49 protein-coding genes and 3 tRNA genes are annotated in these 52,249 nt (G+C 46.5%); 7 read left to right on the plus strand and 45 right to left on the minus strand.

The window, feature by feature from the left end; translation table 11 throughout:
- Nucleotides 1–412 precede the first annotated feature (412 nt).
- A complete protein-coding gene (mobA, locus tag EPO18_RS07930; RefSeq protein WP_292432762.1) occupies nucleotides 413–1,012 on the minus strand; it encodes a molybdenum cofactor guanylyltransferase MobA in 600 nt (199 codons plus the stop codon).
- Between the two features lie 150 nt (nucleotides 1,013–1,162).
- Here mobA and EPO18_RS07935 point away from each other — a divergent pair, with 150 nt between their 5' ends.
- Nucleotides 1,163–1,615 (plus strand): hypothetical protein, encoded by a 453-nt coding sequence (locus EPO18_RS07935; RefSeq protein WP_472850881.1) that lies wholly within the window; start codon nucleotides 1,163–1,165, stop codon nucleotides 1,613–1,615.
- A gap of 109 nt (nucleotides 1,616–1,724) precedes the next feature.
- On the opposite strand, the gene EPO18_RS07940 is transcribed toward EPO18_RS07935, so the two are convergent.
- The 4 genes from EPO18_RS07940 to EPO18_RS07955 form a co-directional block, all read right to left on the minus strand.
- A complete protein-coding gene (locus EPO18_RS07940; protein ID WP_292432764.1) occupies nucleotides 1,725–1,973 on the minus strand; it encodes a hypothetical protein in 249 nt (82 codons plus the stop codon).
- Nucleotides 1,974–2,161: 188 nt separating this feature from the next.
- Nucleotides 2,162–2,884: an ABC transporter ATP-binding protein gene (locus EPO18_RS07945; protein ID WP_292432766.1), complete on the minus strand. Its 723-nt coding sequence runs from the start codon at nucleotides 2,882–2,884 to the stop codon at nucleotides 2,162–2,164.
- The gene (locus EPO18_RS07950; protein WP_292432768.1) at nucleotides 2,881–3,627 is read right to left on the minus strand and encodes an ABC transporter permease; all 747 of its coding nucleotides are present in this window, start codon (nucleotides 3,625–3,627) and stop codon (nucleotides 2,881–2,883) included. Before EPO18_RS07950 ends, EPO18_RS07945 begins: the two co-directional genes overlap by 4 nt.
- 1 nt (nucleotide 3,628) lies before the next feature.
- Nucleotides 3,629–4,585, minus strand: coding sequence for an ABC transporter substrate-binding protein (locus tag EPO18_RS07955; protein ID WP_292432770.1), 957 nt, complete (start codon nucleotides 4,583–4,585; stop codon nucleotides 3,629–3,631).
- Between the two features lie 135 nt (nucleotides 4,586–4,720).
- On the opposite strand from EPO18_RS07955, the gene EPO18_RS07960 reads away from it, so the two are divergent.
- Nucleotides 4,721–5,203, plus strand: a complete 483-nt coding sequence (locus tag EPO18_RS07960; RefSeq protein WP_292432772.1) for a C40 family peptidase — start codon at nucleotides 4,721–4,723, stop codon at nucleotides 5,201–5,203.
- 196 nt (nucleotides 5,204–5,399) lie between these two features.
- On the opposite strand, the gene EPO18_RS07965 is transcribed toward EPO18_RS07960, so the two are convergent.
- The 9 genes from EPO18_RS07965 to EPO18_RS08005 form a co-directional block, all read right to left on the minus strand.
- Complete coding sequence (locus EPO18_RS07965) at nucleotides 5,400–5,612, minus strand: formate dehydrogenase subunit delta (RefSeq protein ID WP_292432774.1); 213 nt, start codon at nucleotides 5,610–5,612, stop codon at nucleotides 5,400–5,402.
- A gap of 10 nt (nucleotides 5,613–5,622) precedes the next feature.
- On the minus strand, nucleotides 5,623–6,471 hold the full coding sequence (gene fdhD / locus EPO18_RS07970; protein ID WP_292432776.1) for a formate dehydrogenase accessory sulfurtransferase FdhD: 849 nt from the start codon (nucleotides 6,469–6,471) through the stop codon (nucleotides 5,623–5,625).
- Nucleotides 6,464–9,313, minus strand: coding sequence for a formate dehydrogenase subunit alpha (gene fdhF / locus EPO18_RS07975; RefSeq protein ID WP_292432778.1), 2,850 nt, complete (start codon nucleotides 9,311–9,313; stop codon nucleotides 6,464–6,466). Before fdhF ends, fdhD begins: the two co-directional genes overlap by 8 nt.
- Before the next feature lie 21 nt (nucleotides 9,314–9,334).
- Nucleotides 9,335–10,888, minus strand: a complete 1,554-nt coding sequence (locus EPO18_RS07980; protein WP_292432781.1) for a formate dehydrogenase beta subunit — start codon at nucleotides 10,886–10,888, stop codon at nucleotides 9,335–9,337.
- A complete protein-coding gene (locus EPO18_RS07985) occupies nucleotides 10,885–11,361 on the minus strand; it encodes a formate dehydrogenase subunit gamma (RefSeq protein ID WP_292432783.1) in 477 nt (158 codons plus the stop codon). The genes EPO18_RS07980 and EPO18_RS07985 overlap by 4 nt, the downstream gene beginning before the upstream one ends.
- Before the next feature lie 337 nt (nucleotides 11,362–11,698).
- Nucleotides 11,699–12,307 carry a glutathione transferase GstA gene (gene gstA / locus EPO18_RS07990; RefSeq protein ID WP_292432785.1) on the minus strand — a complete coding sequence of 203 codons (609 nt, stop codon included), beginning with the start codon at nucleotides 12,305–12,307 and terminating at the stop codon, nucleotides 11,699–11,701.
- A 38-nt stretch (nucleotides 12,308–12,345) separates the two neighbouring features.
- Nucleotides 12,346–12,912, minus strand: coding sequence for a YceI family protein (locus tag EPO18_RS07995; RefSeq protein ID WP_292432787.1), 567 nt, complete (start codon nucleotides 12,910–12,912; stop codon nucleotides 12,346–12,348).
- Between the two features lie 146 nt (nucleotides 12,913–13,058).
- Nucleotides 13,059–14,621, minus strand: a complete 1,563-nt coding sequence (locus EPO18_RS08000) for a DHA2 family efflux MFS transporter permease subunit (protein WP_292432856.1) — start codon at nucleotides 14,619–14,621, stop codon at nucleotides 13,059–13,061.
- 157 nt (nucleotides 14,622–14,778) lie between these two features.
- Complete coding sequence (locus tag EPO18_RS08005) at nucleotides 14,779–15,795, minus strand: HlyD family secretion protein (protein WP_292432788.1); 1,017 nt, start codon at nucleotides 15,793–15,795, stop codon at nucleotides 14,779–14,781.
- 210 nt (nucleotides 15,796–16,005) lie between these two features.
- Here EPO18_RS08005 and EPO18_RS08010 point away from each other — a divergent pair, with 210 nt between their 5' ends.
- Nucleotides 16,006–16,620: a TetR/AcrR family transcriptional regulator gene (locus tag EPO18_RS08010; RefSeq protein WP_292432790.1), complete on the plus strand. Its 615-nt coding sequence runs from the start codon at nucleotides 16,006–16,008 to the stop codon at nucleotides 16,618–16,620.
- Between the two features lie 335 nt (nucleotides 16,621–16,955).
- Here EPO18_RS08010 and EPO18_RS08015 read toward each other — a convergent pair whose 3' ends face one another.
- From EPO18_RS08015 to EPO18_RS08035, 5 genes are all read right to left on the minus strand, one after another.
- On the minus strand, nucleotides 16,956–17,411 hold the full coding sequence (locus EPO18_RS08015) for a ferritin-like domain-containing protein (RefSeq protein WP_292432792.1): 456 nt from the start codon (nucleotides 17,409–17,411) through the stop codon (nucleotides 16,956–16,958).
- A 186-nt stretch (nucleotides 17,412–17,597) separates the two neighbouring features.
- Entirely contained in the window at nucleotides 17,598–17,954 is a 357-nt protein-coding gene (tusC, locus tag EPO18_RS08020) for a sulfurtransferase complex subunit TusC (protein WP_292432793.1), read from the minus strand.
- Between the two features lie 4 nt (nucleotides 17,955–17,958).
- The gene (gene tusD / locus EPO18_RS08025; protein WP_292432795.1) at nucleotides 17,959–18,348 is read right to left on the minus strand and encodes a sulfurtransferase complex subunit TusD; all 390 of its coding nucleotides are present in this window, start codon (nucleotides 18,346–18,348) and stop codon (nucleotides 17,959–17,961) included.
- Between the two features lie 179 nt (nucleotides 18,349–18,527).
- Nucleotides 18,528–18,752 carry a type II toxin-antitoxin system HicA family toxin gene (locus EPO18_RS08030; protein ID WP_292432797.1) on the minus strand — a complete coding sequence of 75 codons (225 nt, stop codon included), beginning with the start codon at nucleotides 18,750–18,752 and terminating at the stop codon, nucleotides 18,528–18,530.
- Nucleotides 18,753–18,983 carry a type II toxin-antitoxin system HicB family antitoxin gene (locus EPO18_RS08035; RefSeq protein ID WP_292432799.1) on the minus strand — a complete coding sequence of 77 codons (231 nt, stop codon included), beginning with the start codon at nucleotides 18,981–18,983 and terminating at the stop codon, nucleotides 18,753–18,755. It lies immediately after the preceding gene.
- Between the two features lie 308 nt (nucleotides 18,984–19,291).
- On the opposite strand from EPO18_RS08035, the gene EPO18_RS08040 reads away from it, so the two are divergent.
- A complete protein-coding gene (locus EPO18_RS08040; protein WP_292432801.1) occupies nucleotides 19,292–20,320 on the plus strand; it encodes an STAS-like domain-containing protein in 1,029 nt (342 codons plus the stop codon).
- Nucleotides 20,321–20,395: 75 nt separating this feature from the next.
- Here EPO18_RS08040 and cysZ read toward each other — a convergent pair whose 3' ends face one another.
- Complete coding sequence (gene cysZ, locus EPO18_RS08045; RefSeq protein WP_292432803.1) at nucleotides 20,396–21,115, minus strand: sulfate transporter CysZ; 720 nt, start codon at nucleotides 21,113–21,115, stop codon at nucleotides 20,396–20,398.
- Complete coding sequence (mtnA, locus tag EPO18_RS08050; RefSeq protein WP_292432804.1) at nucleotides 21,105–22,145, minus strand: S-methyl-5-thioribose-1-phosphate isomerase; 1,041 nt, start codon at nucleotides 22,143–22,145, stop codon at nucleotides 21,105–21,107. Before mtnA ends, cysZ begins: the two co-directional genes overlap by 11 nt.
- Before the next feature lie 59 nt (nucleotides 22,146–22,204).
- On the opposite strand from mtnA, the gene EPO18_RS08055 reads away from it, so the two are divergent.
- A complete protein-coding gene (locus EPO18_RS08055) occupies nucleotides 22,205–23,518 on the plus strand; it encodes a TRZ/ATZ family hydrolase (RefSeq protein ID WP_292432806.1) in 1,314 nt (437 codons plus the stop codon).
- A 5-nt stretch (nucleotides 23,519–23,523) separates the two neighbouring features.
- Here EPO18_RS08055 and EPO18_RS08060 read toward each other — a convergent pair whose 3' ends face one another.
- The 9 genes from EPO18_RS08060 to EPO18_RS08100 all read right to left on the minus strand — a co-directional run bounded on the left by EPO18_RS08060 (nucleotide 23,524) and on the right by EPO18_RS08100 (nucleotide 35,673).
- The gene (locus EPO18_RS08060; RefSeq protein WP_292432808.1) at nucleotides 23,524–24,858 is read right to left on the minus strand and encodes an ATP-binding protein; all 1,335 of its coding nucleotides are present in this window, start codon (nucleotides 24,856–24,858) and stop codon (nucleotides 23,524–23,526) included.
- Entirely contained in the window at nucleotides 24,855–25,523 is a 669-nt protein-coding gene (locus tag EPO18_RS08065) for a response regulator transcription factor (RefSeq protein ID WP_292432810.1), read from the minus strand. The genes EPO18_RS08060 and EPO18_RS08065 overlap by 4 nt, the downstream gene beginning before the upstream one ends.
- Before the next feature lie 236 nt (nucleotides 25,524–25,759).
- Nucleotides 25,760–28,303 (minus strand): putative Ig domain-containing protein, encoded by a 2,544-nt coding sequence (locus EPO18_RS08070; RefSeq protein ID WP_292432811.1) that lies wholly within the window; start codon nucleotides 28,301–28,303, stop codon nucleotides 25,760–25,762.
- Nucleotides 28,304–29,128: 825 nt separating this feature from the next.
- Nucleotides 29,129–29,596 (minus strand): CreA family protein, encoded by a 468-nt coding sequence (locus tag EPO18_RS08075; RefSeq protein WP_292432813.1) that lies wholly within the window; start codon nucleotides 29,594–29,596, stop codon nucleotides 29,129–29,131.
- 112 nt (nucleotides 29,597–29,708) lie between these two features.
- Entirely contained in the window at nucleotides 29,709–29,894 is a 186-nt protein-coding gene (locus EPO18_RS08080) for a hypothetical protein (protein WP_292432815.1), read from the minus strand.
- A 28-nt stretch (nucleotides 29,895–29,922) separates the two neighbouring features.
- Entirely contained in the window at nucleotides 29,923–31,566 is a 1,644-nt protein-coding gene (locus tag EPO18_RS08085) for an ABC transporter ATP-binding protein (protein ID WP_292432817.1), read from the minus strand.
- Nucleotides 31,563–32,744, minus strand: a complete 1,182-nt coding sequence (locus EPO18_RS08090) for an ABC transporter permease (protein ID WP_292432819.1) — start codon at nucleotides 32,742–32,744, stop codon at nucleotides 31,563–31,565. The genes EPO18_RS08085 and EPO18_RS08090 overlap by 4 nt, the downstream gene beginning before the upstream one ends.
- Nucleotides 32,737–33,813, minus strand: a complete 1,077-nt coding sequence (locus EPO18_RS08095) for an ABC transporter permease (RefSeq protein ID WP_292432820.1) — start codon at nucleotides 33,811–33,813, stop codon at nucleotides 32,737–32,739. Before EPO18_RS08095 ends, EPO18_RS08090 begins: the two co-directional genes overlap by 8 nt.
- Before the next feature lie 15 nt (nucleotides 33,814–33,828).
- Nucleotides 33,829–35,673, minus strand: a complete 1,845-nt coding sequence (locus EPO18_RS08100) for an ABC transporter substrate-binding protein (protein WP_292432822.1) — start codon at nucleotides 35,671–35,673, stop codon at nucleotides 33,829–33,831.
- 369 nt (nucleotides 35,674–36,042) lie between these two features.
- Between EPO18_RS08100 and EPO18_RS08105 the strand changes: the two genes are divergently transcribed.
- Nucleotides 36,043–36,825: an enoyl-ACP reductase FabI gene (locus EPO18_RS08105; RefSeq protein WP_292432823.1), complete on the plus strand. Its 783-nt coding sequence runs from the start codon at nucleotides 36,043–36,045 to the stop codon at nucleotides 36,823–36,825.
- Between the two features lie 62 nt (nucleotides 36,826–36,887).
- Here EPO18_RS08105 and EPO18_RS08110 read toward each other — a convergent pair whose 3' ends face one another.
- From EPO18_RS08110 to EPO18_RS08150, 9 genes are all read right to left on the minus strand, one after another.
- The gene (locus EPO18_RS08110; RefSeq protein ID WP_292432825.1) at nucleotides 36,888–38,750 is read right to left on the minus strand and encodes a SurA N-terminal domain-containing protein; all 1,863 of its coding nucleotides are present in this window, start codon (nucleotides 38,748–38,750) and stop codon (nucleotides 36,888–36,890) included.
- Nucleotides 38,751–38,828: 78 nt separating this feature from the next.
- Nucleotides 38,829–38,905 (minus strand) — tRNA-Asp (locus EPO18_RS08115).
- Nucleotides 38,906–38,911: 6 nt separating this feature from the next.
- Nucleotides 38,912–38,987 (minus strand) — tRNA-Val (locus EPO18_RS08120).
- A 13-nt stretch (nucleotides 38,988–39,000) separates the two neighbouring features.
- On the minus strand, nucleotides 39,001–39,273 hold the full coding sequence (locus tag EPO18_RS08125) for an HU family DNA-binding protein (RefSeq protein ID WP_006893096.1): 273 nt from the start codon (nucleotides 39,271–39,273) through the stop codon (nucleotides 39,001–39,003).
- A gap of 191 nt (nucleotides 39,274–39,464) precedes the next feature.
- Nucleotides 39,465–41,882, minus strand: coding sequence for an endopeptidase La (lon, locus tag EPO18_RS08130; RefSeq protein WP_292432832.1), 2,418 nt, complete (start codon nucleotides 41,880–41,882; stop codon nucleotides 39,465–39,467).
- 164 nt (nucleotides 41,883–42,046) lie between these two features.
- On the minus strand, nucleotides 42,047–43,321 hold the full coding sequence (clpX, locus tag EPO18_RS08135; protein WP_292432834.1) for an ATP-dependent Clp protease ATP-binding subunit ClpX: 1,275 nt from the start codon (nucleotides 43,319–43,321) through the stop codon (nucleotides 42,047–42,049).
- A gap of 88 nt (nucleotides 43,322–43,409) precedes the next feature.
- Nucleotides 43,410–44,057, minus strand: a complete 648-nt coding sequence (gene clpP / locus EPO18_RS08140) for an ATP-dependent Clp endopeptidase proteolytic subunit ClpP (RefSeq protein WP_292432836.1) — start codon at nucleotides 44,055–44,057, stop codon at nucleotides 43,410–43,412.
- A gap of 9 nt (nucleotides 44,058–44,066) precedes the next feature.
- Complete coding sequence (gene tig, locus EPO18_RS08145) at nucleotides 44,067–45,362, minus strand: trigger factor (protein WP_292432838.1); 1,296 nt, start codon at nucleotides 45,360–45,362, stop codon at nucleotides 44,067–44,069.
- Nucleotides 45,363–45,466: 104 nt separating this feature from the next.
- Nucleotides 45,467–45,551: transfer RNA gene (locus tag EPO18_RS08150), tRNA-Leu, on the minus strand.
- A 213-nt stretch (nucleotides 45,552–45,764) separates the two neighbouring features.
- Between EPO18_RS08150 and EPO18_RS08155 the strand changes: the two genes are divergently transcribed.
- The gene (locus EPO18_RS08155) at nucleotides 45,765–46,016 is read left to right on the plus strand and encodes a hypothetical protein (RefSeq protein WP_292432840.1); all 252 of its coding nucleotides are present in this window, start codon (nucleotides 45,765–45,767) and stop codon (nucleotides 46,014–46,016) included.
- A 1-nt stretch (nucleotide 46,017) separates the two neighbouring features.
- On the opposite strand, the gene EPO18_RS08160 is transcribed toward EPO18_RS08155, so the two are convergent.
- From EPO18_RS08160 to EPO18_RS08185, 6 genes are all read right to left on the minus strand, one after another.
- Nucleotides 46,018–46,872: a radical SAM protein gene (locus EPO18_RS08160; protein ID WP_292432842.1), complete on the minus strand. Its 855-nt coding sequence runs from the start codon at nucleotides 46,870–46,872 to the stop codon at nucleotides 46,018–46,020.
- A gap of 98 nt (nucleotides 46,873–46,970) precedes the next feature.
- Entirely contained in the window at nucleotides 46,971–47,786 is an 816-nt protein-coding gene (locus EPO18_RS08165; protein ID WP_292432844.1) for a formylmethanofuran dehydrogenase subunit C, read from the minus strand.
- Nucleotides 47,783–48,679: a formylmethanofuran--tetrahydromethanopterin N-formyltransferase gene (gene fhcD, locus EPO18_RS08170; protein WP_292432846.1), complete on the minus strand. Its 897-nt coding sequence runs from the start codon at nucleotides 48,677–48,679 to the stop codon at nucleotides 47,783–47,785. Before fhcD ends, EPO18_RS08165 begins: the two co-directional genes overlap by 4 nt.
- On the minus strand, nucleotides 48,676–48,972 hold the full coding sequence (locus EPO18_RS08175) for a CCDC90 family protein (RefSeq protein WP_292432848.1): 297 nt from the start codon (nucleotides 48,970–48,972) through the stop codon (nucleotides 48,676–48,678). The genes fhcD and EPO18_RS08175 overlap by 4 nt, the downstream gene beginning before the upstream one ends.
- Before the next feature lie 19 nt (nucleotides 48,973–48,991).
- Nucleotides 48,992–50,659, minus strand: a complete 1,668-nt coding sequence (locus tag EPO18_RS08180) for a formylmethanofuran dehydrogenase subunit A (protein WP_292432850.1) — start codon at nucleotides 50,657–50,659, stop codon at nucleotides 48,992–48,994.
- Nucleotides 50,660–50,670: 11 nt separating this feature from the next.
- On the minus strand, nucleotides 50,671–51,930 hold the full coding sequence (locus EPO18_RS08185; RefSeq protein WP_292432853.1) for a formylmethanofuran dehydrogenase subunit B: 1,260 nt from the start codon (nucleotides 51,928–51,930) through the stop codon (nucleotides 50,671–50,673).
- Nucleotides 51,931–52,249 lie beyond the last annotated feature (319 nt).

Genomic DNA, 52,249 nt, shown 5'->3' on the forward strand with positions numbered 1-52,249 from the left:
TGCATGATGACACCTTATGAAAAATTGAAATCCATTGAAAATGCCAAAAACTATTTGAAAGCAGACGTTACGTTTGAAATACTGGACAAAGTTGCTCTGTGTCGATTGCACTTATGAGTTGAATCTAAGAGTGAATAAAACGGAACTTCTTCATAACTAAGAAATATAACGAATTTGGCTTCGGCTTTTTTCAATCCGTTTAAACCTATCTAATCAGCGCCCTCCTTTTTCACTCAGCTGATATCTGCCGAGTATTAAAGCTATCAGCACGCAACAGTTCAACAAACGCGTTAGCCTTTACAGGGCTTACTCATTAAATAATCTTGGTAAGCGCCGCAACGTTATTTTACAATCATCGATAAAACTTTTATCTATTTTCAAATCATCCTCATCCCAAAAGATTCGCCCGATTCTAACTGGAAAGATTGGCCCCCTCCAGCTCAAACAATTCATCCATGGTATTAATATTGCTGAATATTTCCGGCTCGTTACTGAAATCTGCCTGCACTAAATTCTGCTGTATCAGCCAATCCGCCACTTTACGCCGACCGGTGGCTAAATAATCTTGCAAACTGGTTTGCAACGTGGTCTTTATCACGCAAAAAACCGGATGCAACATTTTTCCATCAAAGGCGACCGCGACATCGGCATTATTTTCCAAGCGAGTCGATAGCAACTTCTTCAAATGTTCCGTTTTAATCAATGGAGAGTCGCAAGGCATGACTACCAAGACATCGGCATCGGCATGAATCATCGCAGTTAATATGCCGGCCAAAGGGCCGTCAAAACTGTCGGTTTGATCACTAATTACCGGCCATCCAAATTGCCGGTATTGATCAATGTTCCGATTGGCATTGATAAACACACAATCCCCAACGGGAGCTATCGCAGATATCGCATAACTGATCATCGGATGACCTTTAAAATTTACCAAGCCTTTATCCCGACTATCCATGCGCCGCGCGCGACCGCCGGCAAGAATCACGCCTGCTACTTTTGTTTGACTGTTCATAATGGTAAGCTTTGATTATCAATAATTATTCAACTGATAGGCTATTCTCGCAAGCTTGGCGTTTATTGCAAGTTGCGCATACGGCATCGCTTATTTTGCTTGATCAATCTATTTTTTCACTTTCTGACTTATTAGGAATAAAAATCGCCAATGAAAATTAAATACTCCACGCCCTCTCTTTTCGTCAACAGCTTCATGCGCCCCCCTATCTTAGGTACAACTCATGCCGCCGTGAGCCTTGCATTAGCTGCGATTATTTCAGGTTGCGCCATGGAACCGGAAAAACCGGTTGAACAAGCTGAACCCGCGCCTTTTATCAGCGACTACCCTACCCGCGACCGTGTTGAATATGTTTTAAACTGTGTAGCGCAACACGGCGGCCTGACTTACATCACTCAATATGCCTGCGGCTGCAAAATTGACAAAATTGCTGAAAAATTGAACTTCGCAGAATACGAAGCCGCGAAAACCTTTACTTATTTAACTAAAGGTCAAACAGGCGATGCAGCTGCGGCCATGCGCGACCCGACTCAATCGAAAGATTTAAGAAAACGGCTTAAAGACGCAGAGCAATATGCTGAAAAAAACTGTTTTGTAAAATAAAAAAACAACAAAGGGCGACTTTAGTCGCCCTTTGTTGTTTTGGCCGAAGCCTAAGCCTGATACAAAAAAGGTCAATCCTGCTTAAAGATACGCCTTTTAAAAAGCAGGGTTATGGATAAATAACTTTGGGAATGAAGTTAGCGGCCGGGTATTTAGGATCAAATTCGGCTTCTTTTTCTGCGGGCTTTTGAGCTGGGCATTTACATGTAGCTGAAGACGTGACAGCATCTTTATCGATATAGACGACTTTAGGTTGAAAATCCGAAGCCGGATATTGGCTGTCGCTTCCAGCAGATGCAGTTAATGAAGCCGATGCAATAAAAGCCGTCGCCAATCCTAAGATAATTATTTTTTTCATATGATATTAACCTTGGGTAGTTTGTACAGCAAGCCCCGCTGGACAAATCGGCAGGAAAGCCGATTTGCATTGACCCGAATGGCGTCAGGCAGGATAGCCTGACGTGAATCTTCTATAACAAAGCTTGACGGCCAAAGAGTATCGGGTATTTTAGCCGAATCCGCAACTGTTTTTGAGCCTCAAAGTCGTCACAAAAGTTGTTTTATTTCAGGATGATTTTGTAGCAACTGCTGCCTAAATGATTCAATAGCCAGTTCACTGTGACGCTCACTTCGGGAGATAGGCACGACGATTTCGCTAACAACCTGCATAGGTGCTGCCGACAAAAAGATTAATCGATCGGCCAACGCAATGGCCTCGCGCAGATCATGAGTCACAAATAGAACCGTGTGCGGGCGTTGTTGCCAAAGTTTTACTAACAGCTCTCTGACTTGCCTTGCGGTTGGCGCATCCAGCGACACAAACGGCTCATCCATCAGCAACACCTCCGGATCGACGGCAAACGCCCTGATGATCGATACCCGGCGGCTCATGCCTAAGGACAATCGCTCGGGGTAAGCATGTTGCGATTGCGCTAATTGCATAACCTCAAGCAATGCGTCAACGACATCGACAGGCCCATCCAGCACCAATTCAATATTTTCCCTAACCGTCCGCCAAGGCAGCAGCCGCGGATTCTGAAAAACGTAGCCGATCTTGGGATGCGTGTGTTGCTGTCCAACCAATATCTCGCCATCGTAATCATTATCCAGCCCGGCAATAATATTCAACAGCGTAGTTTTACCGCAGCCGGAAGGACCCACCAGACAAATAAATTCCTCTGAGTTTAGCGACAGCTTAAGGTTCGCGATGGTTGGCTTTGCCGCTGTTGGATAGGTTTTGTTTTTGATATTGATTTGGATGTCGGTCATCTGCGCCACCGCATAGCTTTTTTGTCCAGCGGTTTTAGAACCAGCAGCTCTATCAGCTGAATGACTGCAACAAAAGCGATGGTATAAGCCAGAATATTGGCAACATCGAACAGTTGAAAGAACAAATGCAATTGATAGCCCATACCGTTGCTGCGGCCTAATAACTCGACCACCAGAATGATTTTCCAGATTAAGGCCAGACCCGAACGGGTTGCGCCCATCACAAACGGATGCAGTTGCGGCCAAATCACATGAACCAGGGTTTTACGTTTGCCGAAACGATAACAGCGCGCCATCTCCAGTAAATCCTGATCTAAGGTGCGCGTGCCTTCGCGGATCGTGACAATGACATTGGGCAGCTTATTGATAACCACAGCGAGTATCGCCGCCGATTCAACCAGCCCGAACCAGACATAGCACAAGATAATAGTGACCAGCGCCGGAACGTTTAAAAAAATCACCAGCCAGTTATCAAAAAATGCATCAAGCTTTTTATTACGTCCCAGCACTATGCCAATCGCGCAGCCCAGCAACATCGCAATAGTAAAACTGGCTACCAGCCGGAGCAAGGTAACGCCTAAATGAAAAGGCAGTTGCCCCGACACGCAGCCCTGCCAGAAAACGTGAGCTACGGCTTCCGGTGTCGGCAAGGTGTTGCTGTTTAAATAGACAGCCAGTCCTTGCCAGATGGCTAAGAAAGCCAGCAAGGACAGCGTTGATAAGAAATTCTTAAAGTGAAACAAACTATTCAATCGACCAAAATGTACCGGGTTGCAGGTTCTCTGATTGCCCTGTTAACTGATTGTCGCTTAACTTACGAAGCATCGTATAAATACGGCCTGCCGCCAGCTGTTCCGGTTCGCCCCAATGCTCAATACCGCCTTCGCAATAACGCTGACGCAATTTGGCTAGGGTGATTAAATCATCTTCTTGGGTTAATGGGATGATTTTTTGCCAAGCGGCATCCGATGTACATAGCTGATTTTTAGCCTGCTTGCTGGCGTTAAAAAAGCTGTTGACCGCTTGTTTATGATCGTTTGCCCAGCTTTGCTTAAATACATAGCCCAGACTGGGCACATCCTCCTGAATGCCCAAACCTTTTAAAATACCTTTGCCGTCAATTATCTGGCGATAGCCCTGGGCTTCAAGCCGTGCAGCGAAATGCCAGTAAGTAAGAGCTGCATCCACACGGTTTTGCTTGATTTGCTCGTTGATCAGCGGCGGCGCGCCGAAGACTTTTTCTACCGACGCATTAAGGTCCAGCTGCTCTTGCCCGGCCAAGGCCTGTAGCAATAGCCAGTTTTTGTCCAACTCGCCCCCGGCAATCCCCAGACGTTTGCCTTTGAGGTCTTTCACCGAATGGATAGGACTGTCTTTTGCCACCACCAGAGCGCCCGAGGTGTTTGAATAAGGGTAAAAGGTAAAATCGGAACCGGTCGCGCGCAGCCTGGAAACCCAAATCCAGTCTGACACAATCATATCGACAGCACCGGACTGTAGCGCAATCTTGCCGGCTTCCGTATTGGCTAGATGGTGTATCTCCAGCTGAAAATCAGCTGACGGATTATCCTGTAAAGCCGTCAATTCCCAATCGACCGTGCCGGAAGCCTGAACGCCAATGCGAATAACGGTTTTTTCCGCAGCATAACTGCTGTATGACGCAAACAGGCACAGGCAGATAAAAAAGACCTTAGTTTTCATAAAAGCTGTCTCAATACGAGGTGAAAGCCGCCTATTCTATCTGGACGCAAGGCTTGGCGCGAGGATGATTGTAATTTCCATGCAATGACTTATCCTTATAGGCAATTTCTACTCACCATCAAGGGCTATGAATTTGTGAACAACTCCGCCACTAAAAACTATCGCTGTTTTTTTATCCGGGGCGTTTTGCTCACAGCAATAGCTTTGGTTTCCGGTTGCGCAAGTACTCCTGAAACAAAACCGGTTGCGGATTATTCGCCAATGGTCGGTTATGCACTGAGTTTGCAGGGTACACCTTATCATTACGGCAAAAGCTCGCCCGAAGAAGGTTTCGATTGTAGCGGTTTTGTTAAGCATGTTTATGGTCGCCAGGGCATAGCATTACCGCGTACGGTTCAGGGAATGGCCCAATCGCTTACAGAAGTTCCGAAAAGCGATCTTCACTCCGGCGACTTGGTTTTCTTCAATACCGACGGCAAGCCGTTCTCTCATGTCGGTATTTATATCAGTAACGATGATTTCATTCATGCGCCTAGCCGGCGTACCGGAAAGGTGATGGTGTCCAACCTTAAAGATCGTTATTGGGGGAATCGGTTTAGTTGCGCGCGCCGCCCATAGCGGCATTGTGGGGATATGGATTATTGGAGATTATTTGTAACCACGAAGCAGTTAGAAAATAGAATACGGATGATGCTAATTAGACGAATTTATACGGATTTTTAAAAAAGCCCAAGTTCGTTATGCATCTTGTTTAAAGCGCTTTAAGATTTTATCAGCGCTCATCGTCAAATCCGTGTCATCCCGTGTTCTATTTTTAAGCAGCAAGCTTGGTGATGGCGGTTTTAACCAAAGTGCTTAATTCAGAGCCGTCTTCCTGGCAATAAGTAATAATCGCCTTACGCATTCTTGGATCCCATGACCTTAAAATGTGATTTTTTATGCCTTCCGCAGCGATTTCTTTGTCGGGTTCAGAGTTAAAGAAATTGCCTATATCGTTGGCCATTTTGATCAGTCTTTCTATTTTCATTGTTAATTAATCACAGATAGTTGCTATGGGTTAAGCGTTGCGGATGGGTATAAATCACATGTTGATCATCACGGGCAAAACCGATTAAGGTGAGGCCTGCCTCATCAGCCAGACGTATGGCTAAACCGGTAGGTGCGGAAATGGCTGCAAGCAGCGTAATGCCGACCCAGGCTGTTTTTTGCACCATTTCATAACTGGCTCGGCTGGTAACAATTATAAAACCTGAAGATAAATCTTTGCCGGTACGCAATAAAAAACCGATCAATTTATCCAGCGCGTTATGCCGTCCTACATCTTCCCTGACATCTAAAATACCCTGTCCTGGAACAGCCCAGGCAGCGGCATGCACGGCGCCGGTTAACTGGTTAAGTTTTTGGTGTTGCTTGATGTCTGTTAAGGCGGAACGCAGCTCCGTAGCAGACAGGGTCAAGCCGCCGCCAACCGGGCCCGGTTGGCGAATGGCTTGCTTTAAAGTGCTCGCGCCGCATAAACCGCAACCGGTACGGCCGGTTAAATTACGGCCTTTGTCGGACATACATTGAAAACGTTGCTCCGGAATTTTTATCTGGACTTCGATGCCGTTTGAGCGGTTATAAACCCGTGCAGATAATAACTCCTGCGGATTTTTAATAATCCCTTCGGTGATGCTGAAACCCAGCGCAAACTCTTCAAGATTGGTTGGGGTTGCCAGCATGACGACATGCGGCACCCCGTTGTAAATCAAAGAAATAGGCACTTCTTCGGCAATATAGTCTTGCCTCTGTTCATGTTGCCCATCTCGCCAGCGATCAACGATGGTTTGTTGATAACTGGGCCAGCCTAATTCTAACGGCAGCGCGGCGGCACTGCTGTTAGTCATGGCTTATGCCTTGCTCCAGAAGTTCGAGCTGCTTTTCTGTAAACGCGCTGTATTCTTGCTGCCATTCCGAAGGCTGACTGACTTTGGTGATTTGCACGGCCGTCACTTTGTATTCAGGACAGTTGGTCGCCCAATCGGAATTATCGGTCGTGATCACGTTGGCGCCGGACTCAGGAAAATGGAAAGTAGTGTAAACAACGCCGGGCTGCACACGGTCGCTAACCAAGGCGCGCAGCACAGTCTCACCTGCACGGCTTTTGATGCCTACCCAATCGCCAGTTTTTACGCCGCGATCTTCGGCATCATGCGGATGAATTTCCAGACGATCTTCCGAATGCCAGGCGACATTTTCAGTGCGGCGTGTTTGAGCACCAACATTGTATTGCGACAAAATACGTCCGGTAGTCAGAATTAACGGATATTTGGCGGTTACGCGTTCTGCTGTTGGAACAAATTCGGTCAGCATAAACAAGCCCTTGCCGTTATCGCGCAGGAAATGCTCGGTGTGCATGATCGGCGTGCCTTCAGGCGCTTCATCGTTGCAAGGCCATTGCACACTGCCGAGGCGTTCGATCTTTTCATAACTTACGCCGGTAAAGCTCGGCGTAAGCCGTGCGATTTCGTCCATAATTTCCGACGGATGGCTGTAATTCATCGGATAACCCATTGCATTAGCCAACATTTGGGTGACTTCCCAATCCTGGTAACCGGCCAACGGCGACATGACTTTGCGCACCGGTGAAATACGGCGTTCGGCATTGGTAAAGGTACCGTTCTTTTCCAGGAAGGACGAACCAGGCAGGAAAACATGAGCAAACTTGGCGGTTTCGTTCAGGAATATATCTTGAACGATTACGCATTCCATAGCCCGTAACGCGGCATGAACATGTTTAATATCCGGATCGGATTGAGCAATGTCCTCACCTTCGCAGTACAGACCCATAAAGCTTTTGTCCAGCGCCGCCTCGAACATGTTCGGAATACGCAGGCCAGGTTCGGAGCTAAGCTCAGTCTGCCATGCCTTTTCAAACAGCTGATGCGTTACAGGATCGGATACATGGCGATAACCGGGGAACTCATGCGGGAATGATCCCATGTCGCAAGAACCCTGTACGTTATTTTGCCCACGTAACGGATTTACGCCAGCACCGTCATGACCCAGGCTGCCGGTAGCCATCGCCAGATTGGCAATGCCGATAACCGTGGTGGAACCTTGACTGTGTTCGGTTACGCCCAAACCATAATAAATCGCGCCATTGCCTGCTGTGGCATAAAGCCGTGCGGCGGCCCGAAGCTCGGCAGCTGGAATACCGGTAACGGATTCGGAAGCTTCCGGTGAGTTGCGTTCCTCGGCAATAAAGGTTTTCCATTTGGCAAAAGCAGCTACATCGCAACGCTCATTGATAAAAGCCTCATCGATTAAGTTTTCGGTAACGACAACATGCCCGAGCGCATTGATCATCGCGACATTAGTGCCTGGACGCAATTTCAGGTGATGGCTGGCTTTAACATGTGGCGATTTAACCAGATCGATTTCACGCGGATCAATTACGATCAGCTTTGCACCCTGACGCAGGCGTTTTTTCATTTGCGAACCGAATACCGGATGCCCATCGGTAGGATTCGCGCCAATCACCATAATGACATCCGCTTTCATGACCGAGTCGAAATCCTGGGTACCGGATGATTCGCCGAAGGTTTGTTTTAATCCATAACCGGTAGGCGAATGGCAAACCCGCGCGCAGGTATCGACATTATTATTACCAAAACCGGCGCGTATCAGCTTTTGCATGATGTAGACTTCTTCGTTGGTGCAACGAGAAGAAGTGATGCCGCCGATGGAGTCTTTGCCGTATTTTGCCTGGATGCGTTTTAATTCCGACGCGGCATGATTAATGGCTTCTTCCCAGCTGACTTCCTGCCATGCGTCTTTAATACTGGCGCGGATCATAGGCTTGGTGATACGGTCTTTGTGCGTGGCGTAACCGAACGCAAAACGACCCTTGACGCAGGAATGGCCGTGATTGGCTTTGCCGTCTTTATGCGGCACCATGCGGATGACTTGCTCACCTTTCATTTCCGCCCTGAATGAACAACCGACGCCGCAATAAGCGCAGGTGGTTACTATCGCATGTTCCGGCAGACCGTTGTCGATCACCGATTTTTCCATTAGTGTCGCGGTTGGGCAAGCTTGTACGCAAGCACCGCAAGAGACGCATTCGGATTCCAAGAAAGGCTGGTTTTGGCTGGGTGATACTTTGGAATCGAAGCCGCGACCGTCGATGGTCAACGCAAAGGTACCTTGGGTTTCTTCGCAGGCTCTGACACAACGCGAACAAACGATACATTTGCTGGGGTCGAAGCTGAAGTAGGGGTTGCTGTGGTCTTTTTCGGCTTTTAGATGCGTTTCGATTGGGTTGTAGCGCACCTCACGCAAACCAACAACACCTGCCATATCTTGCAGTTCGCAATCGCCATTGGCTGAACAGGTCAGGCAGTCCAGCGGGTGATCGGAAATATACAATTCCATGATGCCGCGACGCACATCGGCCAGTTTTTTATTCTGGGTGACGATTTTTAAACCTTCGGCAACCGGCGTCGTGCATGAAGCGGGCATGCCCCTGCCGCCTTCTATCTGCACCACGCACAGCCGACAGGAACCGAACGGTTCGATGCTGTCGGTTGCGCATAATTTGGGGATTTCAATACCGATGCTCGCGGCCGCTCGCATGACTGAGGTTCCTGTCGGAGCCGTGACCTGAAAACCATCAATTTCCAGCGTAACCATGTTTTCGGAGGCAGCGGCTGGTGTGCCAAAATCTTTCTCTTTATTAATCGACATTTTAAACTCCTCTAATCATTATCAGGCGGCTGTAGCTTTGGCATTTATCCCGAAATCTTCCGGGAAATGATTTAAAGCACTCAGTACAGGGTAAGGCGTCATACCACCTAATGCACAGAGGGAGCCGTTGAGCAAGGTGTCGCAAAGATCACGTAACAAAGGGATGTTTTTATCGAGGTTGCGACCGTTAATAATGTCGTCCATGACTTCTACGCCACGGGTGGAGCCAATGCGGCAAGGTGTGCATTTGCCGCAAGATTCAATTTTACAAAATTCCATGCTATAGCGGGCCATTTTAGCCATATTGACTGTGTCGTCAAAAACGACAATGCCGCCATGTCCTACTACCGCCCATATGGCGGCAAAGGCTTCATAATCCAAGGGGGTGTCAAATTGCGATTCGGGCAGGTAAGCGCCGAGCGGGCCGCCTACCTGGACTGCGCGAATCGGTCGTCCGGAAGCCGAGCCGCCGCCGAAATCGTAAAGTAACTCGCGTAAAGTTAAACCAAAGCCCAGCTCGACCAAACCGGGACGCTTGATGTTGCCGGCCAGCTGTACAGGCAATGTGCCGCGAGAACGTCCCATACCGAAATCGCGGTAATAATCGCCGCCTTTATCCAGAATAACCGGCACTGATGCTAGGGAAATAACGTTGTTGACTACGGTGGGCTGGCCGAATAAGCCTTTGATAGCTGGCAACGGCGGCTTGAAGCGCACCAGGCCGCGCTTACCTTCCAGGCTTTCCATTAATGAGGTTTCTTCTCCGCAGACATAAGCACCCGCACCTTGTCTTACTTCCAAGTTAAATGTTTTGCCGCTGCCTTGAATGTTCTCGCCTAAATAACCGGCTTCGTAAGCAGTTGCAATCGCGGCATTAAGCACATCAAAAGCGTGAGGGTATTCTATGCGCAGATAGATATAACCTTGCGTTGCATCGACACCTAAACCGGCAATCGTCATACCTTCGATTAATACAAAAGGATCGCCTTCCATGACCATGCGGTCGGAAAATGTGCCGGAGTCGCCTTCGTCGGCATTGCAGATGATATATTTTTGCTGCGATGCGGTGTTTAGTACCGTCTTCCATTTAATGCCGGTTGGAAACGCCGCGCCGCCGCGTCCACGTAAACCTGAATCGGTTACCGCTTGGACGATTTGTTCCTGAGTCATGGCTAGCGCATTTTTTAAACCGCGATAGCCGTCATTTTCAACATAATCAGTCAAGCTGCCCGGATCGGTTTTACCGATCCGGGCAAAGGTCAGGCGTTGCTGTTTCTTGAAGTAATCAAGCTCTTCCGTCAGGCCTAAACCTAGCGCATGTGCGCCGCCTTGGGTAAAATTGGCATCGAACAAACCGGGCACGTCGCTAGGCTGAACAGGGCCGTAGGCCACGCGCCCTTTGGCGGTCGCCACTTCAACCAGCGGTTCCAGCCAGTACATACCTCTTGAACCGTTACGGACCAGGTTAATATCAACACCGCGTTTTGCGGCTTCTTTAGCAATAGCCGCAGCAACGCGATCAGCGCCCAGTGAAACAGCGCTGGAATCGCAAGGAACGTAAATAGTGTTACTCATGCGGATGCCTCTGTATTATTAATGACAGCATCAAAGCTGTCCGCTGACACGCGACCGTAAATTTCCTTGCCGATTTGCATAGCCGGTGAACAGGCGCAATTACCTAAACAGTACACGGGCTCTAAAGAGAACTTACCGTCTGCGGTAGTCTCATGAAAATCAATGCCCAGTTTGCTTTTGACATGCTCTTCCAATTGTCTTGCGCCCATGGCTTGACAAGATTCCGCACGGCAAAGATGAATGGTTTGCTCGCCCGGTGGCGTGTCTCTGAAATAGTGGTAAAAACTGATCACGCCGTGTACTTCTGCACGAGAAAGATTCAGCGCTGTTGCGATGTACGGGACGCTTTCAACAGGGATATAGCCCATAGCATTTTGTATATCATGCAGAATAGGTAAAAGCGCGCCGGGCTTGTCTTTAAGTGCGGCAATTATTTCTTGCACGGTTGCTTGCGTGGTGCCTGATTCTGTCATGGTCATCTCAATATGGAGAATCCATCCTGATTAACACAACGGCTGTTCCTGACTGTTGCATATCTAAGTGTGCCGGATAGCATAGCACAAGATATTTTGAGTGTAAAAATGGCATAAAGCCGGTAAAAAGTATGAGTATTTTAAAAAACGTCAGTTATGTATTTATTTATAATCAATATTTTTTAAATTCAGTATCTTAAAATGATTTACTCTCTTTTGTGCAACAGACTGTTCACATTTATGCTTAATTATTTACTAACTGTACCTTAACAAGTGTAGGTCGTGAACTGTCCCTTGCCCCCTTACAAGTCGTTTTAAGTCCAAAACAACAATTAATTCAAATAAGCCCTTCTTCCTTTAACGCTCTTTGTACTGCGGGACGCGCAGAAATTTTAGCGACATAGTTCGCGAGTACCGGCCAACGGGCAATATCGATATTGACATAAGCGCCCCAACGCAGAGTGACAAACATATAGCCGTCGGCCACTGTAAAATGCTCTCCTAACAAAAATGCCCGGCTTGAAAGATGCTCTGCGACAGTTTCCAAACGCGACGTCAACGAAGCAATCATTATTCGTTTTGCGGCTTCAGGCATAGCCGGATTAAACAAAGGGCCAAACCCTCCTTTATGAATCTCGGTTGAAATAAAATTCAGCCATTGTTGCAACTGATAACGTTCGAACGTACCTGCCGGCGGGGCTAATTTTTTATCCGGCGCCTGATCTGCAAGATACTGAACAATAGCAGGACCCTCTATTAGCTTGTTACCGTCATCAAGGATCAGTACCGGCACGTAACCGTTAGGATTTATCAGCAGAAAATCCTCTCCGGTCTTGGTGCGCTTAGCTTTCAAATCAACTTCGACCAATTCAATCGGCAGTTCCGCTTCACAGGCTGTAATATGGGGAGATAGCGAACATGCGCCTTTACTGTAATAAAGTTTCATGGTTTTCTCCTATGAGCTGTATTAACAAACAAAGCCGATCAGTCTTTAATCGCCTCAATTTGAATCTCGATATTGACTTCATCAGCAAGGGCCGGCGCATATTTGTCTACGCCAAAATCGGATCGCTTGATTGCCGTGGTTGCGTTGGCGCCGCAAACGTTTTTCATTGCGATCATATTCATTCCGCAATAAAAATAATCTACCACTAAATGCACCGGCTTGGTAATACCATGCAAGCTTAAATTACCATCAACGGCAACGAGTTTATCTTTATTAAAGCTCAATTTATCCGATGTAAAAGTAATTTGCGGATAGCTCTCGGCATCAAGAAAATCCTTGCCTCGCAGGTGTTCTTCGAGATCGGCAAGCCCGGTATTGATCGAAGCCGTGTCGATAGCTATTTGGATATTGCCGGTTGCCGATTCCGGAGACAGCATCACTTTGCCACTGGTATGATTAAAGCGCCCCCGCTGAATTGAAAAACCCAGGTGATTGATTTCAAAGCTGGGAAATGTATGCCTGGAATCGACCGTATAAGAATCGGCAGCAGTGACAGGTAAACTCAATGTAATGCCGATAATCAAGGCGAGTATGGTTTTGTTCATAATGAATTCTCCGCTTCTTTAAGAAGGCTCAATGTCCGCCAAATTTTGGCAAACGTCAACAGAACTTACGTAGGGCGCGCCGTGCGCGCCAGAAAGAGGCTAAAAAGTAAGCGTCAATCCAGAAGGCGCGCACGGCGCGCCCTACTTCACTCGTGAATAGCAGCCATCTTTTCCCCATCGACTTTTTTTAAAAAAGGCGCAACAGTAAGAGAAGCCAAGAACATAACGGCGATAACCTGAAACAGGATATTAAAAGTCATCACTTCCGCTTCCCGCAACGCAAACCCGGTGATTTGCTTTAACGCGGCCAAATCAGGATCAGGCAAATTCATTTGCGACATCGATGCGGTTAATCCTTCCAGCATTTCCTGTGCATGGTAGCTGGTTGCAGTAACCGATTCGCGCAAAATCGCATAATGCGCTTTGGTAAAATAAACCATTTGTGTATTGGCAACTGCAAGGCCGATCGCGCCGCCCAGATTACGCATCAAGTTATAAAGTCCGCTGGCGTTTTTGACTTCTTCGACCGGCAACCGGCCCAAAGCCAGTGTGTTGATCGGCAGAAAGCACAGCATTAAAGCGCTGCCCCGGATAGCCTGCGGCCAAAAGAATTCCCAATAGCCAGATTCGGCGGTTAAATAGCCGTTCAGCCATGAGCCCAAAGCAAATAGGCCAAACCCCAGGCACAGCATCCAACGCAAATCCATTTTCTTCTCCAACGGCCCTGCAATAAACGCCGAGAGCAACTGAAATATCCCGACAACCATTAAGTAATAACCGATTTCAAGGCTATTAAGGCCTTTAACGCTGGACAGGTAAATCGGCGTCAAATAAATGATCGTATAAAGCCCCACGCCCAGCACGAAACTGTAACCGCAACCTACCGCAAAATTAATATTGCGGAATGCATAAAGATCGATAATCGGGTGAGGATTTTTTAATTCCCAAACCAGCATCGCAATACCGCTGATCACGGCGACAAAGGTCAACGCGACAATCAGGTGATCCTCAAACCACTGTTTGCTTGCGCCTTCTTCCAACACAAACTGCATACTGCCTAAAAAAACAGCGATCAGGGCTATGCCGACAAAGTCGATTTTCTGCAACAGCGCCCAATCAGGTTGATCAATATCAAGATACCACCATACCGCCATACAAACTATTACGCCGGGGATGATGTTGATCAAAAACAGCAATTCCCAACTGTAGGTTTCAGTAAGAAAACCTCCCAGCACTGGTCCGATAGTCGGCGCCATCGTCACAATCAAACCGAGCACGATGGTCATCGCCGGTTGCAAGCGTGGAGGGAATAAAATGAAGATCACGGTAAAAGTCATCGGAATCATCGCGCCGCCAATAAAGCCCTGCAAACAGCGGAACACGATCATCGACGGCAGATTCCAGGCGAATGCGCAAAGCAGGCTGGCTAGGGTGAAACCGCCTGCCGAGATGACATATAAATAGCGGGTCGAAAAAACCCGGCCCAACCAGCCGGACAACGGAATAATGATGACTTCGGCGATCAGGTAAGAAGTCTGCACCCAGGCAATTTCATCTTTGGTAGCGGACAGCCCGGCCTGGATTTTCTGCAAGGAACTGGCGACAATCTGGATGTCCAGCACCGCCATAAACACGCCAATCGCCATGCTGAAAAAACCGATCCACTGGCCCAAGGTCAGCGGCGTTTCTGAGGACTGTTGATCTGTCATTGCCACGGGATTAACCTGGAAAAATTAATTTTGTCCACGAAAGACACGGAAAGCACGAAAAGATTCAAGCAGATACCAAGCATTAGATTGTTGCCAAAAAGTTGGAATTTGAAATACATATATTTCGTGGCTTTCGTGCTTTTAGTGGACTTTAGAATTAATGCACTTTGACTTTGGCTTCAACCGACAAGCCCGGCCTCAACAACTGGAGATGCTCGGCCGAATCGAAAGCTATTTTTACCGGTACGCGGCGCACAATTTTGGTGAAGTTGCCGGTCGCGTTTTCTTCAGGCAGGATGCTGAACTCGGAACCGCTGGCCGGTGAAAAACTGTCCACTTTACCGGTTAGTTCAAGATCGGGATAGGCATCCAGTTTAATAGTAACAGGCTGACCCAAGCGCATGTGTTCCAGTTGGGTTTCCTTGAAATTCGCCTCTACCCAGATTTTGCTGTTCTGCACTAGTGAAGCCAACGCAACGCCGGGACGAACCAATTGCCCGACTTGCACGCCGCGATTACCGATAATGCCGTCAATCGGCGCTTTAACCTTAGTATGTTCCAGATCGATTTTCGCCAAGGTCAATTGCGCTTGGGCATTTTCCAGGCGCGCTTCGGTTTCGGTGATTTCAATATCGAGAGTGGCTAATTGACTGTGTTCGGCGCTAGCTGAAGCCTGTGAACCTCTTAGTTCAGCCGCTGCCTGTTTAGACTCCGATTGAATTTTGTCCAAAGATTGCCTAGCCGCCGAACCGCGATCGATCAGGTTATTAAAACGCTGCAAATCTTTTTGTATTTGCTCTCGCTTGGCTTGCATTGCCACTATGTTGGCGCCGGCAGTTTCAATATGCGCCCGCTGGGAAGTTTTCATCGCACGCAAACGCTCAATGTGCGCTATTTCCGCATTGACATTAGCTTCCGCCTGAAGGACTTTAGCCAAATAATCCCGATCGTCAATTGTTACCAGAACATCGTTTTGCTTGACGGCCTGATTGTCATTGACGACTATCTCCGTCACATAACCTTGCACCCTGGAACTGATTAACACAATATTGCTTTGTAAATAAGCATCATCGGTGACTTCATAATGCTGACGGTCAAACAACCAATAGCCGGTTCCTGCAACTAAAGGAATGCCTATCAATAAAATCAGTAAAACAGAACGAAAGCGGAGCATAAAACGACCTTGATAAACTAAACGGTTTAGTTTAGTCTAACGTATTGCCTGCTTTTACGCAAAAAGTTATGAATTCGCCAAGAAGACGCGAAGGAGTGTTTTTATGTCCTCGATTATCTTTGCACTTTTCCCTAAAACTTCGTGTCCTTCGTGTCTTCGTGGTAATTTTTCTAACTCTATAACACCGTCACTTTTAAATTTAACAAATAAATGACTTCAGAACCCAACGACCCCAAGCGCCAAGCCATTCTTAGTGGAGCAACCCGGATGTTTCTGGCGCACGGCTACCGAAACGTGAGCATGGAAAAAATCGCCCAGGCCGCACCGGTTTCCAAGGCGACACTTTACAATCATTTCGACAGCAAAAATGCCCTGCTCGCAGCGGTCATTTCAGACCTTTGCGGTTCTTTATTGCAAACCATGTCTCAGGTTACTATCGAATCGGATGATGTGGAAAACACCCTGACCCAAATCGCAACATCCGCGGTGGATCTGATTTTTTCCGAAGATGCGCTGGCCATTTACCGGTTGGTGGTAGCGGAAAGCCCTGATTTCCCGGAGCTTGGACAATTATTCTATGCGAGCGGTCCGCAAGCGGCTTTGACACAGCTAGAAGATTATTTTCGGCAGCTAAATGCAGGCAAACGTTTTAATATCGATGACCCGGTATTCGCGGCAGATGCGTTTTTCAGCATGCTGAGAGGCGATTTACACGTGCGCTGCCTGTTGATGGAAACACCATTGCCTTCCATTAACGAAAAAAAACGCTTGGTCTCACGAGTCATTGCTTTTTACATGCGGAGTATGCTTTATGCTACGTCATAAAATCATTTAATCGGCGCATTAATTATTTAATGCCTCGGCGGCTACAGCGGAAACACTGGAAGACACCATCAATAACAAGCACCGAATACCGACATGCTTAAAACGGAAGATTTGCGCACTGTGCGACGCATGGTAACTTCAACAATGCCGCTAATAATACCGCATTGGCTATACCGCATTTGCGACGTGCAGTGGGTGTTTTGTAAAGCGCTACCAGAATGTTACACAGATGACACAGGTTGGACGGGTTTACGCGGATTTTTACATTCAATTTATCAGTGTTTATCAGTCCAATCCGCGTCATCAGCGTTCTATTTTTCTAACTGCTGAAAGGCTTACGGATTAAACGGCTGAACGTCGCCCGGTTTTCGCAGCATTTTATTCACTTCGTCAAGATGTAGCTCTTCCCCTACAATCATTTCCCGTGCATATTCCTCCAGCAGCACTGAAACTCCTTCAGAGAGTTTAAGCAATTCAAAATAGGCGGCTACCGCTGTTTTCTCGTGTTCCAAACTTTCTCTTAGAATATCGCCAATATCATGCTTGGCAGTTTCCAACAAAGGGCCGATCTTAAGGGAGGGATGCCCTCCCAACAAAGTCACCAGTTCGCCCGCTTTATGCGCATGAACAAGGCTCTCGTCAGCATTGCTTTTAAGCCAGGAAACAATTGGAATGCGGTTATAGCCATAAACCATAAGAGAATAATGCGTGTATCGAACAACTCCTGCCAATTCAAGCTCCATAATAAGGTTAAGAATTTCTATAGCCTTTTGCTTTTCTTGATCGTTCATGTCGATTCTCCTTTGTAAAAAAGCGCCATCTAACGTTAAGTAGCTTCTGTTTAGATATTCATCAAAATCCTGATAGCGATATACGGCACCGCTACAATCTTTAATGGAGTTTGAGTATAAACAATTCCGTTTCGTATGGATAACTAATCATGCAGAATCAGCCTTTGATCGCTTGGTATTAATGCCCTACCCTGCAAACACCACATCAAACTGTTTCATCAACCCGGCTATATCTTTCCGGTAAAACTCTTGCACCGGCAGACACAAATCGCTCGGCTTTAAACCGCGTTCCTGTAGCGATTCCACTTCGGTGTAAATGTCGTTGACATCATAGATTTCCAGCGCTTTAAAAATGGATGCGGTATCTTTCATGCCCGCAATTTCGGGAGTCTGGCCGTTTTTCAGTTGAAACACGCCATCATCCAGCAACAAAATGCTGACTTGCTGGTCAAACGCGGCAGTGATCAAAATAATATCCAGCATTTCCTGAACTTGAGCGCCGCTATGCGGCGGTTTGCGAAGAACGAACAAATAACTTTTCATGCCCTCACCCGAATACGATAAAGCGGTCGGCTTCCAATGTGGCCTCAACCAGCTGACCCAAACCGGAAATGCGAAAACCGTCGGCCAGATCATTGTCCTGTTTGCCCTGCCGCTTGGCCTCGTCGCTACATAACAGTCCGCGCCGTTGCGCGGCGGAAATGCATACTACCAAGTCAACCTGATGCAGCCTTGCCAGTTCGCTCCATTGCGCGGTGAACTGGAGTTCGTCATCCGGCGGTGTGGCGTATTTGAAGGCATGATAGACACCGTCGTTATAGAAAAATACCCGGAATATTTCGTGTCCAGCTGCCAAGGCGGCATTGATAAATTGATACGCCGTATATCCTGCATTGGACTGGTAAGGGCTGGCGTTAACTTGGATCGCGAATTTCATTGGGTTTTATAGTTCATTGCAGTATCAACAAGCTACGTTGAAAAATAGTAGGCCGGAATAAGGCCATCCAAGCGCGTAGCGCGAGGTGGTGTTTCCGACGAATTTGGATGATGTTTGCCGGAAACACCAGTTCTCGCTATCGCTCGAACCGGCTTATTCCGGCCTACATGACTGCCCATTTATCGGGATAAAAACTCGGCAACGGAAATACCCGCTTGCTTCAAAATAGCACGCAAAGTGCCTTCCGGCATATCGCCTGGATGATTGGGTATCGTTGTATAACGACTGGTGCTTGAGTTGTACCAAATCTCGTGGCTACCTGCGGCTTGCCTGTCGAATTGAAACCCTAACTGCTTTAATCGTTTGACGATTTCACGATAACAAAAACCACCCAACTGTCCCATTTAGCTGCCCACAACCAGCGGATAATCGAATGAATCCTCAGTTTGCTTGAGATTGGAAAGTTGATGATGCTCGGCTTGCGCCTCAAGAAGCTTCTTGGCTACGTCACGCGCAATTTCCAAAGTTTCGGTTATTGTCCGTCCCTGAGCAATCAATCCGGAAATATCGTCCGAGGTAGCTAAATAAACACCTTCAGGTAGTTTTTCAATATGAAGATTAATAATCTGTTCCATGCGACAAATCCTGATAATTAATACTGTAGGAAAAAATAAATAAGTATATGGATTCTATAGGCTCATTGGTTATTGACCAAATATGTTTTCTGTCATTGCCATGTTGCCCTGTCTAGGACGTTTTGCATTGGTTAAGCATGGCTCTCGAAAACGTTAAGAGCGGGGTTGCAACCCTTGCTCCGCCCAGGATCAGTGCTGTGTGCGAAGGGATAGGATGCATTATTCTTCGCCTCCCTGACTATAAATTGACAATATTCAATTTTTTGTTGACAATAAATTCAATTAAAGTTGACCATAGGATTATTACTATGACTAAATTACGCAAAAGAACAGAAGAGATTCGCAAATTTATTGTTGCCAATGTAGAGCATCATCCAAAAGACATCGCTAATGTGACCGCAAAAAAATTTGATATATCTCGTCAAGCAGTTAATAAACATATTCAAGTTTTAGTTGAGCAAAAAGATTTACAAACTAGTGGTACAACGCAAAGCAGGCATTACAGTTTGCAAGCTTTGGAACGATGGGAAAATTCTTATGCGCTGAATAAATCGCTTGAAGAGCATGTTGTTTGGCAAAATGATATTGAGCCAAGATTAGGCCAGATGTCAGAAAATGTTATGGATATTTGGCAATATGGTTTTACCGAGATGCTCAATAATGCTATTGATCACTCATCAGGGACAAAAGTTGATATTCATCTGATAAGAACTGCCGCTAATTGCGAGATCATTATACGCGACAATGGAGAAGGTATATTCAAGAAAATCCAGCGAATCTTAAATTTAACGGACGAAAGACAGGCTTTGCTCGAATTGGCGAAAGGAAAATTAACTACCGATCCAGATAATCATAGCGGCGAAGGTATCTTTTTTTCATCACGATTGTTTGATAGTTTTTGGATTCTGTCAGGAAATGTGTTTTATGACCATCGGCAAGAACAGGAAGTGGATTGGATTGATGAAAATGAGTTTCCTATCACTGGAACGACTGTTTCTATGCAGCTAAATAACAACTCACATCGAAATATAAAGCAGGTTTTTGATTCTTTTACAGACGAAGATTATAGTTTTGCGAAAACTGTTGTACCCGTGCGTTTAGCGCAATATGGACATGAAAAATTGATTTCCCGCTCTCAAGCAAAGCGGTTATTAGCGCGAATTGAACGCTTTAAAGTAGTTATGTTTGATTTTGAAGGCGTTGAAATGATTGGGCAGGCTTTTGCTGATGAGATTTTTCGGGTTTTTAGCAAACAGCATCCTGACGTTAAATTGAGTTACGTAAAGACCTGTCAAGAAGTTGAGCAGATGATTTCACGGGCGGGATTTAAAAACTGAGCTAGTCGCGCTTCTGGTACGTATGACAATACGGTGCAGGGATGTGACTTTATCGCAACTAAGACTATTAACAGCTCAATCCTGCTTAATCTCATTAAAATAAAGCGTAGCGCCGATAACCGCAGCCGGAGCGACAATGATATTCAGCACTGGAATAGTCAGCCCCAACACCGCCAATCCGCCAAAACTCAATGCACCCAACCTTACGCTTTTGACCAGCTCTTTCTGTTCGGAAAATAACACACCTTGATTTTCCAGCGGATAAGCCAGATATTCCAGCGCCATGCCCCAAGCCCCGAACAGTGCCCATAAAAAAGGCGCAACGACATTGATACCCGGAATGATCGACAATATCAGCAACGGCAAGGCTCTGGTCAGCAGATAGCCCATGCGCTTCGATTCCGCAACAAGGACTTTAACCAAAGGCTGCTCAGCCGTTGCTAAAGCTTGGCCTTTTACCATCGCCAGCGTTTTTGCGGATAATTTCCCGTAAAAAGGCGCGGCCAATATATTTGCCAGTACCGTAAAGGTGAAAAATCCAACGATAAAAAAGCTGATAAAAAACAGCGGCCATAATATCCAGCTTAACCAGCTCAGCCAGCCGGGGATAAACTGGCCGATCAAATCCGAAATATAAAAATAACCCAAGGTTAACGCGGCGCTGTACAACACTACATTGATTAACATTGGGATGATTATAAATTTACGCAATTCCTGACTGCTCAACAGCTTCAGGCCCTTAAACAAAAAGCTAACGGCTAATACCGGATTGTTGCCTTTTTTATCAAATTGCATTTTTTAAACCTCTCACGCCATGTTCGGAAGGATTTAATATTACGCCGCGTTCGGTCACAATCGCATAGATCAATTCCGCCGGGGTCACGTCAAAGACTGGGTTCCAGGCGTTGACTAAGGAACCGTCTTTGATATAGCAGGCGGGCAATAATTCATTCTGATTGCGTTGTTCAATCTCTATCTTGTCGCCGTTTTCGATATTCCAGTCTATCGTCGAAGTAGGCGCTGCCACCATTAACTTTACGCCATGCTGTTTGGCTAGCACGGCCAGGGAATAGGTGCCGATTTTGTTGGCTGCATCGCCATTAGCGGCAATGCGGTCTGCGCCAACGACTATCCAATCGATAGCGCCGGATTTCATCAGCCATGCCGCCGCCGAATCGGCGACCAAAGTTGCCGGAATACCGTCTTGCGATAATTCCCAAACGGTCAGCCTCGCACCTTGCAGCCAAGGCCGGGTTTCTCCAGCATACACTTTGATAGGTTCTCTTCGATAAGCGCTACGGATAACGCCCAATGCGGTGCCGTAACCGCCTGTTGCCAAGGCCCCGGCATTACAATGCGTCATCACGCCTTTGGCGCCGACCAGAATATCCGCACCCAATTCACCCATTTTGTGATTGGCGACAAGATCATCGGCATGAATTTTTTCTGCGCAAGTCAAGATAGCCGCAGGAGGATTATCATGCTGCTTGGCCAATTGGGCCTTCATCTGATCCAGCGCCCAAAACAAATTAACCGCCGTTGGCCTGGACTTAGCCAGCATGTCTATATCGGCTGTGACTTTTTGCCTCCAATGATTGGATTGAGCGTAGTGCTTGCGGACCGACAGCGCCACCCCGTAAGCAGCGGCTATGCCGATAGCCGGCGCACCGCGAACACGCATGCTTACAATCGCTTCGGTTACACCGTCAGCATCCTTATATTCATCGTAAACGATTTTTTCCGGCAATTGCCGCTGATCCAGCACTTTTAAGGCATTTCCTGTCCATTGCAAGGCTTGTACAGTTTCGTTGTTTTGCATAGTCATTTTTATCAAAAACCAATGGTAAAAAGTTATAATTTGGCAACCCAATACAGGAATATCTTATGACAGTTGTCGATACCCTCATCCACGCTCGCTGGATTATACCCGTTGAACCGGAATCCGTAACCTATGAACACCATTCGCTGGTTATCGATGGCGGTCGAATTATCGATCTACTACCTACTGAAATTGCCAAGCAAAAATATCAGGGTACGACCACCGAGAATCTCGAAAACCATGCGCTGCTGCCCGGCCTAATCAACAGCCACACCCATGCGGCGATGACGTTAATGCGAGGTATTGCCGATGATTTGCAACTGATGGACTGGCTGCAAAACCACATCTGGCCGCTGGAGCAAAAATGGATGACTGAAGCGTTTGTCAAAGACGGTACCGATCTGGCAATAGCCGAGATGATTTTGGGTGGAACGACCTGCTTCAATGATATGTATTTTTTCCCTGAAATCACCGCAGCACAGGCGATACATCACGGCATACGCGCCAGTGTCGGTTTGATCGTCATCGATTTCCCGACGGTCTGGGCCGAAAACAGCGACGCCTATATTGAAAAGGGTCTGGCGCTGCATGATCAACTTCGCCACCACCCGTTGATTTCCACGCCCTTTGCTCCGCATGCGCCGTACACAGTGTCGGACGAACCGTTGCAAAAAATCAAAGCCATTGCCGATGAGCTGGAACTGCCGATTCATATGCATGTCCATGAAACACTGCATGAAGTCCAACAGGAACAGGAGAAAACCAGCCAGCGCCCCTTGCAGAGATTACATGAACTCGGCCTGATCGACCCGTCATTCATAGCGGTGCATATGACTCAGTTAACCGATAACGAAATCGCCCGGTTTGCAGAATCCGGTGCTCATATCGTGCATTGCCCGGAATCCAATTTAAAACTGGCCAGCGGCTTTTGCCCGGTCGCCAAATGTATTGCGGCAGGTATCAATGTGGCTTTGGGCACCGACGGCGCGGCCAGTAACAACGATCTGGATATGTTCGGAGAAATGCGCACCGCGGCGTTGCTCGGCAAAGCTGTTGCCGGGGACGCCAGCGCCATTCCTGCCATGACTGCGTTGCGCATGGCGACCATCAACGGGGCCAAGGCCTTAGGCCTGGACCATGAAACAGGATCGTTAAGTATCGGCAAAGCCGCCGACGTGATTGCCGTTGATTTATCGCATCTGGAAACCCAACCGTTATATTGCCCGATTTCGCAGATTGTTTACGCTGCCAGCCGCCAGCAAGTCACCGATGTCTGGGTGGCGGGCAAACGCTTGTTAAAACAGCGCCATCTGACTACTGTTAATATTGATGAGTTGAGGATCAAAATCGCCGAGTGGCGGGAGCGGTTGGCGAAATAACAAAGCTACTCTATCTTAGACTTGCCAAATAAAATCTCCACAAAAAACCCGCCTAACTTGTTTGATCGTCCCATGTTAAGTTGGCCTCCGTGTTGCTCTACAATAACTCGTGCAATTGACAAACCCAGGCCATGACCGTTGACGGTTTCATCCAGCCGGGTACCGCGCTGGGCCAGCCGGGCAAGATCATCCTCGGAAACGCCGGGACCGTCATCTTCAATGACAAGATGAATCTTTTGATTGGTAGTAAGACTGACTGCAACGGTCGATTTAGCCCATTTACAGGCATTATCAAGCAGGTTTCCAACCAATTCCAACATATCTTCCCTATCAATAAATAAGCCTACAGTTTCCGGCGCGGAAAAAGTAATGGAAAGGTTTTTGTCCCGATATATGTTTTGTAAGGCGTAAATTAATGCGGATATTTCGCCCTGAATATCAAACTTTAAAGCCGCTGAACCTCCGCCGGCCAGACGTCCCCGTTTAAGGACACGCTCCATTGTTTTCTGCATATTTTGGGTTTGCGCTTGTAAAGTATCCCAGGCCTCTGGATTTGACTGTAAGACTTCTTCTCGCGATAGTTGCTGCAATATCGTTAAAGGGGTTTTTAACGCGTGGGCAAGATCACTCAGACTATTACGCGATCTTTGCAAACGTTGCTCCATTACAGTCAGCAACCCATTAAATTCCCTCACCAATACAGCCACTTCTTGCGGAACATTGGTGTCAAGTTGAGCTATTTCACCCTGTTCTAGTGCCTTGATCTGCATTTGTATGCGTGCTAACGGATAAAACCCCATGCGCAAAATGATAACTTGCGCAGCAATCAATAAGAGCAATAAAACCAGCGAGATTAATGTATATCGATACTGAAATATGGCTATACGCGCCAAGGTCGGTGTCAAATCCTGAGCTATTGCAATGGTTATATTTCGGTTCATTTTGCTATAGCCGTACACCATAACAAGTAAAGGTTGTTGCTTTGGGCCTGTAACATAAAGTTTACTTATTTCTCCGGCAGGTAGCGTCTGAATATCAAGATTTTGATCCACTAACGAGGGAGAATGAATGACCTGTTCACTGGCGACGACTTGATAATAGTCGCCTGAAAACGGTTCAAGATAAACAGGCTCCATTCGATTAATATCCATCGTAACGTTATTGCCATCATTGATAGAAATTGCAGAGAGTATATTCGCTCCATCATTTTCCATATGCTCGGCAACAGCTTCTTCCGCCAAATAGCGAATTGAACTACTGCCTAGCCACCATAAGGTGATGAATACGATGATGAGGCTGATAAACAGGCCAATGCCCAAATGCAGCTGTAACGATTTCATTCAGACATCTCTTTAAACACATACCCTTGTCCGCGCCGGGTTTCAATGCGTTGCTTGCCGATGATATGGCGCAAGTGATTCACGTAAACCTCAATCACATTGCTGTCTTTGTCCGAATCAAAATCATAGATCTGCCCAATCAATATCGATTTACTTAAAACCTGGCCTGGGTGCAGAAGAAAAAAACGTAACAATTTGAATTCGGTACCGGTCAATTCGTGAATGACGCCGGTCTTTAATGTGACTCGCTGACGATCTTCGTCCAGAATCAAATCGCCTATTTGCAGTTTGCCGCCAGGATTTTGATGGGCGCGATGAATGATGGCGTTGACGCGGGCCAACAGTTCTTCGGTATGAAAAGGCTTTGCAAGATAATCATCCGCACCTGCTTTAAAGCCATCCACTTTTTCATGCCATGCATCTCGGGCGGTCAGTATGAGTACCGGGACATTATTGCGGTTAGCCCGCCAGTTTTGCAAAACGGTTATACCGTTACGTTTGGGTAGGCCTAAATCCAGGATGACCAATTCATAAATACCTTCACTGCCCATATATTCGCCTTCAATGCCATCATAAGCAACGTCTACCGAGAAACCTGCTTTTTCCAAGGCTTTCTTTAAAATGCGGACTAAGTCGTGATTATCCTCAATGAGTAATAGGCGCAAGATATTCCCTTTATTCTGGATTAATAGATAGCTCTGTTTTAATTATTGAGCGTAGGGCCTGTAGTGACAAAGAAATTAACAATAGCAGGATTCACCTGGAGTTTTGTCTGCAATGTAACATCGGATAGTGGTTAATTCTAGAAAAAAGCTACAGCTTACCGTGTTCTCATGGACGTTAATACAACAGAACGTGCCATCCCCACAAACTAAGTGAGGATGGCAGTATGTGATGACGATTAGTTAATCGTTATTTTTGTGGCCGTGTTTATGCCATTGGCGGTAAAACCTTTACTGACTTCAGCATAGTCGCCAACCTTAAAAGTTTTCGCGTCATTCCAGGCAACAGTAGCACATCCGGTAACGACAACCTTACCGCCTACAGTAATCGTAGTAGCGGTGACGGCAGTGATCTTTTGCTTGCTGACGCTAAATGACGTTGCACCGGCTGGTTTGGTACAAGAAGCTGGAGGAGGCGTAACCACAGGTGCAGCAATCGTTACAGTATTAGTAGCGGTTGCTGAAGTTCCATACGCGTCAACTACCGTAACAGTAAGCGCATATGTACCTGCCGTTGTAGGTGTGCCGCTAAATACACCATTCGCTGCATTGACTCCCGGAATGGATCCCGTTACAGACCAATTCAAAGCGCCTTTTCCACCGGTGGCTGTTAAACTACCGGAGTATGGGACTCCAACCTGACCATTGCCTAATTCTCCAGAAATCGTAATCGGAACAACAGGAGCAGGATCGACCGTCAATGTCAGATTAGAAAAAACACTTTCGCTAATTGAGTCGGATACTGAAATGATCACCGTAAAATCCCCCGATTGACTAGGCGTACCGCCAATCGAAGTGCCATCAAAAGTCATCCCAGCGGGCAGACCGTTTACAACAACTGTATAAGGTGCAATACCACCAGCGGCAGTAACCGCTATTGCGGGGTAAGCAACATCCACTGTCCCGTTAGCTAAGGTGATTGCATTCAAACTTAAGCTGGGGGCAACGGTCATTGATGAAGCGACACAGAAACTCTGATTATCTAAAGTACCGGAATAGCTGACTAACTGGCCGGCTTTAAATCCATCAATTTTTTGTAAAGGCGCAACAAACGTCGTGTTAGCTTCCGGGGCATAATTCACACTCTGACCGCCATTCGCAATACCTCCTTCAATATCCAACCAGAATTTATTGACCGATGAAATTACTTTGTTAGTACCCGAACAGGCAACCGGAGCAGGCGGCGGTGGAGGGGGAACAACAACCGGAGCATCGACTATCGTCAGCGTAGCCGAGGATACTTGCGAATAGCCGAGCGAGTCGGTTGCCTGAATGGTGACTAACATAGAACTCGCAGAATCAGGAGTACCGCTAATCGTATCGCCGGTTAAAGTCAGACCGGAAGGCAAACTGCCGGAAACACTGTAGGTAATTGCACCATAGCCCCCGGTTACCGACAACTGCTGACCATAAGATACACCAACCGTACCCTGATCTAACACAAGACTGAATACTATCGGCGTATCGGCGACTTCAATATTGGTCGCCGCTGAGATGTTAGTGCCGTTTGTTACATCCTGCACATCGATAACTATTGGGAACGTGCCAATCTCAGTGGGCGTACCAACAATAGCGTTTACATTGTTATCAAAACTTAACCCGGCAGGTAAACCGGTCACCGTAATCGTCAATGTATCGCCGGGATTGCCGGGTATCGGATTAATCGGTTGATTGTATGGCGAACCCACAGTCGCGCCGGCAATAGACGCATTCAAGGTAGGCGCTATCGGCAGCGGCGGTGCATCTGGAATGACGCCGTCAAAGTTAATGCCCGCATTTTGCGCTACGATAAACTCGCCCAAATCGCCGGGCGCCGGTCCTGCTATGCCGGGAGTGTCGCTGCCGTTAGGCTTCGCTTCATTTGTTTCCGGGTCACGAGCGCCGGTGTATTTATAAAACTCGAAGCGATAAACAACGCCTGTCGCGCCCGGGTCCAATTTCACGCCAGTTAAATCGATTTGGCCGGAACCGGGATTGCCGGCATCTACCTGTAGCAATTGCCATTCAAGCTGAGTTTGGGTCTTGGCTTTCTTAATAACCGCATTTTCCGCGACCAAATCCTCGACAGCTACATCCTCCAACGTACCTGTAGCCGTTACTTTTACCCAACGAGGCTCGCCAAACTCATACAATTGCGGTACAGGCGCTGCAATCACAACATTAACCTGGGGCGGCTGCGGCACGTTCGCGATCGGTGGGACAGGCGTTACCGTCCAAACCGGGTTAGGCACCGTGGCTACAACAGGTGTTAATGCACTTGGGTTTCCGGGAGTTTCCACTAACCATGTGTATTTGACATTAGGGGTGCTGACCGACGTACTGACGCCAAAGTGGTCGCAAGGATAGAGAGGGCCATAATCGGGAGCACCGTAGGGCCAACAACTGTCAGATGGGCTAACAGGCAATGTGCCTGACGGAGTTCCTGCCGACCAAGAGCCGTTATAATTGGCTTGATAGATAATTTTCACGCCGAAGCCGGTCGCATCGGTATATTCTGTTACCGTTGGAGCCCCGTATCTTTCCATATTAGGCCAGCGGTCAGCCGCACCAAAAATTGAAGTGATATCGCTCGAATGGATACCGTGAATATCAATTTCGAAACCATGCGCCGTTTTCCCCGTGTCATTGATTACGTCGAAATTAGCCAACTGCCCGAATACTTGCGAATAGGCGGGAATTGACATAGCTGCCAACAATAAAAATAACGATAAAAGCCTTAACATAAATTAAATTCCTTTATCACAGAACTGGTACCCGCTAATGTAGCCGGAGATAACGTCATTACCGGTAAAATATATTTAAATTTCATTATAAAATCTCTTAAAAAAAATTGATTTAAGTGGTTAATTTTATTAGATCAAATTCCTGAAATATCATTACCGCATTTCAAAGTTCAGCACCTTTATCCCATCTCCTGATGGAGAAGATCAGGTTGAAGAAATTCAAGAACCGAATTTTGATGAGTAAACGCCAGTATTTAGGATCCGCCGCAAAAATATCAGCCGAACCTGAAACGAAGCTGAAAATTTACCTTAGTACTAGCATGGAAATATATTTATGTTGGCCGGCGGCATTTGCCGGAGTATTGAAGGTATCGCGGCAAGCATTAAAGTAGCATTGAGTACCGATGGGGCGCGGTTAGTAATAACGATTTGGATTATTCGAAGAAATGCGCACCGTGGCGTTGCTCGGCAAAACTGTTGCCGGTGACGCCGGTGCTATTCCGCTATGACGGCGCTACGCATGGCGACTATTAACAGCACCAATGCTCTGCCTGGACCATGAAATCGATCCTTTAAGCATCGGAAAATAGAATTGTTAGGGCAATTAAAATACCATTTGATGACAAAACTGTCGGCCCACATCAATTGTGAAAACTTATTTTGCAATAAACGGGAAGCCCATATATGGATTCGTCAACAGGCAATCCAGCACAACTTCGACTGATTGTAATCGCCGCTGTACGGTGAGCGGCGATTTGCTGCCGAGCCGCTTTACGCTCTATAGAACGCAATAGCTTCAGCGTATTGCGTTCTATGCTCGTTTCATTAATCCCACTTCATAACCGGCACAGATGAAATAGAATTTTTGGGAGAACCTTCAATTACCTTGTCACTGTAAGCCAAATAGACCAGAACATTACGTTTTTTATCATAGAAACGCACCACTTGCAGCGTCTTAAAAACCAGCGACAGGCTTTCTTTAAACACCGTATCGCCATTTTTCAATTTATCCAGTTTACTCGCGTCAATGGCGCCTATTTGCCGGCATGCAATTGATGCTTCTGTCGGATCTTCAGCCAGACCTACTGCGCCTTTCATTCCGCCTGTTTTGGCTCGTGATATATGACAGGCAACACCGGGAACATCAGGATCGTCGAATGCTTCAACCACAATTTTATGATTGGCTCCCAACAGTTTAAATGTCGTGCTTACATCGCCGATTTCTTCGGCTGACACAGTAAAGGCTAATGTACTGAGAAGCACTGTTGCCGTAAGCAAGATTTGTTTTTTCATAAGTTTATCCACAAAATTAAAAAGTTATACTGCCTTTATTACCTGAACGCGGCTTTGAATGTTAAATCTTTGCCGCGAACCCACTCAAGTTTTACTCTGAAATGATCCATTTTCAAAACCTGCACAGCCGCCAACAGTTTTTTGGTATAAGCCTGGGCTGGGTCAAAACCTCGGCCACACCACCCTGTTTTATGACTTTGCCTTGGTACATAATGGTAACACCGTCGGCTATTTCTGCGGCAACAGCAAGATCATCGGTGATGAACAAATAGCTCACGCCTTTTTCACAAGCAATCATTCAGTTGCTTTCACATCAGAAGATGACACTAAAGCAACAATCTCGGTACCGCTTCCAATAGTTTCTGCGTATAAGGATGTTGCGGATGTCCGCAAATCTGCGCAGTTGCACCCTGCTCGACAATTTTACCTTTGTACATCACGACTGTCCGGTCGCTCAAATATTCCACTACCCCGATATTATGAGTAATGAACAACAGGGTCAGATTTCGCTGCTGACGAATGCTCAGCAGCAATTGCAAAATTTCCGCCTGCACGGAAACATCCAATGCGCTGGTAATTTCATCGCAGACAATAAATTCCGGATTTAGCGTCAGCGCACGAGCCAGTCCGATCCGCTGCCGCTGTCCGCCTGAAAATTCGTGCGGGTAACGCCACAGGAAGTCTCTCTTCAGTTGCACATTTTCCAAAAGCCGGCCGGCAAGTTCGATGCGTTGCTCATGATTAGACCCAATGCCGTGAACTTTCATCGGTTCGGTCAAAGTGGTTTCGATTAGCAGGCGCGGATTCAATGATGATTGCGGGTCCTGAAAGGCTATCTGCATCTTCCGCCGCAACGGTCGCAATTCGCGGGCGGAAAGCCCGGTCAGTTCCTGCCCTTGTAATTGAATGCTGCCGGAAGTCGGCTTTTCCAATTGCAGCACCGCCCGCCCTAACGTGGTTTTACCGCAACCGGATTCGCCGACCAACGCAACGATTTGGCCTTGCGGAATATCCAGCGATACTTCGTCTACCGCTCGCACATAATCGACGATGCGGCGGAGTAAGCCTTTTTTGATCGGGAACCAAACTTTCAGATTGCGGATTTGCAGTAGCGGCGTTTGATCAATCGATGACTGTTCTGCTTGGTGTTGAGATTGCACAGTTGCAGGCTTAGCCAAATTCTCAGGCAACGCAGCCAATAACTGCCGGGTATACGGATGCCGAGGCTTGCGCAACACCTCGGAACAAGGGCCGACTTCTACTATCTTACCCTGTTGCATCACCCCGACCCATTGCGCCATCTGCGACACCACCCCAAAATCGTGGGTAATAAACAGCATACTCATGCCGGTATCGTCCTGCAACTTACGCATCAGTCGCAAAATCTCAGCCTGTACGGTCACATCCAGTGCGGTAGTGGGCTCATCGGCGATCAGCAATTGAGGCTCGCAAGCCAAAGCCATCGCTATCATCACTCGCTGCCGCTGCCCACCGGACAACTGATGCGGATAATCGCGGAACCGACCGAACGCATAGGGTATCTGCACCTGTTCCAACGCCATCATCGTGCGCTGTTCGGCCTCGGCATCGCTCATCTCCGGATGGTGCAACTGCAACGCTTCGGTGATTTGTTCGCCGATGGTCAGCACCGGATTCAACGAGGTCATCGGCTCTTGAAAGATCATCGCGATCTGCGAGCCGCGAACCGCCCTTATCTCCGAATCGTTCAGTTTCAACAAATCCCGGCCGTTGAACAATATTTCCCCGCTCGGGTGAGAGGCTATCCCGTACGGCAACAAGCGGATCACCGAGAGGGCGCTAACCGACTTGCCGCTACCCGACTCACCTACCAAACAAAAGGTTTCTCCTTTGGGGATGCTGAAACTGATATCGTCGACCGCTCTGACTTCCCGGCCATCCGCTTGCAAGTGAGTACGCAGGTTACGGACTTCCAACAGCTGTCCATTCATGTATTCACTCCCGCCTTGCGCGAAAGCTGCGGATCGATTGCATCGCGAAATGCCTCACCGATTAAGTTATAGGCAAACACAGTCATAAAAATCGCCCCACCGGGAAATACCGCCATCCACCAGTTGAAGGTGGACGATTTGACCGCCTGATCCAGCATTTGCCCCCAGGAAGGCGCATCCACTACGCCCAGTCCCAGAAAACTCAAGGTCGCCTCCGACAGGATCGCACCGGCTACACCGAAACTGACCGCCACCAGCAACGGCGCCACGCCGTTCGGCAGCATATGCCGAAACAGAATTGAGGTAAGTGGCAAACCGCTGGCTACCGCCGCCTGCACATAATCCTGTTTGCGCAATTTCAGGAATTCCGTCCGCACATAGCGCGCATAGCCCGACCAGCTGGTGACGCCGATAATAACCATCATCATATACAGACTGCGTCCAAAGAAAGCCACGAAAGTCAGCAGCAGAAACAACGTTGGAATGTCTTCAAAGATTTCCACCAAGCGCATTCCCAGCATATCGACAATACCGGAAAAATAGCCCATCAAGCCGCCCACAACCACGCCTATCAACAAGGCAATGCCGGATGCGATCAATCCTATACTCAGCGAAATTCGGCAAGCGTGTATCATACGGCTCAACACATCCGCGCCGTTTTCTTCGGTACCCATTAAGTGCGTATGCCCTTCCGTTATAAAAGGTGCTTCCAAACCTTTGCTGCCCAAATCGCGCAAGTAATCGGTCGGCGCATACGGAATCGGCGGCATAATTCGCCAATCCACGTCAGCATAGGCGGCACTGCGAAAATCGTCATAAATCACCAGCACAGGCGGCTTGACGAACAGATTGACCAGCACGGCGGCAACCACACTGCCCAGCAAAAACAACAGAATGCGTTTAGCGGCACCGAGCCGTAGCCGGTAAACAGCCAATGCGATAAAAAAAGTCGCCAATATCCATGTATCTTCCACGGACAAATATTGCAATACCGGTGCGGATATGACGCCGTCTTTGCTCATCATTAACGGCATGGAATTCGCCAGAAACGGCGCAAACACGGCGGCGAACACCAGCAGCCCCACCCAGGCCAGACCGACTTTTACTCCAACTCCCTCCAGTGTCTTGCGCCAAATACGCGCGGAGAAGGATTCACGGCTAACGGCGTGCTCAGTCATAGCTTACCCGTGGATCGGCCAAGGTATAACAGAAGTCGGCAATCAAATAGCCTATTAAAGTGAGAAAACCGCTAACCCAGGTAATTGACAGCACCAGTTCGCGATCACGGCCTTTTACCGCCTCCACGGCGAGTTGCCCCATACCATTGATGCTGAAGATATTTTCGACAATCAAAGAGCCCGCCAACAGGCTGGGCAACAGCCCTGCCGATATGGTAATCAGCGGCAACAGGCTGTTGCGAAAGACATGTTTCCATAACACGTCATTTTCGGCCAAGCCCTTGGCCCTGGCAGTTCTGGCATAATCGGAATGCAGATTTTCCAATATTGAAGTCCGCATCAATTTCGCCAATGCGGCAAAACTGCCGTAGGATAAACAGATCACCGGCAACACCAAGTGCCACAGCCGATCCAACAGAAAGCCGCGCATAAAACCGGTTTCGCCCCAATGCGGCAGGAACGGCATGTCCTGTGCTTCACGGCTGCTGATGCCGGCAGTCGGAAACCAATGAAAATGTTGAATATTGGCGAAAAACCCCAGCAACAGCACTCCGGCCAGCATGGTGGGGACAGACCACAAAGCCAACATCGACATACCGGTTCCTACATCGAAAGCGCTGCCCCGGCTAGTCGCGGACTTCATTCCAACCATAATCGCAATGGCATAGGTAAATGGGATGGTAACTAGATTAAGCAGCAGCGTAATCGGAATGCGTTCGGCAAGAATGTCCGACACAGGCCGTCCGTATTGGAAGCTGGTCCCCAAATCCATGCCCTTGTTGAAAGAAAACTCACCGCGCTTACCCTGCCCGTCGGTCACAAAACCGATCGGCGAAACATTATTCAACCAGCGCAGGTATTGCACCGGCGCAGGCTGGTCCAGCCCGTAACGCTTGTTGTAATAATCCAGCAGCGCCTGCTTTTCCTGCGGCTTCATATCCATACCTCCAACCAACGTCTGTGCGCTGATGCCGCCCGGCGACATCGCCATCACCGTAAACACTACGACCGTAATTCCCAGCAAGGTAGGAACCATCAACAGTAAACGACGCAGCAGATAAGTCAACATTAGAAATCCCTCCGCTTATGGCGTATATTTCTGTTGAGCCGCAGGCACGTAGGTTTCCAACGGCAAGGAACCCAGATTCAAACCCAGCTTGGTCATTTGCAGGTTGTGGATGCGTTTATCGACAAACAGCAAACTCTTGCGGCGCATCAGAAAGGTATAGGGCTGATCCTCATAAACGATCCGCTCAGCCTGCTGCCACAACGGCATGCGTTTACTTTCATCCACGGTTCGGCGCGCTTCATCAATCAGATTATCCAGCACCGGATTTTTGTAGCCTGTGAAATTATCGCCATTACTGACTGCCTGCGCACTGTGAAATGTCTGGTACAGATCGGTTTCAATTCCGCTGGTCCAGCCTAGCGTGATCGCATCGAAGTCTTTTTTATCAAGGTTTTCCAACATCACCGGCCATTCCTGCGGGAACGGGATCATTCTCACTCCGGCACGGCTATACAGGTCTTTCAACAGCAACACCATGCGTTTGGTGTCCTCGTTCGATTCCAGATAGGTCAGCTTGAATTCGAAGGGTTTTCCCGCCTTATCTTCCAACACCCCATCGCCGTTACGATCTTCATAGCCGACCTCTTTCAACAGAGACTTAGCCTTATCCAGGCTGAATTGATAGGATTGCAAAGCGCTATCGTGCTGCTTACTGGCCTTGCCGAACGGACTGACCGCAGGTTCGGCGTAATTCAGGAAAACATCCTTGATGACACGGTCCACGTCGGTCAAGTAAGTCATAGCTTGCCTGATCCGCTTGTCGGCAAAGCGGGTCGGTTTGCCGCCGCGCTGCTGGTTCCAGCCGATATAGCTGTAGCCGACCACCGGAGGCATATATTCGAAGTTTTGGCTCTTGGAAATGATTTGTGCATCTTTTTTCAGTTCTTGGTACTCGACAGGACGAGCAGAGTAAGAATCGATGTCGCCATTGCGGTAAGTGGTCAGTCGGGCGCTGTCGTTTTGGATAATCTTCCACAAAATACGGCTATATGAGGGCTGTACATCGCCCCAATAGCGTTCATTACGCACCAGCTCGACATTGCCTTTGTCCGGCGTCCAATTCTGGGGATCGATCAACTTATAAGGTCCGCTACCTAATATCAAGCCTTTGGACTCGTTAAACTTTTGCGGTTCTTTCAAATAAGCCGCATAAAAATGCTTGGGCAAAATCGGCATGCCGCCAGCCAGTGACAGCGCCTCGAAATACGGTTCCTTGAAGGTAAACACAACTTCGTATTTGCCGTTGGTCTTCACCTCCTTGATCTTTTCCAGATATGCCCTGTCGCGCGGCGCTTGAATGGCATCGGTCATAATAAAACCGAAGGTGAAAGTCACATCCTCCGCCGTCAACGGCTCGCCGTCGGAAAAACGCACATCTTCCCGCATCTGGAAGCTGATCACCAAACCATCCTCACTAACCTTCCAACTTTTGGCGATTAATCCTTCCCATTCCAAGGTGTCGGGATTGCGGGTGATCAGACTCTCCAACACGTAGCTTTGCACATTGGAAGCGTAGGCATCGGTGGAAACCAATGGCGTGATGGTCTTGAGGTTAGTGCCGAAGGCTTCTACACTCCAATCGCCCTGTGCATAATCAGGCAGACGGGTAGCCTCGTAGGCTCGTTTAAAAGCTGGGGCAATTTTTTCGGCTGTTGCAGAATTTGCAGCCGGCACTACGCCGGAAGCAATTGCACTACGTAATTCGCGCATACTCTTTGCCTGTTCCGACATTGCGCTTTGCATCTCTGTGAGTTTCAACCACTGCCGGTCGATCTGGTACATAGCCAGCAACAGCAATAGTGTCAGCAAGCTAAGGAGTGAATAAAGAATCCAGTCCCGGATAGTGAGTTGTTTTTGCATGATTTCAGTCTATCTAAAGAATTTTAACGGAGGTTTATGCAACGCCTTTTCGGATTAGGCGAGGATAGCACAAAAGCACTGTTTACATGGCCCGTATTATTCAAAAAGTCCATTACTGTTTAATTTTAAAAGACGGCATCAGCCAATACATTAGTATCGGTCACGGCAACAACCCTCGTCGCAATTCAGCTTGTCTCGAATGCTTATCTCTCAATTTATTCGCGGGGAGCATAATAGCCGATTTACAATAATTCCTGTAACTCAGCCTGAGAGCGCTGAAGAGGAAGACTGACAAAATGCTGGACATCATTAGGTGGGTCATAGATACTTGGATTTTTATTGTAACAACAAAAACATTGGGAGATGATAATGGGTTTTATGCAGGGCAAACGTGTCTTGATTGTGGGTTTAGCCAGCAACCGTTCAATTGCATGGGGCATTGCCCAAGCCATGCACCGCGAAGGAGCTGAATTAGCCTTTACCTTTCAAAATGATAAGCTGCAAAGTCGCGTCGAAGAAATGGCTGGGCAATGTGAGTCCAATATTACTATTGAATGTGATGTCAGCAGCGACGAGCACATAAACAACGTTTTTAAAGTGCTGGGAGAACACTGGGACGGTTTGGATTGCATTGTGCATTCGGTTGCTTATGCACCCCGCGATGCGCTGGATGGCGATTATGTCAATGCAACAACCAGAGAAAACTTTCAGATTGCCCATGATATCAGCTCGTACAGTTTTACTGCACTGGCAAAAGCAGGACGTCCGATGATGCAAGGCCGAAATGGATCATTGTTAACCCTGACTTATTTAGGCGCCGACCGGGCTATTCCGAACTACAATGTCATGGGTGTAGCTAAAGCCAGCTTGGAAGCGAATGTCCGCTATATGGCGGTGGCATTAGGCGCAGAAGGAACTCGGGTCAACGCTATTTCCGCAGGCCCGATCAGAACTCTGGCGGCGTCAGGCATTAATAATTTTAAATCGATGCTCAGCAAAGCGGCCGATACTGCGCCTTTAAAGAAGAATGTAACCATTGAAGAAGTCGGAAATGCAGCGGCATTTATGTGTTCCGACCTGGCTTCAGGTATTACCGGTGAAATCACTTTTGTGGATTGCGGCTATAATATTGCCGGTTTAGCAGCGTCTTAATGCAAGAATTTTGACACAAAAAAGGGAGCGTTAAGCTCCCTTTTTTATTTCCGGTTTGCCAGTTACTTCGGCGCTTTCATTGATATGTCGGCATCTGCCTGCAAACTATTGATCAGCGCATTAAATTCAGTCTGACCGAAAGCTTTGGCAATATTCTTTGTTGCCAAATCCAACTGCTTTTTGTCATCTTCAGTCATTACGCCTTCTTTTACTTTTGACAGATTCACTACGACTTGCTCACCAGCAGGTAATTCGGCAATAAAGATAGTGGGTTTGTCGCCGACAGGTTTGGCCGCCTTAAAAATCGCCTCGCTTAGCGGCAAAGGCACATCGTCTTTGCTGCGCGTCAATCCTGAAACCGTCTTCACTTGAAGTTTATTTTCAGCCGCAACAGCTTGAATAGACTCTCCTGCCTGTAACTTGGCCTTGATCTGCTTGGCTTTTTCGACGGCCAATTGCTTGGCTTTATCAGCCTGCAACACAGCAACTATGTCCTGTTTAACATCCTTTAGCTCACGCGCAGCAGCCGCCTTGTGCTCCAACAGTCGCAATACAATCAAGCGATCAGTTCCCAATTCTATTGGTGTACTGTTATTGCCATGTAGAACTTCTTCAGTAAAGGCAGCGTTACGAATCTTTTCATTATCTGCAATGCCGTCACCTTTGTCTTTGGTGAATAAGTTCGATTTCTTAATCGTGACGCCCAACGCATCTGCTACCGTTTTCAGATTATCGGGGTGCTCATAACTCATTTCAGTCAGCGTTTCACCTGCTTCATAAAAAGCATTTTCCGCTTGTGCCTTTTGATAAGCTTTAGTCACTTCATTTTTGACTGCATCGAAAGGCTTAACCTCACCCGGCACTAACTCAGTTACTTTAATCAAATGATAACCGAATGCAGATTTAACAGGATTCGATACTTCGCCCAATTTTAGAGCGCTCGCCGCATCTTCAAACGGTTTCTCCATAGTACCCGCATTAAACAGGCCTAAATCTCCGCCTATTTTAGCGGTTAACTTATCATCGGAAACTTCCGCCGCTAAAGCGGTAAAGTCTTTATTCGCCAGTTCTTTTTTTGCTTTTAACGCTTTTTCCAAAGCGGTTTTTTCATCGGTCTTGTCATTAATAGCAAATAGGATATGACTGATTTTTCTTCGCTCGGCAGTGGTATATTGATCTTTTTGTTCCTCATAGAAAGCTTTCAACTTATCATCAGTTACCGCTATAGTTTTGGCCATATCTTCAAGTGATAATTCTATGTACTCTACAGAGACCTGCTCAGGTATTTGATATAAATCCTGATGCCGTTGATAATAAGCTTCTATTTCTTGATCTGAGGGCTGTTCTGCTAGTTTTTGTACCGCAACAGTGATGTAATTTACATCGCGCTGCTGATTCTGGATCTTAAAAAAGCTTTCGACATCATATTTTGTTGCAAAACTACTATCTATAATGCTGCGCTGAAATTGCTCCATGATCAACGCGTTCTTGATTCTGTTTACAAATTCCATAGAGGATATTTTTTGTAAATTGAGCATTGTCTTATAACGCTTCTCATCAAATTTACCATCTACCTGAAAATAGGGCAGGGATTGGATAAATTCACGCGCGGTATCATCAGTTGTAACTAAGCCTTTGGCACGCACATACTGCAATAAAACTTCATCCTTTATCAGCTTTTCCAATGCTTGCGCTTTTAAGCTTTGTTCGTCAATCGTCATTCCTTGAAGATTCTGGCTATATTGTTCATAAGCCCTGTTAACATCGCGCTGAAAAAAATCCTTATCACCGACGGAAGCGACGGGAGCTTCTTCTCCGGTATCCAGATAATTCTGAATACCCCATAAAGCAAAAGGCACACAAATTATTATCAAAATACCCCATGCAAAAGCACCTTGCGCTTTTTCTCTAATCTTTGTCAGCATAGCTCTGTCCTAAAGAAACAACTTAAATTTTAATCAAAAAAAAAGCTCCGAACCAATCGATCCGGAGCTTTTTGATTTTGGCGGAGTGGACGGGGCTCGAACCCGCGACCACCGGCGTGACAGGCCGGTATTCTAACCAACTGAACTACCACTCCAAAGTCTGGTGGGTGCTGAGGGGTTCGAACCCCCGACCCTCGCCTTGTAAGGGCGATGCTCTCCCGGCTGAGCTAAGCACCCGACTAAAGAAGGCCTAGTTTACAGCATCTTTTAAAGATTTGCCAGCTTTAAATGAAGGAATTTTTGCAGCTTTAATAGTAATCTCAGCTCCAGTCTGTGGATTGCGTCCTTTCCGCTCCGCTCTTTCTTTTACTGCATAAGTTCCAAATCCAACTAAAGCGACTGAATCACCACTACTCAATGCTTTTGTAACCGCGCCAATAAAACCATCCAATGCACGACCCGCATCCGCTTTAGTTAATTCTGCAGACTCAGCTATAGCATCAATAAGTTCTGATTTATTCATTATTCCCCCTTAGGAAGTCATTTTTTAAGATTATATTCTAGAAGACCAGCATGATAATTCTTGTGCCCCATCCAGCGACACAAGAATACGAACCCTTTATAACAACTGCTCTTACGCAGTGTCAAGCTTTAACCACCCGGGAAACCATGATTTTTGCGGTTTTGAGAACTTCACAACAAACCTGGGCGACTTTAATGCGCCGTTAGACCCTGTTTTATTATTTTTACTGTATCAGTCTCATTCTTTGCTTGTTCTTCAGCTTCCATTTTTTCAACAGGAACAGGCATATATTGCAAAGCAACTTCCAGCACCTCATCTATCCAGTGGACAGGCTTTATCTCCAGATTTTGCTTGATATTTTCCGGTATTTCAGCCAAGTCTTTTTCATTCTCAGCAGGAATTAAAACTATTGTTATTCCACCGCGATGAGCCGCCAGAAGCTTTTCTTTTAAGCCTCCGATAGGCAGCACTTGACCTCGCAAGGTGATTTCACCAGTCATAGCTACGCAAGCTCGAACAGGTATCTTGGTCAAGGCTGAGATAATGGCTGTGCACATACCTATACCCGCGCTAGGTCCATCTTTGGGCGTCGCACCCTCAGGCACATGTATATGAATATCATTCTTCTGAAACAGCTCATGATCAATTCCCAGGATTTCTGACCGACTCCTGACTACGGTCATTGCAGCTTCAATTGACTCTTTCATGACATCGCCGAGCTTACCTGTTGACGAATGCTTGCCTTTCCCTGGAGTAACCGCCGTCTCAATAGTTAATAATTCACCTCCAACTTCGGTCCAGGCCAAACCGGTAACTTGTCCAATTTGATCTTTCTCTTCAGCCAAGCCGTAATGAAAGCGCTTAACCCCCAGATATTTATCCAAACTCCCAGGATTAACAACGACCTTGGTCTTTCTCGGTTTCAATAACAAGTCTTTAACTACTTTACGGCAAATTTTCGAAATTTCCCGCTCAAGACTCCGAACACCGGCTTCTCGAGAGTAATAACGGATTATGTCTCTAACTGCTTCTTCCGTGATCTGAATTTCCTGCTCTTTAAGACCGTTATCTTTAACTTTCTTTGGAATTAAATACCGAAGTGCGATATTGATTTTTTCATCTTCCGTATAGCCGGCAATGCGAATGACCTCCATTCTATCGAGTAACGCCGGCGGGATATTCATCGTATTGGCTGTTGCAACAAACATCACATCAGACAAATCAAAGTCCACTTCCAGATAATGATCCGAGAAAGTATGATTCTGTTCGGGATCCAGCACCTCTAATAAAGCAGAAGCGGGATCCCCTCGAAAATCGGCCGCCATCTTATCAATTTCATCTAGCAAAAACATTGGGTTACGTGTTTTTACTTTAGCCAGATTCTGTAAGATCTTACCGGGCATAGAACCTATATAAGTGCGCCGATGCCCACGAATCTCGGCCTCATCGCGCACACCGCCTAAAGCCATTCGCATATATTTACGATTGGTTGCCCTGGCAATGGATTCGCCTAACGATGTTTTGCCCACGCCTGGCGGTCCCACCAAGCACAAAATAGGCCCTTTGAGCTGTTTCACCCGTTGCTGAACAGCTAGATACTCAAGTATGCGCTCTTTAACTTTTTCTAAACCGTAATGTTCGGCCTCCAAAACCTGTTCTGCAACTTTTAAATCGTGCCGCACTTTGGTTTTTTTCTTCCAGGGCACATTGATCATCCAGTCTATATAATTGCGCACCACAGTCGCCTCAGCTGACATAGGCGACATCTGCTTAAGCTTATTAAGCTCTGCATCCGCTTTTGCTTTGGCTTCTTTTGACATACCGGCATTTTCAATTTTCTTGGTCAATTCTTCAATTTCATTGGGTACATCATCCATATCCCCCAACTCTTTTTGAATCGCCTTCATCTGTTCATTCAGATAATATTCTCTTTGATTCTTCTCCATCTGCTGCTTAACGCGCACGCGGATTCTCTTCTCCATCTCCAGAAGATCAACCTCTCCTTCCATTAAAGTCATTAAATCTTCAAGACGCTTTTCAATATCGGCTGTTTCAAGAATAGTCTGCTTTTCATTGACTTTTAAAGTCATATGAGCTGCCATCGTATCCGCAAGCCGACTGGGATCATCAATACCGGACAGCGAATTCAAGACTTCCGGCGGAATCTTATTATTTAACTTAACGTATTGATCAAACGAATTAATTACTGTCCGCTGCAATACATCCTGTTCTTGCTCGGTTAGTTTCAAAACATCGTGAATTTCTGTTACCACAGCAGAAAAATAGTTTTTTGTCTCCTTATAGTTCACTACCGTGCAACGCTGGACTCCTTCGACCAGAACCTTGACCGTTCCATCGGGCAATTTCAGCATCTGCAAAATATTAGCCGAGGTACCAACCTGATAAAGATCGGCTATGTCCGGCTCATCAATATCCGCTTCTTTTTGCGCAACCAGCAAAATCCGCTTATTGTCTTTCATCGCCGCATCTAAAGCATCAATTGATCTTTCTCTACCGACAAACAATGGAATAACCATATGCGGATAAACTACTACATCTCTAAGCGGCAAAACCGGAATCAGTACATTTAATTGTTGTAATTCTGTCATTTTATGCATTTCCAAAAATGGAACAATTTGTAAAAAAGGTTATGGGGGCATTATCTTAAATAGCAAGAATACTTACCCAATATTATGATGGGCTTATCTACAGCACAAAAAAAGGGAGCTTTAAAATAAAAAGCTCCCTTTTTTATCCATCCAGAAATTAAGCTCTAAGATTCAGCCGAAGCCTTTTTCTTTTCATTTTCATAAACCAGAATAGGCTCCGATTCACCTAAAATAACACTACCATCAACAACCACTTTGCAAATATTATCTGCAGACGGCAATTCATACATTGTATTCAGCAGAACATTTTCAACAATTGTCCTTAAGCCTCTTGCGCCTGTTTTTCTTTCCATAGCTTTACGGGCAATCGCAATCAGTGAGTCATCCCGGAATTCCAATTCAGCACCTTCCATCTCAAACAAATGCTTATATTGCTTGATCAGCGCATTTTTTGGCTCGGTCAATATCTGCACCAAAGCGCTCTCATCCAATTCTTCTAACGTAGCAACAACCGGAAGGCGACCGACAAACTCGGGAATCAATCCGTATTTAATCAGATCTTCAGCCTCGACTTCAGCAAACAATTGCCCGATATTTTTAGATTCATCTTTGGTTTTTATATCGGCCGAGAAACCGATCCCGCCTTTTTCCGACCGGTCTTTAATAACCCGATCTAGACCGGCGAAAGCGCCTCCGACTATAAACAAAATATTCGCCGTATTAACTTGCAAAAATTCCTGCTGAGGATGCTTCCGCCCACCTTGAGGAGGAACCGAAGCAATCGTTCCTTCAATCAGTTTCAATAAAGCCTGCTGAACACCTTCACCTGAAACATCTCGGGTAATTGACGGATTATCTGATTTTCTGGAAATCTTATCGATTTCATCGATATAAACAATACCGGTTTCAGCCTTCTCTACATCATAATCACATTTTTGCAGAATCTTCTGAATGATATTCTCTACATCTTCGCCCACATAACCCGCTTCTGTCAGTGTAGTTGCATCGGCGATAGTGAACGGCACATCCAATAAACGAGCCAATGTTTCGGCCAGTAAGGTTTTACCTGAACCGGTAGGCCCGATTAATAAAATATTACTTTTTGCTAACTCAACCGTGTCTTTTTTAGACTTGTTGCGGAGCCGTTTATAATGATTATAAACAGCCACGGCCAAAATCTTTTTTGCATTTTCTTGGCCAATAACGTAGCTATCAAGTTCTTCTTTTATTTCTTTCGGCTTGGGCAACTCACCGCCACCGAGAGAAGAGGAATCATCCTGCAATTCGTCTTTTATAATGTCGTTACAAAGATCTACACATTCGTCACAGACATAAACTGACGGCCCGGCAATAAGCTTTCTAACCTCATGCTGACTTTTACCGCAAAAAGAACAATAAAGCAGCTTATCGTCATCTTTGCTGTTTTTGTCATTACTCATAAATTGGACTCCCGCAAACATCCAAAGATGATGTTTTTAATTTCGATAAAATTAAAGAATATATCGAAATACAAAAAAACACCAACCGTTATTTATTAGAAACAGTTGTTCGGCTCGACAACATTTGATCGATTAAACCATAGCTGACAGCATCACTCGCACTTAAAAAATTATCTCTGTCTGTATCTTGCTGAACCTTTTCTATCGGCTGACCTGTATGATCAGAAAGAATTTTATTCAGTTTTTCTCTGATTGACAGAATTTCTCTGGCATGAATATCAATATCAGAAGCCTGCCCTTGAAAACCGCCCAAAGGCTGATGAATCATCATTCTTGAGTGAGGCAAGCAATAACGCTTACCTTTTGCTCCGCCAGTTAAAAGTAACGCGCCCATACTGGCTGCCTGACCAATACACATGGTACTGACATCAGGCTTGATAAACTGCATAGTGTCATAAATTGACATACCTGCCGTTACCGAGCCGCCTGGCGAATTGATATATAAATGGATGTCTTTATCAGGATTTTCCGATTCCAGAAAAAGCAACTGTGCAACAACCAGATTAGCCATGTAATCTTCAACTTGCCCCACTAGAAAAATCACCCGTTCTTTCAATAATCTTGAATAAATATCGAAAGAACGCTCGCCTCGAGCTGTTTGCTCAATAACGATAGGAACCAATCCACCCGCCGCTTCCGGAGCCATCATTTGATTTCTTGCGTACTGGTTATACATTTAAACCCCTTAACTTTGTTTACTCATCGCATCGTTAAAACTTATAGTTACATCAGACACTTTCGCCCGCTCAACCAACCAATCGATAGTTTGATTTTCCAATACCATCTGCCTCACATCGTTCAATCGGCTTTTATCCGAATAATACCAATCAACAACGTCTTGAGGACGCTCATAGCTTTTCGCCATATCTTCAATAGTAGTGCGTACTTTGCTGTCGTCTACTTTTATATCGTTTTTTTGAATAATCTCACTTAAGATTAATCCCAAAGCTACACGACGTTTTGCCTGTTCTTCAAACATATCCCTAGGCAACTTTAAATCGTCCAACTTGACTTTCTGCCTTTTGGCGGTTTCGATGTAGGGCTTCATCATACTTTCGACTTCCTGATCGACCATTGTGTTTGGAACTGCAATCTGAATTTTTTCATATAAAGCATTCATCACTGCGTTTTTAAGCTTGCCATGCAATGCCTGCTCAAGCTCACTTTCCAGATTGCTTTTGATGTCTTCACGGAAAGCATCTATCGAACCTTCTATGCCATAAGCCTTGATAAAAGCATCATCGATTTCCGGCAGTACAGGTTCCTCGACACTAATAACTTCAACTTCAAATTCAGCCTCTTTGCCCGCCAATTTCTCGTTGCCATATTCTTCTGGAAAAGACACTTTAAAGGCCTTATTGTCACCCGCTTTGAGACCAATCAAGTTATCTTCAAAACCTGGAATCATTAGTTTCGAACCAATTTCAACCTGATAATTATCTACTTTTCCATCAGTAAAATTTTCATCTTCACAAACCCCTGAAAAACTAATCGTCATGCGATCATTTTCCTGGGAAGCCCGCTCAACGATGACCCAGCTTTTCTTTTGCGCTCTTAACTTCTCAATCATGTCATCAACATCGGCATCTTTGACAACAGCGACAGGACGCGACACTTCAATTTGCTCAACGCCTTCCAGTGAAATTTCAGGATAGACCTCAAACTCAGCGGTATATTTAAAACCTTCGGTTTCATCTGAAGGATGAATATGCGGATGACCTGTCGGCCTTAAATCCTGTTCTTGCAATGCCTCATAATAAGTCGACTGGATCAAGTCCCCGGCAATTTCTCCACGAACTCTATCTCCATACATTTTTTCAACTACATGCTGAGGCACTTTTCCTGGACGAAAACCATCGATTTTAACTTCGCGCGCTAAGGACTTTAAACGTGCAGCCATTTTTTTCTGAACAACCTCTTCAGGCACGCTAACAGTCATTTTTCTGCTTAATTCTGATGTCTTTTCGACAGAAACTTGCATTTCTTTACCTCAATTAAAATTTAAAAAAGATTTTATAGAATACCGATGAACGGCTCAAAGAACTGAAAAGTTAACGATGAACGCTAACTCTTTTATGAATTGGGTGGTGCGAATGGAGAGACTCGAACTCTCACAGGATAACCTACTGGAACCTAAATCCAGCGCGTCTACCAGTTCCGCCACATTCGCATTTTTAATGAACTTCTAATTATATCCGTAATTGTACGAGTACAACAAGCTATAATTTTCTTTAAAACCTTGCATGCATATAGTCATTTATTGCCAAAAAAAATGCCTTACTGCTCACACTTCTACTCTAAAACCTCAATTCAATGTTTGCATATTGCTCATATAGATGTAGTATTGCTTTGAAGCCAATGTAATATATTTAAGGGGCACGACATGAACATTACACCAACTACCAGTGCAGTTAATCTAATCAATACCGCTCAACATAGATCGGCGGATGCGGCCCAAGTAATCGCCGAACTTCCGATACAAAAAGATGAGGTCGGCAGTTCAGAATTCAGGTCCAGTGACATTACTAAACCGGTACTCAGCTTAAAAGAGTCTGAACTGGAAACTTCTGCCGCAGTTAAATTACTTCAAGCCGATAAAGAAACAATTGGTTCTTTGCTGGACATCAAAGCCTAAGCTAATCGCTTACCAGCACATCAAAACCTAAGAGCCTGATTTCATCAGCGAACGCATTCAGCGTCCCTAACGACAATTTCTCCAGCCGCCCGGATTCCGGCTGGAGAGATGGCCTCGCAATTGTATACAACATTATACATTTCAACACGCAGCCCTTTGCTTTAATGCTCCTTAGCAAATCAAGAAAAGCGTTTTTTTCTTCCAAGGACAAGCCTCGCTTATCATAATCCAATAAACATGTTTGCAGCTTCGTCGGGCAAAGACTTGCTGAAAGCAACAGATTCTCAACGCTCGCCTGACGGCTTTGCCCTGCATTATTCATTAAAGCTCTACCTTCTTCTGTAGCGCTATCGAACTTAAACCATACCTCTCCGCCATATTCCTTTAACTTCTTCAGCCCATTTTGGACGCTACTCCGGTGCAACAAACTTCCATTGGTAATCAACACAAAATTACTCTGCGGTAAAACACCGGCTTCTGACGCTATTTTCCCAATCAACGCTACAGCATCATCAAAATCTTTTACACTGGTCGGCTCGCCATTTCCGGAAATAGCAATATCCTTAATGACTCGCTTGTCTTCATCAACCTGAAAGCGCTGATAGAAATCGCCATTCAACACATTATCAAGAAAAAATCTCAGCTCATTTTCCAATAACTGAAAATCCAGGTCCGGCGCAGCTCCGATCTTTAAATCAGGCACTTGGCAATAAATGCAACGCCAGTTACAGGCATTATTGGTATTAAAATTGATTCCGATAGACAAGCCGCCTGCTCGCCTGGAAAGTACCGGATATACATACTTTAACCCGGCAATATCTCGGCTATGATCAGTTGTCGTTAATCTTGTTCCCATAACTATATTTGAAATAAACAGATTGATAGCGAACCAATAAAAAAGCCCCAGTTTTTTATACTGAGGCTTTTGTTTATCCCTAACTTAATACCATACGATCACGTTATTTTAACCAGAACCTCACCACGACCCATCTCCGACATATCGCCAGCATATCGCCGCACTCGGTTAAAAGCCGCAGAGCTATCCGCAAATTTGGAATTAAGCTTTTTAAATGATGCAAACAATATTGGCAAAAATGCCAATGTATGCGCACCGCAATCGTTAAATCTTGCCGATACCTGCGGTTGATTCCATAACAATAACGTACCCCGACGCATCGCAAAACCCAAATATTTGCCGGTCTGCCCCATGACAGCGATAGTACCCGCTGTCATTCTGGAACCGCAATAATCACCGGCATTGCCTTCGATCAAAATATTTCCGCGGCGCATATGGTCACCGGCACGCTCGCCGACATTGCCTTTCACCAGGATAGTTCCGCCTTTCATACCCATTTTGTTACCAGGCAAAGCAGCACCCAAAAAGTCCCCAACATTACCGTTAATCGTCAAAAAGCCTTTTTTCATTTCGCAGGCCGCATAAAGACCGACATTACCAAATACCTCAATTTCGCCGGATTTCATGCCCAAACCAAGATAAGCACCTGCATCGCCTTCAACCGTTATGCATCCGCCATCCAATTCCTTGCCGATAAAATCGAGTTTGTTAAAGCTGTTTTTTATTACAATGTCTTGCGCATCGCTACCTGCAATGATGAATAATTCATCTACCCGGATTTTGCGCTTGCCATTCTGTAAAGTGAGCGCGGCAATTTCCGCAAGCGGCATATCAGCCAGCTTTTGGCAAACCAATGGCGACATATCGACACGCTGATCCGGTTGGTGTTTCAGCGTAAAGGTTAAAGCGCTCATGCCATAATCTCCTGTAAGTGAAAGTGGAACGGCCCTAACTTACCACCATAATTACCCGCACTAATGCGTTTGATACCGTTCGCGGCGCCTAAATCGCAAACCGCCTGAATACCCACACGCATGGCTTTATCAATGTCTTCTTTAGTTAAACCGTCGATAACAATTTCCATGACCGATTCAATTTCCGGCGAAAGATCGGTTTTGGTCATGCCTTTTAAAGTCGGACAAAAAGCACCATTGGTTGACGCTCCCAAAGCCGCATATTTCGATCCAACCTTAGAACCGGAGCGTACAACGCCACCAGGAAAAGGCATAATCACATTCGGAATTTTACGCATTTCTTCAATTGCCGCTTCACAGGCTGCCAGCGCTTGCGGTTGCGACTCAGCCAATACTAAAAAGTTGCCGCCACCGACTGCTTCGACCTGCCCTGTAGTCGCTTCAGCTAAAAACTCGCCGTCCATAACAGGAATGCGCCAGTAACGCTTGCCATCAATAAGCTTAGCCACCTGAAAACCGTCGCCAAAATAACGCAGATTTTTACCCAACGCGATGCGTGTACCGCCATCAATGCCTGCAAATAGGGCTGAGGTCGGCGATGTCAATACGCATTGCCCTGCCCTGGTTTCAAGCTGCTTGGCCAAGCCTTTACCACCCATTGCAAAAATCATGATCGAAACGCCCGGACGACCGTCCGGAGTCTCGGATGGATCAAGAACCCGCTCAATGCCAGCCTCGCAACCGCAGGCAATCACCGAAGTAGCAAAGCCTGTCATGGCTTGGGCTGAAATCATCGCCCATTTTTCATTTTGTGCGGTAATAATCGCGCGAGTGGCTTTCATCGGAAAAGCCTCGGCAAAGGTTGCGTCTATTGCTACACCGTTAATAATCATATTCCAGCGCTCAGTTTAATTAATAATGCGGCGATCAAGGCCGTTTGTAAAAATCCAACTCCAACAGTCCAGCGAACTAATTCAGCTTTAGTTTCAGCAATGTTCAACTCCAGCTTTAATTCGGACTCTCTAATATCCTGTTTGGTTGCAGACTCGGATAAGTGCAATTCACTTTGAAACTGCTCAAGAGCCTGACTCAGCGCTTCTACTTGCGCCCGTGCTTGTTCCTCGGTTATGCCCGAATCTTTCAGCTTACGAATGAACGCGTAAGTATCAAAGGCTAATGTTGTCATTATTCAATATCCGTAACAATCATGCCACAGTCCCCTTAAGCGGATGCACAGTCAATCTGCCGCGTCCATCTTCCGTTATTTCATCATCACTGATTTTAAAATTGCTGAGTTTCATGGTCAGGAACCGATCAAAATAAGCTTGCAAATCCTTTTCTACCGACGAGTCATAATCCGGCTTAACCACATGAGTCGTGCCCCACTTGGTGTAAACAACCTTGCCGTCAACCACTACCAACTCACCGTCTTTAAACACATAATCCGGTTTTTCAAACATAAGCTGCCGATCAGCATTGTCAGTATAAACAGTAATATCCGCCCAGTTACCGGCGCTCAAGCCGCCGCGATCTTGCAAACCGATTAATCTGGCCGCACCGGCGCGAGTCATAATAGCAATCTCCTGTAGACTGTATTCGCGCTCAATTGATGCCAGAGTTGTCATCTTTTGCGCTTCAGGGTGTATCGTAGCCAACATATCGTTACGGAAACTTCTATCCATCAGCAAGCGGATCAAATGTGGATAGCTGGTAAACGGAGCGCCATTCGGATGATCGGTAGTCAGGAAAATGCGCCATGGATCATCAACCAACAAGAAGGTTTCCAAACCGATCGCCCATTGCAATGCATTGACGAAGTTTTGGTCTCTGTATTTGAACGGCACAACGCCGCAGCCCGCATCGCATTCAATATCCATGGTCACCCATTTATTCGGGCTGGCATGTTTGTGATTGGCATGTTGACGCATATTATCGCCGGACGCCGTTACGGTTTGACCGAACAGAATCTGCCCGACATCGATAGTGATATTCTTGTTTTTATTGACGGCTTCGGCAATCTGCGCCGCACCCGATGAAAACTTGAAATCCCCTTCCGTGCCGTAACTGTGGAACTGAATATGGGTCAAATGCATCGGCAAGCCGCCTATGCCCTGAATGGTATCCAGCGTAGTATTCATATTGCCGGGCACCCCCAGGTTACAGCCATGCACATGCAAGGGATGCGTGACGCCAAGTTCTTTAACCGCTGTTGCCAATACGCGTAAAATATCACGCGGTGTTACGCCGTAATGGCTGTTTTGCTCGTCCAGATCCAGTTTGCGCTGGTTAAACTTGAACGCACTGATGCCGCCGGGATTAACGACTTTAACGCCAATCGCTTTAGCCGCTTGCATGGTAAAAGCGACATAATCATTAATGGCTTTCTGGTCTTTTTTAGCCGTCAACATGCGCAGCAAATAATCATCGCTGCCCAACAGCACATAACCGCCCTTATCCAAAATCGGAATATCGGCCATTTCCATATGCGCCTGACGCGCATTAATCGGCAATACCGCAGGCTCGAAACCCGCTGTGTAGCCCATTTCCGCATAACGGTAACCGGTCACAAAGGTGCTGGGCATCGCATGGCCGCAGCCGGAACGGGTAATATCGGTACGCGCAACAGGATCGGCGCGATGATCTTCCGGCAACAAGGTTCTGGCGATATTGCCTTTACCGCCGCCGATGTGCGTATGCATATCGATCGCGCCGGACATGACTACTTTGCCGTTTAAATCGTATTCTTTATCGACTTTAAAATCGCCAATTGGTTTGTTGACGATGCGTCCGTCCTGAATGTAAATATCCTGTTTTACGCCATCGATCCCGCTCGCAGGATCATAAACAGCCCCGCCTGTTAATTTAATCAACATATTACTTACACCTAAAAAGCTTGTTCAATGGCATGAAGTACGTCGAACGTACTGGGCAGGCCGGATTCGCGCAATTTCTTCAACCGTATCGCAACCACGTTATCCATACGGTAAGCATGACCGGCATGATCAATACCCGGCGTACCGACTGGAATAAACACATCCGGTTCTTTGGCAAACGTCATCCCGGAACGCCCCACCACAATGGTCGGCAAGTCTGTTACCGGCGGCACGGCTTTGACATTAAATGCCTGAACCCAAACCAACGCATCCGCTTCGCCATTGGCCAGCAAGAAATTCGCATCGTTTAAATAAGGATCATATTCCGGAAAGCCGCTGGAAAAACGCGTGCGCGCCGGATAACCTGTAGTCCAACCGCAAACTTGGTTAGCCGTCTGGTCGCCTTCTTTACCGCCTAACGGCAAGCCGGAGCAACGGGTATTTTGATTGTTAATATCTTTAATCATTTCAGAAAGCGTCTGCACCGTCAGCTCGGCCTGGCTATAAGCCAATGCACCGGCAGCCCAGGTCACTACACTATAGCTCGCCGCTTTTAATTTATCGGCAATACCCTGTAAATCGACAACCGCAATGCCGCCGACTGAATCAATCCGGATCGGATTGCCTTTAACTAACGCTCTTAATACTGCAACAACATCAGGTAAATCCTCGTTTGCGCATTCAAAAACTTGCGCTTTTTGCCCACTAGGTGAAGTCGACGCCGAACCGGAAGGGGCTTTGCCCAAATAAACAACTTCACGCTTACCGGTATCGTCCAAGAACATGGATTCTTCATTCCATAGATAACGCTCGAAAAAACGCGGCGAGAAGCTTTCCAGATCGGTCCCGACCACCAACAATAAATCGCAGCGGTTTTTTACTTCCGCCAGAGTTGTATTCATCCAGCCGGAATCTTGCAAGGCCAGAAAGTTGTTCCGTGCTCCGGTAAAATTCATATTGTCGACAACAGCGCCGCTACGATCCGCCAATGCCAGCAACGCCCGCATTCCGTTGACATCCGTCGCACAGCCGCCGATAACGGGCTGGTTAGTGTTTTTTAACAACGCCGCCGCCTTTGCCACAGCCGCATCCAAGCTGACATCCTTACCATCGATTCTTGGGCAAGTATCGGTAATCGCCTGTTCAAAAGCAGGCGAATTAACCGCACAGCCGTTTTTAACCACCTTAAGCGATACACCGTCAACCTGAATGGTCAGGTCATCCGTGCCAATACCGCAAAAAGGGCTAGGTACTTCAGTTATTTCAGACATAGAGCTGTCCTTTTATTAGTCACTATTAACATTATTGTGACAGATGACTTCTATTCGTACAACCTTGGTATCTAGCCCGATCAAGTGTCTATCGGTACTTTATTGCCCCGCTTTCCCTGAAGAAGTACAAAGCGTAACACCGTCGAAGCAGTTCATTTTCCGCTACTAAAATTTGGATGGATCCATTTTAACTTTCGCGAAAAATATTGGGGTGCTGAAGCTAATGCCGGCTTTGTACATCATCGAAAACCAAGCGGCATAATCTCTATTCAGGCGATTAACGCTTGAATTTAATAAGTATTCCTACTAATTGTACCGA

It is taken from the genome of Methylobacter sp. (genome assembly GCF_004322395.1).
Taxonomy (GTDB): domain Bacteria; phylum Pseudomonadota; class Gammaproteobacteria; order Methylococcales; family Methylomonadaceae; genus Methylobacter_A.

Excerpts from the sequence above, each read along its gene's own strand:
- mobA (WP_292432762.1), bottom strand. The coding sequence starts at position 1,012 with ATGAACAGTCAAACAAAAGTAGCAGGCGTGATTCTTGCCGGCGGTCGC.
- EPO18_RS07935 (WP_472850881.1), top strand. The coding sequence starts at position 1,163 with ATGAAAATTAAATACTCCACGCCCTCTCTTTTCGTCAACAGCTTCATG.
- EPO18_RS07940 (WP_292432764.1), bottom strand. The coding sequence starts at position 1,973 with ATGAAAAAAATAATTATCTTAGGATTGGCGACGGCTTTTATTGCATCG.
- EPO18_RS07945 (WP_292432766.1), bottom strand. The coding sequence starts at position 2,884 with ATGACCGACATCCAAATCAATATCAAAAACAAAACCTATCCAACAGCG.
- EPO18_RS07955 (WP_292432770.1), bottom strand. The coding sequence starts at position 4,585 with ATGAAAACTAAGGTCTTTTTTATCTGCCTGTGCCTGTTTGCGTCATAC.
- EPO18_RS07965 (WP_292432774.1), bottom strand. The coding sequence starts at position 5,612 with ATGAAAATAGAAAGACTGATCAAAATGGCCAACGATATAGGCAATTTC.
- fdhD (WP_292432776.1), bottom strand. The coding sequence starts at position 6,471 with ATGACTAACAGCAGTGCCGCCGCGCTGCCGTTAGAATTAGGCTGGCCC.
- fdhF (WP_292432778.1), bottom strand. The coding sequence starts at position 9,313 with ATGTCGATTAATAAAGAGAAAGATTTTGGCACACCAGCCGCTGCCTCC.
- EPO18_RS07980 (WP_292432781.1), bottom strand. The coding sequence starts at position 10,888 with ATGAGTAACACTATTTACGTTCCTTGCGATTCCAGCGCTGTTTCACTG.
- EPO18_RS07985 (WP_292432783.1), bottom strand. The coding sequence starts at position 11,361 with ATGACAGAATCAGGCACCACGCAAGCAACCGTGCAAGAAATAATTGCC.
- gstA (WP_292432785.1), bottom strand. The coding sequence starts at position 12,307 with ATGAAACTTTATTACAGTAAAGGCGCATGTTCGCTATCTCCCCATATT.
- EPO18_RS07995 (WP_292432787.1), bottom strand. The coding sequence starts at position 12,912 with ATGAACAAAACCATACTCGCCTTGATTATCGGCATTACATTGAGTTTA.
- EPO18_RS08000 (WP_292432856.1), bottom strand. The coding sequence starts at position 14,621 with ATGACAGATCAACAGTCCTCAGAAACGCCGCTGACCTTGGGCCAGTGG.
- EPO18_RS08005 (WP_292432788.1), bottom strand. The coding sequence starts at position 15,795 with ATGCTCCGCTTTCGTTCTGTTTTACTGATTTTATTGATAGGCATTCCT.
- EPO18_RS08010 (WP_292432790.1), top strand. The coding sequence starts at position 16,006 with ATGACTTCAGAACCCAACGACCCCAAGCGCCAAGCCATTCTTAGTGGA.
- EPO18_RS08015 (WP_292432792.1), bottom strand. The coding sequence starts at position 17,411 with ATGAACGATCAAGAAAAGCAAAAGGCTATAGAAATTCTTAACCTTATT.
- tusC (WP_292432793.1), bottom strand. The coding sequence starts at position 17,954 with ATGAAAAGTTATTTGTTCGTTCTTCGCAAACCGCCGCATAGCGGCGCT.
- tusD (WP_292432795.1), bottom strand. The coding sequence starts at position 18,348 with ATGAAATTCGCGATCCAAGTTAACGCCAGCCCTTACCAGTCCAATGCA.
- EPO18_RS08030 (WP_292432797.1), bottom strand. The coding sequence starts at position 18,752 with ATGGGACAGTTGGGTGGTTTTTGTTATCGTGAAATCGTCAAACGATTA.
- EPO18_RS08035 (WP_292432799.1), bottom strand. The coding sequence starts at position 18,983 with ATGGAACAGATTATTAATCTTCATATTGAAAAACTACCTGAAGGTGTT.
- EPO18_RS08040 (WP_292432801.1), top strand. The coding sequence starts at position 19,292 with ATGACTAAATTACGCAAAAGAACAGAAGAGATTCGCAAATTTATTGTT.
- cysZ (WP_292432803.1), bottom strand. The coding sequence starts at position 21,115 with ATGCAATTTGATAAAAAAGGCAACAATCCGGTATTAGCCGTTAGCTTT.
- mtnA (WP_292432804.1), bottom strand. The coding sequence starts at position 22,145 with ATGACTATGCAAAACAACGAAACTGTACAAGCCTTGCAATGGACAGGA.
- EPO18_RS08055 (WP_292432806.1), top strand. The coding sequence starts at position 22,205 with ATGACAGTTGTCGATACCCTCATCCACGCTCGCTGGATTATACCCGTT.
- EPO18_RS08060 (WP_292432808.1), bottom strand. The coding sequence starts at position 24,858 with ATGAAATCGTTACAGCTGCATTTGGGCATTGGCCTGTTTATCAGCCTC.
- EPO18_RS08070 (WP_292432811.1), bottom strand. The coding sequence starts at position 28,303 with ATGTTAAGGCTTTTATCGTTATTTTTATTGTTGGCAGCTATGTCAATT.
- EPO18_RS08075 (WP_292432813.1), bottom strand. The coding sequence starts at position 29,596 with ATGAAAAAACAAATCTTGCTTACGGCAACAGTGCTTCTCAGTACATTA.
- EPO18_RS08080 (WP_292432815.1), bottom strand. The coding sequence starts at position 29,894 with ATGATTGCTTGTGAAAAAGGCGTGAGCTATTTGTTCATCACCGATGAT.
- EPO18_RS08085 (WP_292432817.1), bottom strand. The coding sequence starts at position 31,566 with ATGAATGGACAGCTGTTGGAAGTCCGTAACCTGCGTACTCACTTGCAA.
- EPO18_RS08090 (WP_292432819.1), bottom strand. The coding sequence starts at position 32,744 with ATGACTGAGCACGCCGTTAGCCGTGAATCCTTCTCCGCGCGTATTTGG.
- EPO18_RS08095 (WP_292432820.1), bottom strand. The coding sequence starts at position 33,813 with ATGTTGACTTATCTGCTGCGTCGTTTACTGTTGATGGTTCCTACCTTG.
- EPO18_RS08100 (WP_292432822.1), bottom strand. The coding sequence starts at position 35,673 with ATGCAAAAACAACTCACTATCCGGGACTGGATTCTTTATTCACTCCTT.
- EPO18_RS08105 (WP_292432823.1), top strand. The coding sequence starts at position 36,043 with ATGGGTTTTATGCAGGGCAAACGTGTCTTGATTGTGGGTTTAGCCAGC.
- EPO18_RS08110 (WP_292432825.1), bottom strand. The coding sequence starts at position 38,750 with ATGCTGACAAAGATTAGAGAAAAAGCGCAAGGTGCTTTTGCATGGGGT.
- EPO18_RS08125 (WP_006893096.1), bottom strand. The coding sequence starts at position 39,273 with ATGAATAAATCAGAACTTATTGATGCTATAGCTGAGTCTGCAGAATTA.
- lon (WP_292432832.1), bottom strand. The coding sequence starts at position 41,882 with ATGACAGAATTACAACAATTAAATGTACTGATTCCGGTTTTGCCGCTT.
- clpX (WP_292432834.1), bottom strand. The coding sequence starts at position 43,321 with ATGAGTAATGACAAAAACAGCAAAGATGACGATAAGCTGCTTTATTGT.
- clpP (WP_292432836.1), bottom strand. The coding sequence starts at position 44,057 with ATGTATAACCAGTACGCAAGAAATCAAATGATGGCTCCGGAAGCGGCG.
- tig (WP_292432838.1), bottom strand. The coding sequence starts at position 45,362 with ATGCAAGTTTCTGTCGAAAAGACATCAGAATTAAGCAGAAAAATGACT.
- EPO18_RS08155 (WP_292432840.1), top strand. The coding sequence starts at position 45,765 with ATGAACATTACACCAACTACCAGTGCAGTTAATCTAATCAATACCGCT.
- EPO18_RS08160 (WP_292432842.1), bottom strand. The coding sequence starts at position 46,872 with ATGGGAACAAGATTAACGACAACTGATCATAGCCGAGATATTGCCGGG.
- EPO18_RS08165 (WP_292432844.1), bottom strand. The coding sequence starts at position 47,786 with ATGAGCGCTTTAACCTTTACGCTGAAACACCAACCGGATCAGCGTGTC.
- fhcD (WP_292432846.1), bottom strand. The coding sequence starts at position 48,679 with ATGATTATTAACGGTGTAGCAATAGACGCAACCTTTGCCGAGGCTTTT.
- EPO18_RS08175 (WP_292432848.1), bottom strand. The coding sequence starts at position 48,972 with ATGACAACATTAGCCTTTGATACTTACGCGTTCATTCGTAAGCTGAAA.
- EPO18_RS08180 (WP_292432850.1), bottom strand. The coding sequence starts at position 50,659 with ATGTTGATTAAATTAACAGGCGGGGCTGTTTATGATCCTGCGAGCGGG.
- EPO18_RS08185 (WP_292432853.1), bottom strand. The coding sequence starts at position 51,930 with ATGTCTGAAATAACTGAAGTACCTAGCCCTTTTTGCGGTATTGGCACG.